We start from the raw sequence: 57671 nt of genomic DNA, 5'->3' as shown, positions 1-57671 counted from the left end.
TCAATTTAACTACAAATATTCAGCAAAACACAAGAGAAGTAGAAAAAGCTGTGAACGTCACAGTACAAAAAGTTGATGAAGGCGTTACATACATTCATAATGCACAAACTGCCTTTAATGAAATAATGGATGCAATTGAACATATGGCATCTGAAATTGAAGACGTTTCAGCTTCCACACAGCAAATTTCTGCCGCTACTGAAGAGGTTGCTGCATCAGTTAATGAAATGTCATCTGTGGCAAAAAATGCGGCACAGCAATCCGAATTGATAGCTGCGGCAATTGAAGAGCAAACATCAATCATTCAAGAGGTTAACGCTGTTGCAAAATCATTAAGTGATGAGGCAACAACCCTTCAAGAAGAGATAAATAAATTTAAAGTCTAATAACCAGCATAAAAAGAATAAGTGTTAGATTGACTGCAATCAATCTAACACTTTTTTGCTATATACGCTGTTATCCGATACGACGAATACTTTTCGCACCGTCTACCGTGCTCTAGTTTCTATTTCTTTATCATTGATACAGTCTGCTACCAGCATCTTTGAACTCTTTTGCCTTTTCCTGCATCCCTTGATGGATAGCTTCTGTCGTATTTAAATCTTTGTCCTTAGCATAGTTTCGAATATCTTGAGAAATTCTCATACTGCAAAACTTAGGACCACACATCGAGCAAAAATGTGCCGTTTTTGCTCCTTCTGCTGGTAAAGTCTCATCGTGATATTCTACAGCTCGCTCTGGATCTAACGATAAATTAAATTGATCGCGCCAACGAAACTCAAAGCGCGCCTTTGAAAGAGCGTCATCTCGCTGCTGTGCACCAGGATGACCTTTAGCCAAATCCGCTGCATGTGCCGCAATTTTATATGTGATAACACCTACACGAACATCTTCTCGATTTGGTAACCCTAAATGTTCCTTCGGTGTTACATAGCACAGCATAGCTGTTCCGAACCAGCCAATCATTGCTGCGCCAATTGCTGATGTAATGTGATCATAGCCAGGAGCAATATCGGTCGTTAGAGGACCCAATGTATAAAATGGTGCTTCTTTACAAACTTCCAATTGCTTGTCCATATTTTCCTTAATAAGATGCATTGGCACATGCCCAGGTCCTTCTACCATCACTTGTACATCGTGCTTCCAGGCAATTTGCGTTAACTCACCTAACGTGTCAAGCTCTGCGAACTGTGCCTCGTCATTGGCATCTGCAATTGAGCCAGGTCGTAAACCATCCCCTAACGAAAAGGCAACATCATACGTTTTCATAATTTCACAAATTTCTTCAAAATGAGTATATAAGAAATTTTCTTGATGATGGAATAGACACCACTGTGCCATAATGGAACCTCCACGCGATACAATGCCGGTTACACGATTAGCTGTAAGCGGTACATAGCGCAGCAACACACCTGCGTGAATCGTGAAGTAATCAACCCCTTGTTCAGCTTGCTCGATTAGCGTGTCACGATACACCTCCCACGTTAAATCCTCAGCAACGCCATTTACCTTTTCAAGTGCCTGATAAATTGGCACTGTTCCAACAGGCACAGCAGCATTACGAATAATCCATTCGCGGGTTGTATGAATGTGCTTACCAGTAGATAAATCCATAATATTATCAGCACCCCATCGTGTTGCCCATGTCATTTTTTCAACTTCCTCAGCGATGGATGAAGTTACAGCTGAATTTCCAATATTGGCGTTAATTTTCACGTGGAAGTTACGGCCAATAATCATCGGTTCCGCCTCCGGATGATTTATATTAGATGGCATTATAGCACGCCCTGCTGCAATTTCTGCACGTACAAATTCTGGTTTTAAATTTTCGCGAATCGCTACAAATTCCATTTCTGGCGTAATAATTCCTTGTCTTGCATAATGCAGCTGTGTCACATTACAGCCTTTTTTCGCACGTAAAGGTTTGCGAGAAAGCTTTGGAAAAACATTTTCCTTTATGCGCGGGTCATCCGCGTTGCGGAATCCATTATCCTCGGGCTTAATGGTACGTCCCTCGTATTCCTCTACATCGCCCCGTTCTTTAATCCACGCACGACGCAAAGCTGGTAAACCTTTTGTAATATCGACTTTGTAAGTTGGATCTGTATAAAGGCCACTCGTATCATAAACTCGTATAGGTGCATTATTCTCTTCACCAAAGCTACCCGTTGTGGGGCTTAGCTTAATTTCACGCATTGGCACTAATATATCTGGACGTGATCCTTCTACATATACTTTTTTACTTCCGTCAAAGCTTGTCATAATGTTCATGTTTTTTTCGCTAACTGTTGTCATTTACTATTCCGCTCCCTTTTACGTAAATTATTAAAAGGACCGAATCTAGCCCACTCCAACAAGTAGCATTACAAATAAAAAGCCGAATCCAAAAAAATATTGGATCCGGCTGTACATGTAAGGTTACATTTATCGCAAAGTTCAAGGAGTGCGAAGTTCATTAACTTTCCCACGCTGGTATGAGCCAGATCAGGTCCAAAGGGTCAAGAAACCTCAATGCGTTTCCCTCTCAGCCCGACTCATCGGACTCCCCTAGTTAAGCTATTCAGTTTGATGCTAGTGTAACAGATATTCCTAATAGATGGAAGTCATTAAGTAAATAGTATTTCTGCCATATAAATTACGATTGTTACTGTAATACAGCTAACAATTGTTGAAAAAAGCACCGTTTGTGCAGCGGTTTCTGACCCTAAATCATATTCTAGGGCTAGACTCGAGCTATTACGCGATGTTGGGAATGCACTTGCAATAAAGAGCGATTGGGCCACAACGCCATCTAAGCCGAGTACAAAAATTATTAGCAATGCAACAGCTGGACCTACTACAAGTCGTGTAAAACAGCTGACAAACACAGTTCTATTGAACATTGATTTAATTTCAAGCTGAGATAGTTGCGCACCGAGCGTAATAAGAGCAACAGCGATAAACCCATCAGCAACGTGGTCAATTGGAATACGGAGAAATTGGGGAATGCCAATATTAAAGAAATTCATTGCCACACCGATAATGAGCGCATGAATAATCGGCATTTTCAAGAAGTCCTTCACAATGGCCATACCTGATTTAGTTGAAGAAATTAAATTATATAAACCATATGTATAGGTCGTTACATTTTGAAAAATAACGAGAATAACTTGAATGGCCACCCCAATTGGTTGTGTCACAAAAATCATTTGCGCCACCGGAATGCCATAGTTACCAGAGTTAATGAGTACAACACTATTTTTAAATACCGCTGCCTCTGTTTTCTTTAAACCTAGCCCCTTCGCTATAAAATGACTAAGCACCATTTGACTCCCAATAAAGAGCACAATAAATAATGCCACTTCACCGAGCACCGATAGTTCCACGTTCGTTTCATATAAATTTACAAATACCGCTGCTGGCATAAAACAATATGTAATAAGCTGGGATAGCGCTTTTAAATTAAATTGAAATTTCCTCTGTAAAAACGCCCCAAGTACAAGCAACACCAAAATTGGCGCAACAATTTTAAAGAAAATCATACCGAGATACATCATGGAGGTGGCCCCCTTTCATCTTTCTATAGTAAAACTGTTCCCAAACTGGGTCAATGCCCTCTCCGCTCTAGCTGTTGACATAAAAAGAGACTGTCCTTGGAAAAGGACAGTCTCAACGTGTCTACAAAAAGCATCAAGAAGTTTTACCGGCGATTTCTCAAAGGTTATCGGCGGTTTCCGAGGGTTTATCGGCGATTCCCAAGGGTTTATCGGCGATTCCCAAGGGTTTACCGGCGATTCCCAAGGGTTTACCGGCGATTCTTCCACGTTTTACGGCGATTCCCTCGAGATATTCACTTTGCTTTCGAGAAAATTCAATAGCTTAATTATGCAAGTTTAAATCGATTCACGACTTCTTGTAGCTCTTTAGAGATTTGATTCATATTATTAATTGATTCTGCAACCTTTTGCATTTCTGCCTGTTGATCCACAGCAGATGCACTTACTTGTTCAGCAGAAGCCGCAGTTTCCTCTGAAACGGCAGAAATACTTTGAATCGCTGTAACTGCCTGATCTTTTTGCTCTAACATTTGTGAAAGATTTGACAATAGGTCATTAATTGCCGTTGCAATAGAATGAGAAAGCCCATTATTATCTTTAAAAGCTAGCTCTGTATTTTGCACTGATTCATTTTGGGCTTGCATCAAATTGGCATTTGAAGCAATAACAGAAACCGTTTGCTTCGCGTCTTCTAGAATGCTAGTCACCGTTTTCTTAATCACTTCTGTTTCGTTTTTAGACTGTTCCGCCAGTTTACGAACTTCTTCTGCTACTACTGCAAAGCCTTTTCCATGCTCTCCTGCACGCGCAGCCTCAATACTTGCATTTAACGCTAGTAGGTTGGTTTGCTCCGTTATCCCTTGAATGGATACAATAATTTGGTTAATATTTCTGATGTTGCTAGATAAAGATTCCATCTGATTTTGAATGCGGACATTCATTTCATTTGTTTCAGCATTTCGATCACGTAAGCTTTCAACTTCTTTCATGCCCTGCTCTGTAGAAGCTTTTGTTTTCATCGACAGCTCATCCATTTGCTTGGAAAGCATTGTAATAGCGTCAATTTGATCGGATAAATCAATCATTCGATAATTTGTTTCTTCCGTATCCTCTGATTGTTTCGAAGCACCTTGCGCAATTTCATTAATAGCTACAGATACTTCCTGATTTGAAGCGACAATTTCATTAAATGCTTCATTGACTTCATCTGATGATTGATTAAGTAATGTTGAAGAATTTAATACCGTATGGATGGCATCATTCGTTTTGTCCAGCATATTATTATAGGCTACTGCAACAGCGCCAATTTCATCTGATTTTATAAATTTTTCATCTATTTTTTTAGTTAAATCGCCTTCTGCAGCCGTTTCAATGGATGCACGTAAAACTTTCAAAGGCTTTAACTGTTTAAAGATAAACATCGCACTGGCAGCAGCCATTAAAACTATCATAATGATTGCAGCTACAATCGTAACGATGAGAACTTTATTATACGTTTCTAATATTTTGGATTTAGGTAAAACTAACTGCACTGACCATACTTCGTCAATGTTTTCTAACATCATTGGAGCAAAAGCGTTGAATGATTCTTCTCCAAGCTGCTTAGAGTCTACATACAGACTATCTAGCACCCCATTGTCCATGGATTGTTTAACACTTGTCCAATCAATAGCATCTTGCATATTCGTCCCGTCTAGCTTTTCGTTAATACTATTTACTGTTAACATACCTTGATTTGTAATAATTCCTGCATAACCACCATCAGGAGTAATGGATTCAGCTAATCCCTTTAAAAAATCAACAGATAAATCTGCCGTTAATACGCCAAAATTTTTACCTGAGGCATTAACTAGAGGTACTGCAATTGTCGTCATTGATATCGTTTTACCATTCACGCTATAATCATACGGCTCTGTAAGCACAGCACGACCTTCTTCTGTTGGTATACGATACCAATCAGCCGCATCCGTTTTGTCAATTCCCTCTATAGCATTAGTAGAAGTCTTGTTTCCATCTTTAGTTAAATAAGGTATGAAGCGATTATTTTGATCTATTAATGCAGTGTCGATAGTTGGTCCAACTTTTACAGCGCCATTATCAAGGACGGCACCTACACCAAGTAAGTCCTCGTTTTTCATTAAATTAGTTTCCAGTATATCCATTACACTTTCTGTTGAGAGCTCGTCATTTTTTTGCATTGCTTCAACAATACGTTTTGTCGTTTGTAATGTATCATTGGCTTTCTTAAACCGTTCGCTCATCTTCGCAGCAGATAATTCTGCGTTTTGAAGCGTTGCATTTTCTGAATCATTGACACTTTGATTATGTAGAATAACACTTGTAACCAATGTATAAGCAATAAATAACACTAAAAATAATCCTAAAATTAAAGAAGAGAGTTTTAAAGCAATACTTTTTGGTTTTTTCATTACAAACACCTCCATTTTTATAAAATAATCATAATGTATGGACCTATGTATCACAACAATAAATAATCTAATTTTACCAAGTCAATTAAAGATTTCTAATAAAATAAGTGATTTTAGGACTAGGATCTAATATCCATCCCCATTTTTACTAAATTTTATTAAAATATGTTATATTAAGTAATAAATGCTATGATCGGAGTGAATAAATTGAAAAATAAAGCACTAACTACTTTAATGGCAACCGCTATTACAGCAACCTTAGTTTGGCCCATCCCAAATGCCAGTGCTACTTCTAGTGAAGTAACTGCAAATCAATCACATTTCAATGATCTTCAAGCAAAAGGGCGAGTAGCTACATCAATACTTTCGGGAGAAAAGTCACTTACCATTACAAATGTGACATCCGATACAGTTCGTACTTCTCTAGGACAATTCAAAATTAGCAATGCACTAAAGCCAATTTTTAAAGCTACGAATCGTCAAGCTTTAATGAATGCTGATGCGACAGTAATTGTTAAAAACGATGAAATTACAAGTATTACTGCACTGACATTAAAAAATGCTGGTACAAACAAAAAAGCTGTAGTTTTTGATGGTGGCGATGCTAAAATTGCCGGAGATGTAACGGTAAATGCTGATTACATTAAAATTTTAAATTTAAATATTGCAAGTGAGCTTACTGTAACGAATCGAGTAAAAAAAGCAATTACAATTGATAACGTTTCCATCGGGGATACTATTACTTTCAAACCTTTAGCCACTAGAAAAATAGAATGGTTATACGCTTCACTAAAAGATATTGAAGCACCTAATATTATCGTACAACGCACTAAGTTAAACATTACTGCCGATAAAATCGTCCCATCTATCAATGTGAAAGACAAAGTTACTTCATTTGAGGTGACGGCTGATGTAAAAAAATTGGTGATTGATGTTGAAAATGATTTTAGCCTATATGGAGAAGGTAAAATTGAAGAAGTGATTGTCAAACATGGAGCGAGAGTTGCTTTAGATTCTGCACATCAAATTAACAAAGTACAGGTGGACGCTAAAAATGCAAAAGTGACCATGCCAATCGTTAACAAGACTGAACTGAGTAAACTAGTTTCTTCTCCTCCATATGTTACTGTATCAATTAATGGTAATGAAATTTTATTTTCTGATAAATGGACAACACAAGCTGAACGTACAGTATTCGAATCTGCCGTAGCCAATGCAAGAACAGTAGCCAATAATACAAATGCATCACAAGAACAGGTGCTTAATGCTATTACGCAGTACAAAAATGCTTTAGCAAATTATCAAGCTGTCCAAAAGGACGGCAAAAAGTATTCTGCTGGCGATAAAACTACGCTTACAACACTTATCAATTCTGTTCAATATGTCACTGTATCTTATAATGGCTATGAGTTAGCTTATAATACACCTTGGACAACGCAAAGTGAGAAAGATACTTTAGTTTCTGCTGTCACATCAGCTCAATACGTCGTAAATAATTACTATTCAACATATACTGATATTTCAAATGCAATTACTAATTTAGAAAATGCCATTTGGAATTATAAAAATGCTTATAAATACAGCAACAACGGATACTATGTTGATAAAACATCGTTAACTTCACTTATTAATTCCATTGCATATGCACAAGTTTCACAATATGGAACTGAAATACCGTATTATCAACAATGGACAACACAAGAAGCCAAAAACATCATAGATTATTCTATTCAACAGGCTTATTACGTCATAAATAACTCCTATGCAACCCAACAAGAAGTGACAAATGCAATTAGTAATTTACAAAGTGCAATCTATTATTATGAGAGTGCAAAAAACTACGGCTCCCAGACTTATTAATTGAAGGGACTCTGCTCTACGTAGAGTCCTCCAGAGTGTTGACAAAATGCATCAAGAAGTTCAAACCCTTGATGCATTTTGTCATTTTTTTATCTTTTTGATGCTCATAAAAAGTAAATTTCTCTACCAATGCTACGTTCAGTTGATTGAAGCGGAGGGCAATGACTCCTTAGGGACGCACAAAACATAAGACGCAACAAACAGCGAGTTAGCAAGGGTTTCGGCTTACGGAGTGCTGAGCGGAAAGCAGCCACCCGTAGTGGAAATCAGCCCGCTCTCTTTATCACTGTAGAAATTTCGGAAGCGCTTCTATTGGTAGTAATGATATATTATACTATAAAAAACCACTGACCTTTTTACCTATTAACCTAAAATATGCATAAAAAATCCTTAAGCTATGATAAAATTAGTATTATTAAAATAGGAGGTTTGCCCGTATGAAACATAAAAAAAGCCTAGCCTTGCTTGCTCTAGTAGCCGTTCCATCACTTATTTATTCAACACCTATAACGTCTGCATCAGCTGCCGATACCTCGACACATGCAAAGACGGCATACATATATAATAATAATTACTACTATAATTCCAACGTGCAGAATGTTATACAGCTTATTTCAAATATTAATGATACATCATTTGCGTTTCAGGCTTACTTAGAGGCTGCCATCAAAGCCTACAATGCATTGACAGAAACTGAAAAACAATATGTTACAAATTACTCGACCTTATCAAATCACCAACAAACAAGAGTAAATTATCGTAGACTAGCTGCTCAAATTGAAGCAAAATTGGCTTCAGTCGATTCTACTTCTGTTAACTATTATCAAAACGTTATTGAAACGAGAGATTGGTACAACACATTAAATGCTGCGCAAAAAACTTTTGTCAGCGCCGAAACACAAAAAATATTGACATCGTCGATTACACCAAATACTTCTATCGATAAAGTTGTAAATAAAATTCAACTATTAAACGCCTCTCGTCTTAGCTTCCATAAAGATGTGGCTGAAGCACGAGCAGAGTATAATGCATTAAGAAAATTCTCAAACGTTTATTTGCCTACTGGTATTGAACAGCTTTTACTAGATGCTGAACACGTCGTTACGATGGATAAGGCCGCTGCAAAAGAAGTCGAAAATGCCATTGCAGCTTTATCGCCGAAAACATCTACAACGCACGATGTACAAGCAGTAAAAACTGCCTTCGAAGCATTAACGCCTGTACAACAACAGCTTGTGCCAAATGTGTGGATATTAGTAGACTATGTAAAAGGAAAATATAAACTACCAGCTAAGGGCAATACGATCAAAACACCAGAATTATCTGATTCTGCTGCAGTACCAGGGAAAAATACGCTGATGTCGAAAAGTCGAAACACATATAAAGCAAAAATCAATGTTGCTGATTCTGAAAATGACAATGAACGCTTTGTATTAACAACAAAGGCAAATATGGTTGTTATCATTCCACCATTGAATACGCTCGTTAATGAAGATTTTGGCGTAATGGACATTCAGCTTACAAGAAATTTAAATCGCATTACGTTCCAAGCGGTATTAAATAAAATGCCTGCTAAATTCGAAGCAAATATCGAAATCATTTTAGAAAATTTACCAGAGAATTCTTCTATCGTTCAAATCAATGATTTTGGAGACCACGAGCCTGTGTCCTATACAGTCAATGGCAATCAATATATCATTGAAACGCAAACATCTGGTACATTCCAAATTGTTAGAAATTAAATAAATTCCCACACCTTGATTCCAGTCAGTCATTAATGGGTGTGGGATTTTTTCTTTTGTCCATATAAAAAAGACACTAGCCATTATAAATGGCTAGTGTCTCATCCTATAGGTAAACTCGGAGTTTTTCGAGTTTGTCTATAGTCCCTTTTTTATTTAAAACTAATAGAGGGGATGTCTACTGCCGTTGATTTCCGCTACGGGCGGGCGCTTTCCGCGGGCACATCGTCAGTCGCAACCCTCGCTAACGCCCTTTCTGTTGCGTCTTACGTTTTGTGCATTCTGAGCAGAAGTCGCCCGCCCTCCACTCCAATCAACTTCAAACAGCTTTATAGAGAGGGGATGCTCGAAAAGTATGGCAAGACGAAAGTAAGAACCCATTTTTTACAATAAAAATAACAAAAGGGATTAAGATTTTTATTCTTAATCCCTTTTGTCGACAAGCTGAGACACTAGCCATTATAAATTGCTAGTGTCTTTCTATTGATTTATTGTGTTCTAGACTGAATTAATACGTAATTTAATGCAGCTGGATCTTTTGAAGCTTTTGCGTACACAATATTTCCATATTTATCTTTCGTGAACAGATAAATTCGCTGATCTTTTTGGAATATGTTTGTTTTACTTGAACTACCTCCAGTTTGGATTGCTGTAAAGGTCTCTGCCATACTTGCATCGGAAGGTGCTGTAATCTTACCTTTACCGTAAGAAACAATCGCTCCACCAGGAATATACGTAAAGTTATTACTATCTGCATTGGCAATAATACTTTCAATATTATCAAGTGATAGATCATATCCGTCGTTCAGTACTGCGTAGTAATAGTGCTGATCCCATGTAATATCAGCGTTCAGATTCGCAACAACTTGAACCTTCTTAGAAATACTTAAATTGCTTGGGAATTCCGTATCTGGTAATAATGTCGCAGAAGTAATTGTATTCTCTTTTGTTGGATATTTGTACTCTGCTCTATCTTTACTAAATGTCCAGCCGCCTTTATCTTTTGCGGTAGCATTTACGCTGATGTCAAAGCTTTGTTTTACTTCATTAGCAAACTTGATAATTAGCTTACGAGATTCCCAATCCCTTGTGCCTGTAATATCAAGCCAGCTTGATGTGTAGGTCGGTGTAATAGCTGTTGTAGTACCTGGCTCAACTAATGTAAAGTCAAATCCTGTATCGATGGCCTCTGAAAATGTCACTTCAAATGTTTTACCATCAAGTCGTTTAAAGATTGGATCTTGAACTTTTGGCGGTGTTCCATCTGCAAAGAATGTGTATTTCATCACACCATTAGGTAAGGCTATTGTTTTATTTTGCTTCTCATCAAATGTATAAACTTTTGATTCTGTCCCTTTTTGTAGCATCGTTACGTTATTATAACGATCCTTTACAACAACATATAGCTCATACTGTTGATGTGGCGCAAGTGTTAAAGAAATCTCATTTGTATCTTTACGCATGCTGCTCGTCATTCCTTTAGCCATTACTTCTTCAGGAGTTGTTGGTCCAGGTGTTGAGTCGCCTACATTTCGAAGAACGTAGTAATACGAACCGTCCTCGTCTGACATAAATTTGAAGGTTGCTTTTCGATCCCCTTCTAATATTTTAATGGACGTATTGTCGATAACTGGTGGCGTACGGTCATCAATAACATGTTTTGTTTGAATATCCGAGACATTCCCTGAACGATCTCGCAATACCATATAAATCGAATAGCTCTTAAATGGATTTAAAGGCGGATCCGTATTAGGTAACGGAATTGTCACCTTTTGTTTTCCTAACTGTGCTGGCTTATTACCGCCACTACCGATAATCGGTATGTCCTTGCCTCCTACATTAAATTCTTTTGAATTTAATTGCACAGCTTCGATTAATCGTAAACGATCATCACGTGTTAAATTTAAATCTGATTCCATAATTAAATAATGATATGTTCCTGCTTTTGTTGCATTGAATTCGACAAGTGTCTGATCTTTAGCATTATTAATAGCAGGTTCACCGATAATCGTTAAATATGGCCACTCACCATCTCTATGAATATACTCTGCTGTATTACGCGGAACACTATTCACTGGTGCATTGTTAATATTCTCGAATTGATTATCAGCTAAATCTTTTACGTTTGGAGAAATCGTTACGACCAAGTTATCTCCATTAACAAAACCTGTTAAAGATGGGATTGTGAAAGTTAATCTTTTTTGAGCTTTATTGTATACTACTTTTTCAGGGCGAATCGGTTTTTGTAAACCTTGGTTAACAATACCTGTCCCTGTCAGTTCATAGTTTTCCACTTTCTCAGCTGAAGTTAGATCTAGTTCTTCACTTACTGTTACATAAAATTCATTTTTAATTTCATCTTGTAAAACGAGTTCTCCGCCAACAATGTATGGAGGAATATTATCTAAAGCGCCTGTTTTGAACTCTTTAATCGCTTCTTTTGGAATTGGGTCAACTGAATAATTGCCTGACTCATCTTTCATTACTACATAAAGTTGATACGATTCTTCAGGGTCTAAACCTGTCAGTAATCCGTCAACTTTCAGTTTACCAGCAACAGCCTTCCCCTTACCTGTTGGTTTAGCAACAATATCTGCTGTTGTTGGATCTGCGGCAGTTGTTTTTTTACGCACATAATAGTAGTATTCTCCAGGTTCACTCGCATTAAATGTAAATTCTGCACGTGTCCCACCATGTAGAGGGTTTACTGCTAGCGATTTTACGACTGGTGGTGATGAATCTTTCATTTGGAATGACTGCGATTTAATATCCGACGTATTTTTCGCTCCATCTACTACCATTACATAAACAACATATTCTTTTTTCTCGCCTAAATTAGTTACTTTAAACGTGTTTTTGCCATTGACGGCTGCAGCTGTGCCACTTGCTACATTATCTGTAGATATACGATTGACCATCTCTCGTTTTGTTGGTGCTTCCCCATTTTTTTCACGAACGATATAGTAATACGTTCCCACTTTATCTGATGTAAAGTCTACTTGAACATCACTACCATTCAATACGCTTACATTTGTAATATCGATTAACGGCTTTGTTTTATCTGCTGGCTTTTGATTGTCAATATCATCTTTATCGATTGGTTTACCATCTGGGTCTGTAATATTTCCTATGTTATCTTTATCATCTAAGAAATCATCGAAAATATTATTTGGTCCTTCGTCTTTTGGAAGAATCACTTTGTCGATATATGTGTAGTCACCAATATCAATCCAGCCATATGCATTATCTACATAAAGCGTACCTACACGACCATCTATATAAAGTTCTAAATCGGTATAGCTATTGTAATTAATCCAGTCGATATTGCTCGTTCCATATATCGTTAGCTTTGTTTCTGTATCCAAATTCAGCGTACCGATATTGCCTTGAATCTCAAATTCACGTACATTTCCGATAATATCTACACGTGGTAGCTTTTTATTTGTTTCAATTTTTGTACCACTTTGAGACACAACTAGTCTTGATACAGTACTATTGTAAAATTCAATATGCTTTTCGACATTTTTCATCGTTACTTGATCTTTTGACCAGTTTTCAAAAGGTTTGTTTTTATCTGGATTTTGATTTGAATCCGTCCAGTTTTGAAGATCGCTCGAAGAGTTACTATTCGATGAGCTTTCTCCTTCTTGCTTATCAGGATTAGACCAGTTGATAAATGAAAAATTATTGCTAGCTACACGGCCAATTGCTAATGGCTTATAGTAAGAAACATCTAAATGTAACGGGGGGCGTACCGTTTCGTTGACTAACATTGTGCCTGTTAATGTTACATTAGCAAATTCAATATAATTCCCATTTACAACGATTGTGCCACCAAAAGATTTATAGTCACCATCAAAATGTAAAAATCGTGAACTCGTACCACTTGCATTCAACGTTAACTTTGCGACAGAATAAAGTGTTTTTCCTGAGAGGTCACCCTCAATAAATGCACCTTTTAGTGCATCTGCATTATATTCATTGAAAATATGTGAAAGGCTTTCTGGTACTGTATACGGTTCAGCATTTATGTAAACAATATCATCCTCAACACCAGTAATCTTATATGTTGATGCATTGCTTTTTTTCTCTTGTGAACGAACTATAAAGGAAGCAATTTGTCCCCGTGTTACCGCATTGAATGGAGAGAATGTGACAGGTGTTGTGCCTTCTGTAATTTGTAAATCTACTAAAGTTTGAATATAGTAGGCATTACTCGTTTGGCTATTTACATCTTGGAAGCTATGATTAAAATTCGATGCTACTTCGAATTTAAAGCCCAGCACTAAAATTTTGGCTAACTGTCCTCGCGTAATAACTTCATTTGGCATGAATGACCCACTTGCATAACCAGACATAATCCCTGCATTTTGCAATGCTGCTACATACTTATAATATTCATTGCTCTTTGGAACATCTTTAAAATAGGGATCTTGTACATTTTTTAAATCTAGCTTTAAAACTGTTGCCAGCATTTTTGCTGCTTGACCACGCGTTACATTTTGATTTGGTCGAAACGTTTTATCTGCAAACCCACTAATTGCACCTTGAGAGTATAATTTTAAAATATTGTCATAGTGACTTGAATATTGATTAATATCTACAAATGGTGAAGTAGCTGCTGCTACTTTTTGTGGTGGTGGTACGACAACAGCAATCCCGCTAGTAGCAAAAACAGTTGCAATAAGTGCTTTGTTCACTTTTTGGATTTTTGTTTTATCCATCTCACTCTTCCTTTCACATATAATTAATACGTAAAAATATCATTTTCATCATACCCTTTATATCGACAGGTAGATAGAGAACCTTCATAGTATTTCTAAAATAATGGAAGAAAGTCAGATACAAAATAAAAAAGCCAAGAAGCATCGGTGCTTTCTTGGCTTTCCCAAAATATAGGCATACATCATATCATACTTGTTCTGTCATAAGGGAAAGGGGGATAACCTTAAGTCTTGCCAAGTTGATCGAGAGATGTGTCCCGAGTTTACGTATTATTTACATCAATAGCTTGCCCAAATTATTGTTCTATTATTCAAATACCCGTAATCTTAAAAGGTAAACATGTTTATGATTAGATTTTTTAATTTACGAAAGTTCTATCGGCGATTTATGGGCTCTTGCAGGCGATTATGTAATTTTATCGGCGATTTCCTCGAGGTTATCGGCGATACACCCACTTCTATTGATATTTCGCCATTAATACCCATCTAATTTATAAATATTTTTACTTTTATTGTTATTGCAACATATAATTTTCTGATAAATTAATTTATAATGAAAATTAACATAGGCAATCTAACGCATCTTCTGTTATAATACTGAATAAAATAAACACAATCTGTATTAATACAGAATTTTATAAAACACGCTTTTCGCACTATGGGGATAATGAGAAAAGCGCTACTAATGCTTCTTAAAAGACTGCATTGTAGCCTACACAAAAAGGGGTTGGAAGATTTGGGTATTTTAAAGGGGTTAAAAATTCTCGATTTTTCTGCATTACTACCAGGGCCTATGGCAACGATGATTTTTGCCGACCTAGGTGCGGAGGTCATCCATGTGGAATCCTCCAAACGCGTAGATTTAACGCGAATTATGCCTCCTTATGATGAAGATCATGAGGCATATATTCATCAGCACTTGAATCGTTCCAAAAAGTCACTTACTTTAAATTTGAAATCGCCAGAGGCAGTTGAAATTGTAAAGTCACTTATACAAGAGTACGACGTAATTATTGAAGGTTTTCGACCAGGGGTCATGCAACGGCTCGGTATTGGCTACGAAGAACTAAAAGAAGTAAATCCTAAACTGATATATTGTGCTATTACAGGCTATGGCCAAACTGGACCATATAGCAACCGACCCGGCCATGATAATAATTATCTGGCATTAGCTGGTGTTCTCGACTATTCTCGTCATAAAGACAAAAAACCTGTCTCCATGGGGGTTCAGCTTGCAGATATTGCTGGTGGTACGATGCACGCTGCTATAGGGGTACTTGCTGCAGCACTACACCGAGAAAAAACAGGAGAAGGTCAGTATGTCGATATTAGCATGACCGATGCCGTTTTCTCACTTAATGCAATGTATGGCTCTGCCTATATTGGCGGTGGCCGTGTGCCTCAGCCTGAGCAAGAAATTTTAAACGGTGGTAGCTACTATGATTTTTACAAAACGAAGGATGGGCGATTTTTCTCAGTGGGCAGTCTAGAGCCACAGTTTCGTAGGCTACTATGTGAAGCCCTTGATATTCCAGAACTTATTGATAATACATTCAATGATTCCTACTATACTCAAATTCGATTTAAAGAGGCAGTGCATGATGCCTTTTTATCGAAAACCTACAACGAATGGCTCGAAGTCTTTAACGAAAATTTCGAAGGTTGTGTCGAACCGGTGTTAACTTTTCCAGAAGCGTGTGAACATCCACAATTACAAGCTCGTGGGATGATTGTGGAAATTCCGAAAAATGATGGTACAACGCAAAAACAAATTGCATCTGCCTTTAAATTTGATGGAGCCAATCCAACGTACAAGCATGTTGGCGCAAAGCTAGGGGAGCATAACGAAGAAGTATTGTCAGCACTTGGCTATAGTTCGGAACAAATCATTGCACTTCAAGAAAAAGGGGTTTTAGAATAATAAAACGTGTTGGCATAAAGGGCAGGTGCCAGGCACTCAAACAATTCTGAAATCAACAGTAATAGTCATCAATATTTATTTTTAAAGCAAGAGTGTCCCATGAAGTCATTTTTTGACTTCATGGGACACTCTTTTTATCTGTTATACATACGCACTAATAAATACTCGCAATTGGTTGAAATGCTCCTCGACGAGTAAATATTTTTTATATACCTCTATTAATTTCTCAAATAACTCAAACTGCTCAGTGACAAAAAGGATTTTTAAAATATTAATCATATGCATGGAAGCGCTCTGTGCTACTAAAAAATAAGGAGCATCTGGCTGGCGATAATGTTGGCGCCATTCTTCCACTGACAGACCAATATGCTGTAACGAATTATTTACTTGAAGCGCGATATCTTGCTGCATCGATGCCTCAATGGCAATTAATTGCTCATTACTGTAGTTTTGCTGTACTAATGCTGCATTTATTTTTTTATTGGATGCGAGGCCATGTTCCTTTAATAGCACTAACCCCTCTTGGTACCGTTCCAATCTGACATAAGTATCTAATAATACTGCATACAGATTTTCTAAGTAATTCAAATTATAATTTTTTATTATGGCAGGTGGCGTTGGTTTTCGATTTGGGAGTAAGTCCTTGTACTCCAACAAAATCTCAATGGCATAATTGTTAAGTCGTTCATCTTCTAATAGATATTCACCATAATGAAGTACATTTTCATAATCGCTTTCTTGATGGGCTATATGCAATAAAATATATGCAATCAAAACCTTTTCTTTCTCTGTTAAGGCATACATAGAGTAACGCCAATCAGCCTCAAAGGAAGTAATCAATTCTTTAATACATTGATACTGCCCCTCTGACAAACGGTAGTGTGTGACAATTTGATATAGACGAAGCTGTTTTTTCGCTAAACAAGACAAATTGCATTTATCCACATAAGTTATACACTTATCCAGATTTTTTCTGTAATTATACACAGAGTTATCCACATGTGCATAAGTAATTGTTGACGATTGTTCAAAATGACCCATTATTTCATGGATAAATGTGAATTGTTCTAAAGGTTTGTGGATAAGCAGTGAATAAACTTTTTTCATAAAAAGCCAGTGCCAAAACAAAGCCTCTTCTTTATAAATCATATGCACAAAATAGTCATCTTCAAATTTATATAAATATATAGTTTTTAAATCATTTTCAGGTAACTTGACTTGCCATCTCTTTCCGAACACAAGCCAAACTAACCGCTCCAAATCCATTGTATGCTGGGCAAAAAGCTGCTCAAAAAAAGCTTGCTTCCCTTTTTGGGTATAAAAAAAAGCATTAAGTCGGTCGTTCACATATTTTGTATCTAGGCCATGCTTGTTGAAAAATAGTTGCAACTCCGTAGATACACGTCCCCAATATTTTCGAGCTGTCGAAAAGGCAATGTTCATCGCCGCCTCTTTATTTACTAAAAATAATTGCGGTGATAATGCAGTACCTAATATTTTGGGATCCTCGTGTGGAGTGACCTCAGCCTCCGCCCATTTTGAAAGTAATTTTTCAGCGCCATTTTCACCACTTTGTCTATATGTTATGAATAATTGCTCATCACAGTCCAGCAGCATACAACCAGAGCCCCCTATCAATTTCATGCAACAAAGATCTTCCCCTAACATGCAAAAATATGTTTCTCAAATATTTCAACACTCTTTCTCCAATATAACAAATCCTATCCAACATATGCTAAAAATTTCCGAATATGCACAAATAAAAGAGCTAAAGTGTTCATCCCAAACACTTTAGCTCTACTTAGAGCAACATTGAAATTTTCACGAAGCTCGTAAAATTTTAAACAAAAACAAACGAGCTCATCTGATAGTTGCCCTTAAGTTGGTAGCCCAGTGCATTGTCTCAGATGGCTCTTTGCCCGACGCTAATCTATGTCAGCGTCATACTCATTTACATACTTAAGTATCCACTGTTCTCAAGAACAGCTAACATTACCAATACAGTAGACGGACCAAAAACTAAATAGTTACACGAAATTGGTGCAAAATTTTATTTTTTTAACGGCTCACCAAAATTGTGGGTATTTTCTAGTCTGACGTAAATTATTTATGAGTAATCCAAAGATGACAATAATTACTGCACCTATTAATACCGGCATTAATAAATAGCCCCAGCTATAGCCTCCTAAAATAATGATAATCGGATTCGCTCCCGCTGGTGGATGGATAACACCAAAAAGCGCCATGAAAAAAATCGTTAAACCGACACCAAGGCTGATTGAAAAGATGCTCGATCCTAATAATGAATACATTGTCAATCCGATAAAGGCTGAAATCAAATGTCCTCCAATAATATTACGGGGTTGCGACAATGGCGCATTCCATACAACAAATACGAGTACACAGCTACCCCCAAGTGATGCCATTAACCATGGTGCCCCTGTATAGTTTGTTAAACAAAGCAATACAAAGATACAAAGTAAGCCACCAACTGCACCTGTTATTGCATCGGCAAAATTAGTTCTTGAAGGGGCATGTCCCCCTCCACTCATTTTAGCTATGTATGCTTTTAGTCGATGATTTTTTGCTTCTTTTTCTTGCAAACGTATGAAATCTGCCATATTCACCATCCTTGTAATCAAAAGTCAAAATTATATCAAACGTAATTATATATAGATAGATTTAGAAGCTTTTACTATTATATCAGCTAACAACGAGAATTCAATTTTACTTTATATTTTTACAATGATGAGAAGTGACAACAGCAAAGCACGAGACCAATGTACTCTTTCATTACACTGGCTCGTGCCTTGTTTTCTTGATTTGTCGATATATCGATACGTTTTTCTAGCAGAGCTAAATTTTAATCATACTGCTTTTTAATAGGTTTATAAATTCGCGCTTTTTTTAGCACAGTCTTTGGAACTTGGAAAGTTGCAGTAACGACACCAGGATGGCGTCCGATTTCAATGGATCCTGTAATTGTTGCGCGATTCATCACTTCTGGCTCACTCATCTCAAATAGTTTTGCTGCTCGACTAATTGCATTATCTGTCGCCTCATTTAATGTTGTACCTGTACCTACTACAGACACAGGGAACGCTTCTTCTACTTGTTTCACTCCAAATTCCTCTGCTAGTTCGCGAGCTCGGCGTTTTTCTTCCTTAGAAAAAGGTTTTGCTGTATATGGGAGATCCTCTTCATTTGGTAACAAAATCGGACCTTCAAGCGCTACTTTTTTCAAAACACTTACCTGCAGTTGTACAATTCCCGCGACATCTGTTGTATGCCCAGCAATTTCACCGTCACCCTGCATCGCATGCATATCGCCAATATACACACCACCGCCAGGTACCTTAACAGGACAAATAATTGTAGCACCTTCGCGAACACGGCTAATATCCATATGTCCATCTGTACGATGTGCGTCTAGCTCCGCTTCAGTAAATGCATATTCATGCGGCGCTCCTATTAAAAACGAACCAAAATCACCTGCATTATGTGAGTCTGGCATTGCCTTCGAAGGCGTCGTTCCAAGCTGACCTAAAAAAGGTCGCATTCTTGCCATTACACCAATTAAATCGCTCGGAGCCAAAGCTACGACCGGATTTTGCACTGAATTTTCAGGTGTGCGCATATAATTTTTTGCTTCTAACGCAATACGTCGAGCACCTTCGCGTCCAACAGTTAAACCGATATTACCTTTTTGGTCTAATGCCATAGTATAACCATTTGTCATTTTAAAAGGCGCAGTTTCTGTATCACATGTGGAACAGCGTATTGCTTGCGGTCCTATACCAGTCACTACTGTACTTGGATGTAATTTGCCACAGCCAGGGCATTTTACTGATACAAATGGATCTCCGATGAAGCGGTCAGGTATTGCCTCATCATGCCCAGATGCCGTCGCGAGGGATGTGACCTGAATGGATTTGATTGTAATAACAATGGCATCACCTACTTCAGCACCTTCTACAAAAACAGGCTTCGTTACCTCGTGTCCACCACGAATTGTTGGCGTAAGCATTGGTCCCCAACATCCAGGCGTTGTATTGGCAATAATTGTTCCTCCATTTTTAACAGGGCCAAGCATTTTTTGCTGTGGATCTAAAATACCATCTATGAACTCATTGACAAACAATGTTTCCACTGCTTCGAGCTGCTGTACACTTTCTTCATTTTCTGGTTGTTTAGCTTTTTCATGCATTTGTAATTCCGTAATCATGTTTTTCCACTCTCCCAATCCAAAAAATATTTTATGTATCTACACAAGTGTAAAAGAGAGCTCTCCACTCATGAGTAGAGAGCCATTATTAATAATTTATTCATGTACAAATCTAAAATATGTGTAAATCTTAGCATCATGATGAAGCCATCTCTTTCGTTTATCTCCATTTTGCTTTGTATTTACGAACAACTTGGTAATCGATGTCGATTGAAAGCTACACATCACCGCTTATAAAATTAATTTCGACATAGAGGTCATTAGTTCCTGCTATTTCGATTAAAACCTTGCCAATTTTACACAATGCATAGCGGTACTATCGGAGCAAATGTTTTTTTGCACAATGTCTCCATCGAATGTAGGCTTTTTGGCGCTATCGACGTTTGCCGGCGAAAACTCAATATACAGAATTGCTGTTTCTCATTCATCGAGCTTCGTCTTTTCCATTACTTTCATTTATAATAAGGCTGATAAATAAGAAATGACTGCCAACCTTAAAGGAAAGGGCGTATGAACTTTGACAGAACCAACTATTTTAATTGTAGAAGATGAAGCTGATTTAGCCAATTTGCTAAAAGTTAGTCTTCAAAAAGAGGGCTATAAGCTTATCCATACATCAGACTCTATTGAAAAAGCTTGGGCGAGCTTTCAACAGATAAAACCCGATATCGTGCTACTTGATGTTATGCTTCCAGACGGTGAAGGCTATGATTTATGCCGACGTATTCGTGAAGTATCACATATTCCAGTTCTCTTCTTGTCAGCAAAAAACGAGGAAATTGATAAAATTTTAGGGCTCGCCATTGGCGGTGACGATTATATTACCAAGCCTTTTAGCCCTAAAGAAGTTGCCTATCGTGTAAAGGCGCATCTGCGTCGTGCCGGCTATCAAATACAGGAAGCACCGACAACTACCACAATGAAGACGATACAGGTTGGGCCATTTGTGCTCAATAGCGATGAAACCGAAGTACATAAAGATGGTACTTTATTAGAGTTAACAGCTAAGGAGATTGGATTGATGGCTTGCTTTATGCATAATCCAAACCGTATTTTAAGTAAGGAGACATTATTCGAACGTGTCTGGAGTGAGGATTTTTTTGGCTCAGACAATACGGTCATGGTGCATATTCGTCGTCTTCGTGAAAAAATTGAACATGACCCATCTAAACCTATTTATATTACAACGGTCAAAGGGCTAGGCTATAAATTGGTCGTGCCAAAAGAGCCACAAACATGAAATGGCGATTAACTGCTCGTTTTTTACTATCCATATTGTCTATTGTAATCATTGTTATCTTCGTCAATACTGCCATTTTTATTGGGTTAATGGTGTATCAGCAATTCAACAAATTTAATGATGCTACTGCAGATACAGAGGAAATCTTTGTGCGTGAATTTCAGCAGTATATTGACGTAAACGGTGGTCAACCTTCCGTAAGTAAGGATGGGCTACAACAATTACATCAAAGAAATGCTTGGATTCAACTGCTTGATGCAAATGGACAAGTTATCGATGCTTATTTTGCACCAGAAAACGCACTTTCCCATTATGCCCCCATTGATTTAATTCAAGTTTACAAATATGAGGAATACGAAGCTGGTACAACGGTTTATGCGGGAAGTAAAGATAGCATTAGCTATTTAATTGGCATTAAAGGTAGTGGTGTTTCAAGGTTAGTTGTTCACCTTTCGGCCGCATCTACACTACAACTTATCGGAAAGTATGGATTGCTAATCGTTATTGCGGATTTACTAGTCGCGACACTTGTCGGTTGGCTATTTGGTCGTACATTAACGAAGCCTCTTTACGCAATGATAGAACGTATTCAGCATTTAAAAAATCATAAACATATGCCAATAAAAGTACCAAAAGGTCTCTATCGACCTGTATTTGAAAATTTAAGTGAAGTATCAAGCGAGTTGGCCGCTCACGAGCAAGAACGCAAACGACTAGAGATGATGCGTGAGGAATGGATTAGCAACGTTTCACACGATATGAAGACGCCACTTGCCTCCATTCGTGGTTATGCTGAGTTACTAAATGAGCGGGGCTTATCACTAAATGAGCAAACAGAATACGCACAAATTATTGAAAAACAGTCATTGCATATGCAAGATTTACTCGATGATTTAAATTTAACAATGCGGCTAAGACACCAGCAGCTTCCTCTGACTTTAACTGAGTTGAATATCGTCCAGTTTATGCGTGAAATTGTCATCGACACACTAAATACGCCACCTTATGAACAAGCAAATATTGATTTTGATGCAACTGCAGATGTCATTGTCCATTCTATTGACGAGCATTTTATGCGCCGTGCTGTTGTAAACTTTTTATATAATGCAATACTTCATAATCCTCCTGACGTATGTGTTCACGTATTGGTAGATGCTAACACCATCACAATAGCTGATAATGGTCATGGTATAAGCGTTGAAGACCTTACGCATATTTTTGAGCGTTACTACCGCGGAACAAATACTGAGCAAAAGCAGGGTACTGGGCTTGGTACAGCTATTGCGCGAGATATTATTGAAGCTCACGGTGGAACGGTGTCCATCACATCTGAGGAACAAAAAGGGACAACTATCACTATTCAATTGCATAAAGTGAGCGAAAAATAAAAAGGAGCGGTCCATTTATTATGGACTGCTCCTCTTATATTTTTATTTCATTTGTGCTTGTACCTTTGCAGGCATTTCATCAAATTGTATTTCATCATAAGACGTTACTTCATTTTCTTTTTTCACATAAAGCTTTAAATATGCATCTAGGCGTAAATTTTTTTGAGCAGAAAATTTCAACGTCATTTCTTCACCAGTTTCTTTAAATGCCGGTAGCTCATACCAATACGTTTGGATAATTCGCCCATCATTTGCCTTATATTCCTCAACTTCCCCATCGGCAGTTATATGCACATAGTAAGTGTCTTTATTTAAACGATTAAAATCTACTGTCATGAGTACGCCAAGACCTGCTACAAACAATATAAACAATGCTCCAATACTTATAAACATCTTTTTCATATTAATTCCCCTGTCTCACAATTTTATAAAACGACCGTACAGTAAAGAGATAATACAAGCCGTAAATGACTGAATATGCAACCATCCATAATATAACGGACTTCGTTATATCCATATTAAATAATTGTGAAAATGCTAGAAGCGCGAAAGCACTGTGTACGATGCCGACAACAAGAGGTGCACTAAATATGACCGCAACCTGTCCTGCAACTGTCTTCAATATTTGCCTGCTATTCACACCAATTTTATTTAATACAGCATACTTCGCCTGATCTTCTTCTGCTTCTGTTAACACTTTAAAATAAATAATACTTCCTGTAGCTGCTAAAAATACTAACCCTAAAAAGCTTCCTACAAACAGTAATGAGCCTACAGTACCTAGGCTATCCTCATAGCTTTGAGGAACGCTTGAAAACCATTCTTGTTGCTCAGTAGATAGCTGCTCATATATTTGTTTAGATACATTTTGCTGCTTTAAATCATTGTCCATGCCAACAGCCTGCATTGTCACACCTTCCGCATTTGTTGCATCAAATACTTGATCGTTTACGACAATCACCGTGCCAGCTGGAATAAAGTTTAGCACACTATCTGTATACATTTTGTCGATATGAAAAGATTCCCCGCTCTGCAATTTAAAGTTTTCACCCGTAAAGTCATGTGAAAAACGTTCATCAAAGTTAACATCTAGTAGTACAGCTGAACCGTCTGCAATATGCAGCTCACGATTTGTCCCCTGTAATGTGGCTAAACGATTGTAATCAGATTCCTTCAATAATGTATATTCAAAAAAAGCAAATTCATTATCGACGCGCAAATTTTTTGCATGAATTGATTCATTGTACAATACGTTCTGTTGGTCAAATTCAACAGCTTCACCTTTCCACATAAATGTGTTTGGCAACACGTGGCGCACCGTTGCTTCTATATTGTAGTACATGCCAAATACGCCACCACCGGCAGTAATCGTTGTTGCGCTTAAAATCGCGATGATGGACAACGATTTGGCATTTGCTCGTATTCGGTATAATAGCTGTGAAACGCCAATTAAATTCAAGCCTCTCCAAGACCAAGATGTTGCCTTTTTCAAAGCTGTCAGTACGAAAACGCTTACGCTATGGAACAGTAGATATGTCCCCGCTATTGTTACACCTATTACTAAAAGTGGTGTCCCAAGGATTGTAAACAGCTTCCAAATAGGACTTGTGAAAATATCAGAAGACGCCGTGTAATAGCCAAATGCAATAAGTGCTGTCCCTACAATTGCCGCTAAAAACGATGCACGTGGAATTTTCTCTCCCTGTTTCTCTGCATGGAACAAATCAATCAATTTAAATTGATAAATAACGCGGTAGCCCTGTAAAGATGTAAATAGGAATAGGACGGCAAAGATGCCTGCTGTTTGAAGCACTGCTTCAGGGGTGAATGTTAAATTCGCCACGACTTGATAGCCCATCAGTCGTACTAAAATTGTTAATAACACCTTCGACATAAAAAACCCTATTACTATACCTAAAATGAGTGATACGAGCCCAATAACTAAATTCTCAAAAAAGAGCATTAGGCCTATTTTTTGTTTACGTACACCTAGTAGCGAGTAGAGTGCTACTTCTTTTTTTCGCTTCTTCATAAAAAATGAATTAGAATACGCGATAAATATTACTATGAAAAATAATAGTACAATTGCCGATCCACTCATTAGTCCTTTAATTTGCTGCGACATACCTGTTGAGCTTGCAAGATCGTCATTGTATTTTAACGTGACAAATGTAAAGTAAATTACGATGCTAAATACCATTGAGGCGATGTATAAAAAATAATTCGACAAATTACGCTGAATATTTTTACGCGCCAAACTAAATAACGTCATTTACTCCACCTCCGATGCCTGCAAGCACCTGTAATATTTCCTGGAAAAACTGTTTTCTCGTCTGTACCCCACGATGAATTTCCTTGGAAAGCTTGCCGTCCTGAATAAAGAGAATACGCTGACAGAAGCTCGCCGCAAATGCGTCATGCGTGACCATCATAATCGTTGCGGCATGAGATTGATTCAAATCACTTAAACTTTCGAGTAAATCTGTTGCAGATTTTGAATCGAGTGCGCCTGTTGGCTCATCGGCAAAAATAAGCTTCGGCGCTGTGACTAACGCACGTGATGATGCTGTTCTTTGCTTTTGACCACCTGAAATTTGATAAGGGTATTTATCTAGTAAATCACTAATGCCAAACAACTGTGCAATACGTTCTACTCTTACAGCAATTTCCTTCTGTGGCACCTTTGCAATGGCAAGTGGTAGTACTATATTTTCGCGAACTGTTAATGAATCAAGCAAATTATAATCTTGGAAGATAAACCCTAAGTTATCACGACGAAAATCTGCTAACTGGGTATCTTTCATATGTGCTAAATTTGTATTTTCTATTACAATATCGCCTGTTGTTGGCGTATCAATTGTCGCTAAAACATTTAAGAGCGTTGATTTCCCTGCCCCTGAAGGCCCCATAACACCGACAAACTGACCTTGTTCTACCTCGAATGTTATATTTTCAAGCGCTGTAAATGTATTCGCGCCTTTGCCGTATGTTTTTCCTACATTTTGTACTTTTAATAATGGCGTCATATACGCTCACCTCTTTCTGTTTACAGTATACGACCCTAAACTTACAGCAAAATTGTCGCAAGCTTACAACAACCTTAAATCAAAAAAAGCATGCACTTCATGTGCATGCTTCAAACTAGACAAAAGGTATCAAAAAGTTTTGCTTAATACCTTTTGTCGTTTTGATTTTATTGGTTTTGGATGGTGTAATATGCGAAGTCTATACCAACTTATTCAGTTGATTGGAGCGAGGGCGGGTGACTCCAGCGGGAACAGCACAGCACGTAAAACGCAACAAACCGCGCGTTAGCGAGGGTTGCGGCTTACGGTGTGCCCGCGGAAAGCGCCCGCCCGTAGCGGAAATCAACGGCGACAGTAGTCATCTATTATATTTTCCCCTTCATGCTCTAAGCTAGTACGTTTTTAATATCTTCCTCAATGCTACTTGGCTTATCCGCAGAGCCGTAGCGTTTGATAATTTCTCCGTTACGGTCTACTAAAAACTTTGTAAAATTCCATTTTACACTGCTACCAAGGAAGCCTTTAGAATGAGTTGTTAAATAGTTATAAACAGGATGTGCCTCCTTGCCATTCACCTTCACCATTTCATGCATTGGGAACGTTACACCGTATGTTAAACGGCATTGTGAGGCCGCTTCTTCCGCAGTGGCAACCTCCTGCTTAAACTGGTTTGATGGGAAGCCAAGTACAACTAGTCCTTCATCATGATATTTTTTATAGAGCTCTTCTAACTCCTCAAACTGCGGTGTAAAACCACATTTCGTTGCGGTATTGACAATTAACAATGCCTTGCCCTTATAACGCTCTAAGCTATATTCTGTTCCATCCTCTAACGCTACATTAATATCATAAATATTCATTTTTACTCCCCCTATTAGTCATTATATTATAGACGTGCATTCACTCTTGCAGCTTGCTGTAATGGATCCCACACGCCATTGAAGGGAGGCGCATAGGCTAAATCTAAATCGAGTAAATCAGGTAATGTCATTTTATTGTATAAAGCTGTAGCAAAGACATCAATGCGTTTATCCACACCAGCAGGTCCAACAATTTGTGCACCTAGAAGTTGCTGATCTCTCTTCCGCACAACAATTTTAATAAACATTCGCTGGGCTCCTGGGTAATAACCTGCAATATGACGTGCAGAAATTTTATATGCCTCATACTCAAATCCAAGCTCTTTTGCCGTACGCTCATTGATGCCTGTCGTGGCGATTGTTAAATCAAAAAACTTCAGTATAGAGGTACCGACAATACCACGAAACGGTGCAAATTTCCCAGACATATTAAGCCCTGCTAAGCGCCCTTGCTTATTTGCCGTCGTTCCAAGTGGTACGTAATCTAAGCGTTCTTTAACGATATGAAAATGAGTTGCACAATCGCCAGCAGCGTATATATTTTCAACAGTTGTCTCTAAATGACGATTAACGACGATTGCGCCATTTTTAGCTAAAATAATATTAGTCCCATCTAAAAATTGCGTATTCGGTTTAATACCTGAAGCTACAATAACTAAATCAGTATCTAACGTACCTTTATCTGTTTTGATTCGTTCAACACGTGTAGTGCCTTCAAACGCTTCGGCATTTGTATTTAATAGTAGCTCAATGCCTTGCTTTTTTGCCTCTTCATGAACATGCTTAACTAGCTCTTCATCTAAAATATTGGCGACTTGATTGCCTCGCTGTATAAGTCGTACTTTCTTATTACATGCCCGAATTGTTTCCGCCATTTCAAGTCCGATATAGCCCCCACCGAGAATAGTCACCTGCTCTATATTTGGTGTTAAATCTGCAAGCAAATCTTCTAACTCAGGTATTGTTTTAACTTTATGAATACCTGCTAAGTCAGCACCTTTTTGCACAGGGATAATTGGATCTGCTCCTGTAGCAATAAGAAGCTTATCGTATGCAATCTCGAATGATTCACCTGAAGCTTGTGTACCTAAAACAAGCTGGTTTTCTACATCGATATGCTCGACCTCATGTCCAACTCGCGCATCAATCCCATATTTATCACGGAATGTTTCAACATCTCGAGCAATGAGGCGCTTTGTTGATGAAATCCGCCCATCTACTACATAAGGCAATCCACATTGTCCATATGAATATATAAATCCACGCTCTAAAGAGGTGATTTCTGCCCCTGGTACATTCCTATAAATCTCCATAGCGGCGGACATTCCTGCCGCATCTCCCCCAATGATTACGAATTTCATCTTACAAGCCCCCTTTTTCTTTTCACCACTTAATTTCAGTATTCATAACTATGTAGATGACGTTTTCCACCACATACACAGCAAATAGTACCTCTCACATAGGATTTAAAATTGTCATAACGCTTCTTTACTTTATAACCATTGATATGCACTGTAAATCAAGCGATAAAAGCCTATTACTTTGCAACTCAATAAATCAATGTTATCAAAAAGCTAATTACAATTGCACGTTTCCAGTACTACCTTTTTTTAAAAGGTAATGAGCGCAATGAGAGGAACAGGTGACTCAACTTTTTGCACGTGGTTATTTCCCTTCTACAAAAAACAGGTAAAGAAAAACAATTGTTTTCCTTTACCTGTTTAAGTACTTATGCTTTTGCTATTTCTTCTTTGCAGAAAGTTAAAATCTCTTCTAACTCATCATCTTCAAGCGCAAAGTCTAAATACTCTCTCTTTGCCTTTTCCATAATGAAGTAATTTAAAATAAAGGGCGCACCTTCTTTTTCGCCAATTAAAACACGGATTTCAATACCCGCTTCATGGTACAGCTCATCCTCTTCATCAATGTCTACATCTAAAATAAACTCATAGCGCTTACCTTCAATAATATTCGTCGGATCTAAAATTTCTTCCATCGAAAATTGTGTAATATTCATTTATACTAGCTCCTTTATCTTTACCTATTCTTTTCTATAATAAATCAATTTCAGCATGGGTCAACTAGAAAACCTGTATACACCTACAAGCAATTATGCCACAATAAAGTAAAACTTTTAGCAATGCAAGTTAAATCAAATTATATAAAGGGGGCTTTTTAATGAAAGAGATACTATATTATCAAGACACTATGCAACGTGAATTTACAGCAACAGTTGTACGTACTGGCATTGAGGATGATGGACGTCAGTACGTTGTGCTTTCTAACACTGCCTTTTATCCGACAGGTGGTGGTCAGCCACATGATACGGGAACGATAAACAATACTAACGTAATTGATGTTGAAAAAGTTGATGATGAAATACGTCATTATATCGAGAGCGATGCTTCCGCTTTGTCTGGTGAAGTGCATGGTAAATTGAACTGGGAGCGCAGATTCGACCATATGCAACAGCACGCTGGACAGCACATTTTAACAGCAGCATTTGTTGAACTTTTTGATGCACCAACAGTAAGCTTTCACCTCGGTAGTGAACAGGTAACTATTGATATTGCTGTCGACACCCTATCAAGCGAACAGCTTGCAGCGGCTGAAGCTCGAGCAAATGACATTATTTTAGAAAACCGTCCAATTGAGACAAAATGGATTACAGAACAAGAGCTTGGTAACTACAACTTGCGTAAAGAGGTAGCAGTCACAGGAGACATTCGTTTAGTCATTATCCCTGATTTTGACTACAATGGCTGTGGTGGTACACACCCAACATCAACAGGGCAAGTCAGCGCTATTAAAATTTTAAGTACCGAAAAAATGAAGGGGAATGTGCGTGTGTCCTTTGTATGTGGTCAGCGAGTTTTAGCAGAGCTAGCGATGAGGAAAACTGTACTTGCCGATGTTGCGAGACAATTAAGTGTACCTGAATCCGAAGCAGCTACTGCGCTTGCAAAGCTACTAGCAACTCAAAAAACGACAGAAAAGGCACTTGTAGCGGCAAAGGAAGAATTGCTTGCCTTTGAAGCGAAAACGTTGGCATCTAGTGACAACTATATAATTTCTGCTTCCTTTAATGATCGCTCGATACAAGAGCTTCAAAAATTGGCTCGTTTTATAGTAGCTGAACGTTCGGATGCAATCGCACTACTCGTTTCAGAAAATGAAGACAAGCTACAGTTTGTTGCGACGCGTGGTGCCCAAGTACCAACAAGCATGAAAGACCTTGCTGCAAAAGTTTTGCCATTCATTAATGGTAAAGGTGGCGGCAGTGATCAAACGGTGCAAGGCGGCGGCGAGCGCATAATTTCCCGCGAGCAACTGCTCACTGCTATGCAAGAAGCACTGAAGTGCCAGTCACCCAAACAATTCTGAATTCTTTCTTCTGCGGGAAAGCCCAAAACGTACCGTTGAGTAGAAATATCCGTCGTCATAGACAACAGCGGCATAAAAAAGTGTTAGATTGATTGCAATCAATCTAACACTTTTCTCTTTTACACTAGCCTCTTAGCGCTCATTTTATAATTTAAATTTTCGAATTGCTCCTTGTAAGCGACTTGCCATTTCAGACATTTTTACAGTTTGATCGTTCATCGTCTCTATAGTTTTCATTTGCTCAGATGTTGCATTTTTCACTTCAGATACATAATCACTTGCAGCATGTGCTGTTGCCGCCATTTCTTCCATTGAAGCTGAAACCTCTTCCGTATTAGCTGACATTTGCTCTGCCGAAGCGTTCATTTCCTCAATTTGACCTGCTATTTCACCAACAGCATGTACGATTTCTTCAAAGCGCTCTCCTACTGCCTCTATAGCTACTAATCCTCGGGCTACATTCACTTCGCCACTCTCTGCTGCTTTCACGACCTCTAATGTGTAAGCTTGTACTCTATCAATTAATACATTAATCTGTGCGGCAGACCCCGCTGTTTGCTCCGAAAGTTTTCTTACTTCCTCCGCTACCACCGCAAAGCCTTTACCTGCATCCCCTGCTCGCGCAGCTTCAATTGAGGCATTAAGGGCAAGTAAGTTTGTTTGATCTGAAATATCAGTAATCATTTTAGAAATCAGTTCTATTTCTTTCGATTCTTGTTCTAACTTACGGATAATGTCGAGCTCTACTGCTGTTCCTCGTTGTATTTCATCCATACGTGTAATAGATTGTTTAACGGCTCCATTACTTTCACTTATTTTCTCGGAAATAAAATCAGTATTAGATGCTATCGTCGATGCGACTTCCGCCATATTTTGAATACCTAATGCCATTTGCTCCATAGCTGATGCACCTTCTTCAGCCATTGCCGTTTGACTTTGTGCCCCACGGTCTACTTCACCTATTGCACCTGCAATTTGCTTAGAATGTTTTGTCACATCAAGCACATCACTCATTAATTCACAAGATGCCTCATTTACCGTCGTTGCTTCCTTGCCAACCTGTGATATCATCTCTCGCATATTGTCTGCCATTTTATTTAATGCACGCGCAAGAGTACCCATTTCATCAATACGCTTCAAATATTTATCAGGAATTTCTTGTGTAAAATCTCCTTCAGATAATCCTTCACTAATACGAAGCACATGACGCAGCGGTCTACTTACAGATCGCGAAATCGCAAATGAAATCAACAATCCCAATATCGAAACAATAATAGTCATGATAATGAAGTTTGTTTTCAATTGAGAAAGCCCTGAGAGCATTTCATCTTCTAATGCGACTACCCCCATCTTCCAACCATTATTAAATGTGTGGTACCCCATTAAATTTGTGCCATCTTCCTTAGTATCGAAGGCAAAATATCCATTTGAATTATTAATCATTTCTTGTGCTGCTAATGATTCACCTGTCATTTCACCAGATTTTTCAGCAGCAGAAATTGCGTTGACCTGCTCTTTTACAAGTGCGTGATTTTTATGCCCGATCACCGTACCTTTTGCGTCCAACATTAAGGCATAACCATTTTTTCCAACTTTAATGTCCTCTACAATGTTGGATAAATAATAACCATCTATTCGCGCTAATAATAATGCTTTTTCCCCTGTTACTGTATCAATAGGTGTGACAATTAAAATAACTGGCTCATTCGTTACACGGCTTATCGTGATTTCCGACATGACTGTCTTGCCTGTGAAACCTTCTTTTACGTATTCACGATCACCTAATTCAGCTGTTGTATTATCTAAATAATGAGCTATTCCATCGGACGTAATAATACCAAAGCCCAAATAATTTTTACTATCCTTAAAACGTTTCGTTAAATATGTCTTTTGCTCCTCAAAGTCCATATTACGGATAGCTGCTTGCTCCGCAATGGCTTCTACCTCTACTAATGCTAGTTGGAAGTGTTCTTCTATGTATTTTGATACATCTTCTGCCCTAGATATTAAATTTTCTCGGACTTGTTCCTCAACTGCTTTTGTACTATTCCACCATGTAGAAAATCCAAGCGTACCACATGTCACAAATACTAAAGCGATAATAGCTACAACTAATTTACCACCAATACCTTTAATCCACATATTTAATTTGCTCATTTCTCCAATTTTTTGTTTAAAATTTTGTAATTTTTTGCCCTTCTTCTTCAGAGTAAGGTCATGAAAACGAGAAGTCAACAAAACTTTTCCATTAACAATAAAAATTGTTTAAATTTGTATTTTTCATCATAAGCATAGTGCTTATAGTCTAATACATTTTATCCACACTCTTTCTAAATTGTTATTTAATAGTCTATTTCGTTGGGTAAAATTTAAACTTTTTCCATGGCAAATTGATTATAATTTGGTTTTTTTGCTGATTATAAAAGATAGAACACAATCTATTTACTTCTTGGAGGGGAGGATTTTTATGAGTACAGATAATAATGTCTCACGTCGTGACTTTTTAAAAACAACAGGTATTGCAGCCGGTACACTAGTCGGTGGTGGATTAATAGGTGGTCTTGTTGGCTATAACATGAACGGTAAAGGTACTTCTACATTAGAGCATGGTAACGGGACTACAAATGAAGCTGCTGCACCTAAAGCTAAAATGTTTTTCATGAACGAGCGTGATTTTAGTATTTTATCGAATGCTACTGAGCGTATTTTCCCTAAAGATGATCTAGGTCCAGGTGCAATTGATTTAGATGTTCCTTACTTTATTGATCATCAGTTAGCTGGACAATATGGTAGTAACTCTAAGGAATATATGCATGGTCCTTTTGGGGAGGGTGCACCTACACAAGGCTATCAAAGTCGCTTAACTCGCGCAGAAATTTTCAAACAAGGCGTTGAAAAAATGGAGACAGAAGCTCAAAGCCGCTTTAAAAAAAGCTTTAACGATTTAGAGGGCAAGCAAATGGATGAAATTTTAACAGCCTTTCAAAAAGGTGAAATCCAAATGGCTGGTGTAACATCAGCTTTCTTCTTCACATTATTACGTGCGGCTACTTTAGAGGGGGCATATTCAGATCCTTTATATGGTGGAAACCGCAACATGGAAGGATGGCGCATGAAGAACTTCCCTGGTCATCAGATGGCGTATATCACAATGATTGAAGATCCTAAGTTCCAAAAAATTGAACCAAATCAATTAGGCAACCATTAATTTAAGGGGGGTTTTATAAATGGCAACAACATTACCAAGTGTAGACGTAGTAACAGTAGGTGTAGGGTGGACAGGTGGCATTGTCGCTGCTGAGTGCTCGAAAGCTGGATTAAAGGTAGTTGGTTTAGAACGAGGTCAGAAGCGTGGCACGGAGGATTTTTTAAATATTCATGACGAATATCGCTATGCAATTCGCTATGATTTAATGCAAAACCTTTCAAAGGAAACTGTTACATTCCGTAATAATCGTAACATGCAAGCTTTACCAATGCGTCAACTCGGTTCCTTTTTATTAGGTGAGGGGCTTGGCGGATCTGGAACACACTGGAACGGCATGACTTTCCGATTTTTACCCTATGATTTCCAAATTAAGACGATGACAGACGAGCGTTATGGCGCTAACAAATTAGGACCTGACTATTTACTACAGGATTGGGCATTAAATTACGATCAATTAGAGCCTTATTTTGATAAATTCGAAAAAACAACAGGTATTTCAGGCGATGATAAAAATCCATTTGCCGGGAAACGTTCAAGCGCTTATCCCACTCCTGCTATGAAAATGACGCCTATGCTACAACAATTTGAGAAAGCAACAAAAAATCTAAAATTATCACCTTATATGGTCCCTTCTGCTAACTTATCAGAAGTCTATAAAAATCCTGACGGTGAAACAATTAATGCTTGTCAATATTGTGGCTTCTGCGAGCGTTTCGGTTGTGAATATGGCGCAAAATCTTCAGCAGAAGTTACTGTAGTGCCTACTGCATTAAAAACTGGTAATTTTGATTTACGTTACAATTCAAACGTTGTGGAAGTTTTGAAACAAGGCAACAAAGCAACTGGCGTAAGATATATCGACACGATATCTGGAGAGGAATTTATCCAACCTGCGAATATTGTCGTATTAACAAGCTATGTCTTTAACAATGCCAAACTACTAATGGTTTCTAACATTGGACAATTATATGATTCAGCAACAGGCAAAGGAACATTAGGTCGAAATTATTGCTATCAAATTTTACCTGGTGCTACAGGATTCTTTGATGACCAATACAATACATTTATGGGTGCAGGCTCTCTCGGTATGAGTATTGATGATTACAACGGAGATAACTTTGACCACAGCAAATTAGATTTTATCCATGGTGGCAATATCGCACTCACTCAAACAGGTGCACGCCCTATTGGTTCAAATCCAACACCTCCTGATACGCCAACATGGGGACCGGAGTTTAAAAAGCAGTCTATTCATTACTATACACGTTCGTTCGGTATTGGTGCACAGGGTGCATCCATGCCACATAAGGAAAATTTCCTATCACTTGATTCGAATTACAAAGATGCGTACGGTTTACCGCTTTTACAATTAACATACAACTTCACTGATCAGGATCGAGCACTTCATAAATTTATTTCAGCTCGCGCTACTGACATTATGAAAGAGATGGGCGCCAAAACAATTGTGCCAAATGCGGAAATTACAGATTACAACATCGTACCTTATCAAACGACACACAATACTGGTGGTACAGTAATGAGCACAACACCGGATAAGGGCGTTGTGAACAACTATCTACAACATTGGGACGTAGAAAATCTTTTCGCTTTAAGTTCCGGAAGCTTTGCTCACAATAGTGGCTATAATCCAACAGGTACCCTTGGCGCATTAGCTTATCGCTGTGCAGAAGGTATTTTGAAATATAGCAAATCAGGTGGTTCTTTAGTGTAAGTTTTATCATTTTAAATGCACCAAAAAAAATTATATTTAATAGGAGGTTGACGCCATGGGCGGTCTTGGAGCAATCGGAGTTCCTGGTTTAATTATTATTTTAGTTATTGTACTAATCGTTTTTGGTCCAAAAAAATTACCAGAAATCGGTGGTGCGGTTGGAAAAACGTTCGCAGAATTTAAAAAGTCAACAAAAGGGTTAATGGATGACGACGAAGAGCCTGCGAAAAAAATAGAAAAAAAATCTGACGTTTCGTAGGAGGTTTCCTATGGATCCTTATGAAGAAAAAAATTATTTAAGTCCACTTGATAAAAAGGAAGAGGAGCCTCCAACATTGCGGGAGGCTCTTGTTGAAATTACTCACAATGATATCGAACAAACAGTAGTTGAGGATAAACCGATTTTCCCATTAGATTCAATACTCGAGCATATTGCAGAGCTAAGGAAACAAATTATTAAAGGACTTGTCGTCTTTATTTTATTTTTTATTGTCGCATTCTCTACCATTAATATTTGGTTTCCGTATGTTACGCGTGGTCATTCACTCATTATTTTAGGACCACTTGAGGTCGTTAAGTTTTATATGACCATTTCCACTACTCTGGCATTTGGTCTATCAATGCCTTTTCTCGTTCACTTTCTTTGGAGCTTTGTTAAACCAGGCTTAAAGGAAGAGGAGAGCCGTTTTCTCGGGCTCTATGCACCAGTTATGTTTATGCTCTTTTTACTGGGCGTAGCATTCGGCTATTTTATTGTGAATCCACTTAGCTATTCATTTTTAGTAAGCCTAGGTGCGGCGAATTTTGATGTAATGGTATCTGCCAGTGAATATATGCATTTTTTAATTATGACAACAGTACCACTTGGATTATTATTTGAGCTACCCATCGTTGCGCTCTTTTTATCGTCCATTGGTGTACTTACTGCTGAATCCATGAAAAAAATACGCGGCTGGTCCTATATCGCAATGGGCGTTGGCTCAGCAGTCATTACCCCACCTGATTTTATTAGTCAGTTACTCGTATTAATCCCGATGATTATTTTATACGAAATCAGTATTCATCTTGTTAGACGTACGGAACGTAAACAAATAGAAAGCACTGCTTAGCTAAGACGCAGTAATTGGAGAGTCTACTGCTTTTGATGCTTTCCGCTCCAATCACCTAAAGTAAATTGTTTGCGTGCCTGGCACTATGCATGTATACATGCATAATATCGGCTCCTAAAATCGTAAAATTCCACTTCGCTTTCCGCGGGCACGACGTAAGCCACAACCGTCGCTGTCGCGCCGCCTGTTGGTCTTACGTTACGTGCGTTCCCGCAGGAGTCTTCGTGGATTTTTCCTGGGATAGTCTTAAAATTCATGAGATGCTAGGAAAATTGTTTGCGTGCCTGGCACCGGCCCTCGGTACTAGACCTCCGATCCAAACAACTGAATAATATTTGCATAAAAAATGACAAAAGGCATCAAGAATGTGAACTTCTTGTTGCCTTTTGTCAACGGTACTTATTTTTTCTTTAAATCCAGCACAATAATTTCTGGTCGATTAAAAACTCGGAAAGGTACACTACTATTTCCTAACCCCCGACTAACTACCATTTTGGTGCTGCCTTCCTCATAAACACCAGCCGTGAACTTAGGAAACAGTCCCTGTCCTGGTGCGACAAGTCCTCCTATGCCAGGAATCCGAGCCTGACCACCATGTGCATGACCTGAGAATACTAAATCTATTTCTTGATTTACATACGTACTAAACACTTCTGGTCGATGCGCCAGCAACAGCTTTAGCATGTCTTCTGGAACATAAGCAGTCGCCATGTCCAGCATTTCTTCAGTTGATCTACCCATTAACGGATCTTCAATACCAACAATCGCCAAGCGCTCCCCGTCGCGCTCTAACACGGTCGATTCATTGGCCATCACATGTACACCTAACGATGACAGCGCCTCATAAATTTCACTAACCTTATTCGTCGCAACTTCATGGTTTCCAAGTACATAATATACATCCGCTAATTCGACTAACCCTCTCACCGCTTGTAAGCTCTGCTCCAAATTAAAGCGATTACTATCAATAACATCGCCTGTAATAAATATATAATCTGGATTTGTAGCCTTAACCTTTGCAATGAGTTTCTGTTGGTTATTACCAAAGAGTGCATCATGTAAATCTGATATTTGTACGATGCGTAGTCCATCGAAGCTGACTGGTACTTTTTCAGATTCATATACATGCTTACTTACAACCAACCAGTGATTGTTTACGTACAAAAAAATGACTATAAAAACAAGAAAAAATACTACGTATAATAATTTTTTCAATCGCAATCGCTCACTTTGTGGCTACTTTTTCAGAAAAACATCTTACCCTTCTATTATAAGCAAAAAACAGAGCGATTGTAAGTAGATGCGCTATAATTACACAAAATGCACAAAATCCAACCATCCTCATCTATCTTTTATAGGAAATCATGTGCATTTCAACTATTCTTAGTCAACTTTCGCATGATATAATATGGGTATAATTTCATATTCATTTACTATGCTTTTAATATCAATACCTAAAATATTATAAGAATGAGAGAACAAGAATGAAAGTGAAAATGAGAAAGTTATTACTTATTTTTATGGTTATTATTAGTATTGTGATGATTGGGATGACCTCTCGGTTACACATTAATGAAAGCCAAAATGCTCCTAAAGCCGTTGCAGGAGTAATAGATCTTAGACAGTATGATTTGCACAAAAATACTGTAAGCTTGGATGGAGAATGGGATTTCGTTCCCGACAAATTATTGAATTATTCCGAATTCAATAACTCTCATTCTTATTCAGTAAATGTCCCATCACTATGGTCTAGGTACAAGCTTGATGATCAAAATTTTACTACACTCGGTAGCGGTACCTATCGTTTAAAAATTTTAATTAATGATACAGATACTATATTAGGCATAAAAACAGGCAATATTCGGATGTCCAATGCCATTTACATAAACGAAAACCGTATTGGACAAAGTGGAGAACCTGCCGAAGATTCGACGTATATTCAACAAAATGTACCGTATGTTGCATATTTCTCACCTAAAAATGATGAACTTGAACTCATCATTTATGTAGCTAATTTCGATTATGCATCAGGTGGAGGAATTATTGGTTCTATTTTTATTGGGGATCAAGAAAGTATTGGTAAATTAAGAGAAGGTTCACTTTTTTACGATTTAATAACCATTGCTGCTTTTTTTACAATGTTTATTTATTTTGCTGGTTCCTACCTATATGCCAAGCTTGAAATTGAGCAGCTCTACTTTTCTTTATTTTGCTTCATGGTTGGTTTATACAGTCTATCTCATGGAGAAAAAATATTAATGTCGTTACTCCCTATCAGCTATGAATTTCTGATAAGAGTCCAAATCATTTCGAGTATTGGTTCGGGTATCTTCATGCTACTGTATTTTTACCATGCCCTTCAGCAATTTTCACATAAAAAGTTCGTGAAAGCACTTTGTATTATTGGCATTTTATTATTAGCTACAGTCATGCTCCCAATATCTATTAGCTCATACCTACAAACTGTACATTCTATTTATATTTTAATAAATATCTTTTATTTGCTTTATATTCAAACAATTGCAATCTTTAAACGATTAGTAGGTGCTATTTATTTATGGCTTAGTACTATGGCCATTCTTATCTATATGATCGTAGCTACCTTAAATCTCAATATTAATCTAGAAATTTACTCTTTACCTCCCTTGCTTCCTTTCATTTGTTTAACGATGCTCTCTCTTTATATTTCTCATCGTTTTACAGATTCTTATTTAGAAAAAGGTAGATTAACAAATGCTTTAATCAGAGTGGATAAGTTAAAAGATGAATTTCTTGCAAAAACCTCACATGAATTTCGCACTCCGTTACACGGTGTGATTGCCATATCTCATTCCATGTTAGAGCCTCAAGAAAGCTCTACATTAACGATGGAACAAAAGGAAAAAATATCACTCATATTTAATATCACAGAAAAGTTATCACATCTTGTGAATGATATTTTAGATTTTTCAAAGTTAAAAGAAGGCGAACTAAAGCTTCGTCTTACTAACGTTGATCTTTATTCTGTGACCCATGTCATCGTTGAAATATTGTCGTATATCGGAAATAAAGACGTAAAGATTTACAATTACATTGAACGAGGAAAATTTATAGTAGCTGACGAGGATAGACTGCGTCAAATTCTTTATAACATAATAGAAAATGCTGTTAAGTATACTAGGCATGGGAAAGTAGAAATTTCATGCTACGAAGATCAAGGATTCCTGACTATTGAAGTAAGTGACACCGGTCGTGGCATAGCTCCAGAACATTTGGAGTCGATATTTGAGCCATTCCGACAGTTAGAAGACGCAAGTAAAGGTACGGGTCTAGGGCTAAATGTGACGAAAGAGCTTGTGAAGTTGCATGGTGGAGAAATTACGGTCCATTCAGTTGTTGATCAAGGAACAACTTTCTCTGTTAAATTACCTGTGCAGACAATAATGAAAGTCCAGCAAGATAAACAACAACGGAATAAAATCACATTAACTAAAGATTATTTGCCGATAACATTTCCTTATTTTGAGGAAAGAAAAATGGGTAAAAAAATACTGATTGCTGATGACGATCATATTAACCTCAAAGTACTAATCGATATTCTTGCAAAGGAGAACTATTCTATTATCGCTGTTGATGATAGTCAGCATGTTTTCGAACAATTACAAGTGCATCCAGATATAGATTTATTGATTTTAGATATTATGATGCCGAACCTTTCTGGATATGAGGTTTGCCAACAAATTAGGAAAAACTATTCTTCTGCCGAGTTACCAATTTTAATGCTCACAGCAGCCATAAGACCAGAGGATATGCTAGCAGCATTCCAATCTGGGGCGAATGATTTTTTACACAAGCCATTAGATACTGCTGAATTGAAGACAAGGGTACGAAATCTTATCTTACTAAAGGAATCGGCTGAAACTGCAATTAAAATGGAGACTGCGTTTTTGCAAGCACAAATTAAACCACACTTTATTTACAATGTTTTAAATTCTATTTTATCGCTAAGCTATTTAGACTTGGATAAAGCCCGTATTATGATAACAGATTTTGCAACATTTTTAAGAAGCAGCTTCTCGTTTGAGAATACAAATAGCCTTATCCCTCTAGAACAGGAGCTCATGCTAATTCAATCTTACGTCAATATTCACCAAACAAGATATCCAGATCAACTTGAATGGGAAATTCAGATGGAGGAGCGTTTAAAAATACTAATCCCCCCTCTGCTTCTTCAGCCATTAGTAGAAAATGCTCTTTTTCATGGTTTAAGAAACAAGCGAGTAAATGGGAAAGTAACAATGACTATTCAAAAAGATCAACAAATGATTGATATTAAAATTCAGGACAACGGTATAGGTATGACACAAGAAGTAATAGACAAGATTTTATCGGAGGAGCCATCCGTTCATCAGAGCGTAGGGATTCGCAATATCACTAAACGTTTAAAAAAATACGAGAAAGCCACTTTCCATATCGAAAGTGTTGTTGGCGAAGGAACGACGGTGACACTAAAATTCCCACTATTTTTGGATGAAAAGAGGTGAAAGAATGTTAAAAGCACTCATTGTTGACGATGAAATTTTAGCAATTAACTTACTAGAGACTATGTTAAAGGACAATAGCACAATTGATGTTGTCGGGAAATATTTAAACCCTTTGGACGCTATAGCAAACATCCCTACACTCAAACCAGATATTCTTTTTTTAGATATTGAGATGGCTGAGATGAATGGCATTGATTTTGCTAGTAAATTAGGCGATTTAACACATGTATTGGATATTATTTTTGTAACTGCTTATGAGCATTATGCAATTGATGCCTTTTCTGTGCAAGCCATTGATTATATTTTGAAGCCCATTGACAAAGCTCGCTTAATGAAAACAATTGAAAGAGTCTCTCTACGGAAGGAGACTATTCAATTACAAACAGACGGTAATATACGAAATGAAGATGTGCAAATCATCGATAATTTTCACTTCCATGTTCATTCGGGAAAAGTATACATCGATGGAGAAGCCTTAATTTTATCCACTAAGGAATTTCATATTCTGTGCTTTTTAGCACAGCGACCGGGGGAAATTTTCCATCCATCTGACCTGTATAAGCTCATTTGGGCGGAAGATAGTATCGGACAAACGCAAGCATTAAAAGTACATATCAGTAATTTGCGAAAAAAACTGGAGTCCATCTCTGGCCATCAAGCTAAAATAGTCACTGTAAGAGGATCTGGTTATCAGTTCCTCTTTGAGTAATTCTTTCTTTTTAGTAGCAAATGCGGCGACCCCTGCGAGGAACGTAAAACGAGGACATCGCGCTAGGGTTGCGGCTAACGGTATACCTAGAGAAATCGCCGGTAACAGTACGTGAATCGCCAGTACGTCAGCAGATATCGCCACTATCATTCCGTAAATCGCCGGTACGTCAGCAGATATCGCCACTATCATTCCGTAAATCGCCGGTAAACCTTCGGAAAGCATCCGCCGTAGTGGACATCAACGACATCACAAACAGAGAATAATTAAAGAATAGAAGAATACACTAGTTGATGGTAGCGAAGGCGGTGACTCCTGCGGGAACAGCACAAAACGTTAGACGCAACAGCCGGCGCGACAGCGACGGTTGCGGCTTACGGTGTGCCCGCGGAAAGCATCCACCGTAGCGGACATCAACGACATAGTAAAAAGTGTTAGATTGATTGCGGTCAATCTAACACTTTTTCTCTTTCGTTCTAGTTCGTTTTATTTTTTTGCCGCTTCTTGAATCTCATAAAATGCCCAATGATTACTTGGAACATCTTTAAATATTGGCTCTTGATGTTCTGTTGTTACTTGCCGTTCAAACAAGCGATTTAGCACCTTCACCGCTTGGGCACGTGTTAAATAACCTTCAGGATTAAATGTGTCTACCGTTACGCCAGTCATAATGCCCAATGCATTGACAGTATTAATTGCTTTGATAGCCCAATGACTATTACTAACATCTTTGAAAATGATGCCTTCTGATGTTGGTTTACAAAAATCTGCATTAGGATTTTGTTTGCACTGTCTTTCTATCCAACGAGCTGCTACTACTGCCATTTGTGCACGTGTAATGGAACCGTTCGGATTAAAGCTTGTCTCCGTAACACCTTTAAATAAACCTGTTTCCTTCACAAATTCGATTGCATCTTTTGCATCATGCTGAGCCGTATCTGTAAATGTCGCATTAGACTTTGGAATCGCATTATTAGTTAGTTGTCGTGCAAACATACTTGCCATCTGTGCGCGCGTTACAAATGCATTCGGTCGGAATGTACCATCTGCATAGCCTTGAATATAAGGTGTATATTTAACATCGTCACCCTTGTCTGGCAAATAGAGTATGGAGAAAGTAGAGAATTTCTGAACTTCAAATTGTAATCCTAGCTTATCTTTTTGATAATCTACAACTTTCCCATGCAACAACTCTTTTGTGCCATCGCTATGCTCGATATAGATAGCTAGATTATTAAGCTGTTCTTGGGATAAATTATTAGGCAAAGGTAAGGTTAATGTTACTGGGATATTTTGCATATTGGTCTCAATAGTCATTGGTCTGCCTAATACTTGAATCATTTTACTATTAACGATTTCTTTAAATTGCGTTTCTTGTTTCACACGATTCTCGATTTCTAATCGGTCTATTGCTGCTTTGATTGGTATAAGTCGGAAGTATAAATCATTATCGAAAGAATTAATCGAGCTCTTTGGAATTTCAATTTTAGCGTTTATAGAGTCAATTTCTAAATTCACAGAGCTTTGCTTTAGAATGGATAAAATATTTCTTGGGATCGACACGTTAATTTGCTTTATTTTATCCTGTAAATCTGGAATGACAATACGTGCCTTTTCTGAAGCCTGCTCTTTTAACTTTGCAATCGTTTCTCTTGCGCTCTTTTCTGTAAATACCACAGCATCATTAAAAGTACCGTCTGCATTCTTTATCCGTTTAATTGTAGTTTTCGAAACAGTCGTGCCATCTCCTGACTCTACATCTACTACAATATCTTCAATCTCAGAAGAAGGTGGTGTTGATTCTGAGCCTGAATTATTAGCTGGTGGATTAGTGTTACCACCACCTGTATTGATGCTACCCCATTTAGCGTACAGCGTAAGATTCTCTGTTATAACATCTGATACAAAGTTCCATGCTTTTGTTAGAGCAGCGTCTTTAAACCAACCTTCAAATACATAGCCGGACTTGACTGGCTGTTTTGCTGTAATTTTTGAGTTATATTGAACTTGCGTCGAATTAATCGTTGTTCCGCCATTTGAAACAAAGCTCACTGTAAACTGTTTAATTGCCCATTGTGCAAAAAGTGTTACATTCTTTGTTCCCATTTTAAATGAATCATTTGGTGAATAATAAGTACCTGAACCGTCTGCCTTTGTATTCCAGCCCGTAAATATGTGTCCAGTTTTAACAAGTTCTCCATCATTTGCAGACACCACAACATCAGCATTTTGACCGTACTTTGCACTATTTATTGGCGCAGTTCCACCTGTACTACCGTTTCCATGGTACATAACCGTATAAGTCACAGGAGAAATAATGTTAGGCTCAGATGAAATCCCTTGATTTCCATCTAAAATAAGAGCCTCATCTCCTTTTGGTTGAACAGTAAACGTATAGCTTCCTATTCCATTTAATTGAAGCTCAACAGTAAAATCCACTCCATTTTGAATATTTTCCGCTAAAATATTTTTTACCGTTCCGACAACTGCACTATCCTTATACAACAGAATATCGTAGCTGACTGCATTCGGAACACTTTGCCACTTTGCGATACTTCCGTCCCAGCTTAAACTGTCCGTTACAGTAGCTAATTTTTTAATCGTTTGTGTATTCGAAGATGCCGAAGTATCTCCATCTAAATATGTTACCCCATCGCCTTTTGGTGTTACTTTTACTGTATATACCCCTATTCCAGCAGCTCGCATTGCTGCTAAGAAATTGTGAGCTGTTTTATTAGCCAGTACATTGATGGCACTGCCAATTGGTTGGCTGTCTTTATAGAGCTGTACTTCGTATAAAGATTCATTATCTATATCTGACCACGTTGCTATACCTACCGTGCTTAAGCTAACATTTGTCACTTTTTCGAGTGAAGGCAATGCTCTTGTTACATCAATCGTATAGGTTTTAGTTGTTAAACCATTTTCAGCAGTCACAATAATAGGGTTAGCATTGTTCCCCACATTTAGAGATATTGTTTTCCCTACTGCATTTGCAACTGATTCCCCAACTAATGTAATCGTTGCATTACTATCTGCCGTTGTTGGGATGACATCAATTGTCGTAACATCGTGAGCTACATTGACTTGATAATGTAGCTGGCCACTTGAAAAACTTGGATTTAAATTTTGTAGTGAAACAGTTAAATTGCTTAAGTCAGCATTATTGCTAGGTAGTAATGTTGTAAAACGCCATACATTATTCGCTGTTATACCCGCCACTTCCTGATTGTCTGTATCTACAAATGCTCCATTATCCATTAATACATAATAAGTCATTGCTTTTATTAAATTGCTGGATAATTGAATTGATACGCTAGAGCCATTCATTGTTACATTTGTAGAAGTGGCTTCTATTGATTCTATTAATTTGTCATTTTGATTATAGATACGAAGATGTTTTCCTGCAACGCCACTGATAGCTTTGCTGAAATTTAGCGTTAGCATAGGTTTAGTAGAAACATTTGTCGCATTGTTAACCGGTACTGTTGATACGATTGTTGGAATCGGTGCTTCTATGATATCTGTCACCGAAATGGTAAATGGTTTTTCAAAAGATAAGCCACCTTGATCTGTAACCCTAACCCGTACACTGTAGCTATTCTTTGTTTCATAATCAAATGAACTACTTGTTCGCAGTTCATTTCCTACTATGCTAAAGCTACTATTATCGGTATCTCCTGCTCCATTTACTAAACTATACGTAAATGTGGAACCTGCATCAGGGTCTGTGGCACTGAATGTACCGACCGTTGTTCCTGATGGTTGATTTTCCGCCACTGAGTTTGAGCTTAATGAAATATTTGTTGGGGTTTCATTGACATTGGTGATGAGAATAGTAAATGCTTTTTCAAAAGTCAATCCACCTTTATCCGTGACCTTAATTCGTACACTGTAGCTATTCTTTGTTTCATAATCAAAAGAACTACTTGTTCGCAGTTCACTTCCTACTATGCTAAAGCTACTATTATCGGTATCTCCTGCTCCATTTACTAAACTATACGTAAATGTGTCTCCTGCATCTAGGTCAGTGGCACTTAATGTTCCAACCGTGGATCCCAACGGTTGATTTTCTGCCACTGAAGTTGAGCTTAATGTTATATCGGTAGGTGCACTATTATTTTGGGCTTCACCATAAGTAATTTGTAAATATGGGTCCCAAGCACGGTTAATTGTATTTCCTAATTTAACAATAGACATATTTTTAGAATCACTGCTCAATAAAAATGTAATCTGTTGTGCATCAATTGCAGATGGACTTTCCAATAACTGTTTTACATCAATTGATACCTCAACTGGTTCACCTGTAATATTCCTCGAGATAGATACTTTTTTTGAAGATAAACCTGTTAACTCATTTGGAAAGCTTCCATTAATCCAATTACTCGACCCAACGCTTGTTACTAAATCGGCAGTTGGCAATCCAGCTATATTATCATTATCATTCAAAACATATAAGATAAGGTTAGCTGAAATAATGCTTTTAGTCGTATTAATAGTATCAAACTTCATAGCAGCTATACGCGTTTTATTATCAGTATGTGAAACATCAAACGCTTCATCATTATCTTCAATCAAGCTTTCAAAGTTACCATTACTATCTTTTAGTGCATTCAACTGTGCTACTGGACGTAACGGGGGTACTGTAGCACTAGCAGGCTGTATTCCTAAAGTTGTGAAAACCATCATAGCTATGGTGACAATTACAAATACTTTGTATACCGTTGTTTTCATAAAAGAAGTTGACTCCATTCTCACTCCCTCTTCCTATGGTTTTGGAGGATAAATTCCCTCCAAACAAATAATAAAATTCATTGCAACAAAAGGCTGCATATTATTGTGTGGCTGATCTCCGCCCTGTGGCTTTACTATGTCCACTTTCATTGCCACTGCATTTTTTAAACTAACATATGGTTTAGCCGACAGTGCTGACTCACTTCCCCAAATGGCATTAGTGGGGTTATCTATTCCACCTGCAACTACAGAAGACCCCTGTACTCTATGATTATGATTAGGCATTTGCGTTTCATTAAGTGTCACAGTACTTGATCCGATTGATTGTGCAAATGTCCTTGGCATTAAATCAGGACCATTACCATAGTGCATAGGAGCACGTCCTCTTAAATCAGGTAACTTAAATGTTGTCTTACCATCGCCACCATAAGTGATTCCGATAATGGAGAACAAAGCACTATTTTGAACAACAGACAATTCACGTCCATCACAAAATGCCCAGTCCCTCGGAGCATAGTTTCCTGCAAAAATTCTAATTTCACCTAAATACGGATCCATTTCCTCATTCCTCCTTATCCTCTACTTGGAAAAATGCCCATTGTTGCGATGCAAAAAGATACACTTAAATAGGGCTGCATATTAGTATGTGGTTTACTTTTCCCTGTAATTGACAAAGCAGCTTCGTGCATTGCCACATTATCATTTTTAGCGTAAATATCCTTTCCACTAACTGCACCCCATGTATTGTCTTTTGGTGAAGGCTTATCTGTTGTTGATGAATCGGCTGTTATTTGATGTTGATGAGCAGGCATCTCGTTAACCGTCAACGTATGTTCTGCTTCTCCTCCTACTGATCCGTATGCTATCTGGTTACCTTGATGTAAAGGTACCTTACCTTGTAAATTAGGAATCGCAAAAGTTGTCTTACCATCCCCTCCATACGTAAATCCTAACAATGAATAAAGTGCAGTATTTGTAGTTATCGATAACAGTTGACCATTACAAGGAAGCCACCCTCTCGGTATTTTATCGAAACTAAAAAGACGTATTTCTCCTAAAAACGGCTCTGCCATTATACTCACTCCTTTTTATTGAAAATCTGGATAAAGACCTTGCGTTGCAATAATAAAATTAATAACAAATGATGGCATAATATTGCTATGAGAGTGAGTGCCACCTATATTAGAAACTACCATGTTGTTCATTTGTACAATGTTACTGTTAACATTCGTTTGATAGTTTGTGAGAGTTGATACCCCCCATGTATTATTAGCTGGCGAATTTTCTGTTGCTTCAGTTGTTATGTTATTGGCATAAACGCCATGCGTATGTGCAGGTAAATGTTCCTCAGTTAATGTAACTGTCTCCACTCCACCTTTACTTGCCATAAGGTATTGAGAACTATTATGAATCGGTAATCTTCCACGTAAATCAGGTAAAGCAAAATTTGTTTGACCATCTCCACCATATAATTTACCTATTAATGAAAAAAGCACCTCATTACCTGTAATAGGCAATAACTGACCATTGCATAATTCCCATCCTACAGGAGCATATTGACCGCTAAACATGCGGATTTCGCCTACATATTGATCTGACATTATGCACATCCTCCCTAATTGTTATTCAACGAATCTTATAAAAACGCATTAAGCAACGCTCGCTAAAATATCCTTATTTTCTTCTTGTATTAACTCGACTTCTTGAATTTCCATATCTAACACTTTCGCAATCTCGGATGGTGTATGTTTTGTAAATAACATATACATTGCTTTGATTTTCTTTGCCTGATCTTTCGAAATTTTTAAAGTGTCTGCAATTCCAGCTAGATCAGTATTGCACTCAATTAAATACGATCCTAATAAAGCAGTAGTGACTTTTTCTAATTCATTTTGATCTGTAGCGTTTTTACATAATGCTTCAGCGGCAATACCAGCTGCAATGGATAAGTCCATTCCTTTTTCCTGCATCCGTTTCATGGCATTAAATTGATCCGCCCATCTGCGTAATGAATTGCTTTGCTCCTTCACTAAGAAAACTAGCTCTCGATTATTTACATTTGTATCTTGTAAAAGTCCTGTCTCCTTGAAAGTCTTTGCAACATCTTTAAAGAAAGCATTAACTTGATTTTGCCCAAGATTAATCTCTTGTTTTGTCTCAGTTAAATCCTTTTTTGCTTTATTCGTTTCAGCTTGAATATTTTCAAAATATTCTTTCCGCATTTCTCCTTGAATAATTCCTGTAATAAGATAAAGAACAGCGGCTATTGCACCAAGCACACCAAGTTTTGCAACTAAGCTATCCAGTACTTTTATTTTTCCAATACATTGATTAGCAACAAATAAGAAAAGCGCGACGCCTTTATCTAAAGAAATCTTTTTATAAGAAGGCACAACGATTGATAAAGAGATTAGCGGCAACGTATTTTTAAAGCATTTTCGCCAATCTAGGAATTCCATTAGCAAACTATTTAAATCATCTTGAATATCGTGCTTTAAAATATTTAAATCGATTGTTGTTCCACTCAATTCACTTTTCAGCTCTTTTAAAAGCCTAATCGCTTCTGCCTTGCGTTCTGGGTTATCAGTGCGAAATATATGATCTCCTATCCAAGCACTAATCTCTAAATCCTCATCTAACAACTTCGAAATGATGCTATTAATGCCCTCTTTACATTCAGCCAACTTGTCTTCTACCTCATAAATATTTTTTAAACAAGGCTGCAATTCTTCTACATAAGTTCCTAATGTTGCTTCTGTAATTGCCATAAAATCCATCCATCCTATGATTATTTTTTAACTAACAATTGCTATTAAGTCGCTATTTGTCTCTTGAATTGTAATTACCTCATTTACATCCATTTCCAATGCTTTTGCAATGTCATCTGGTGTATGCATTTTAAATAACATATAAGTTGCTTTAACTTTTTTAATTCTTTCTAAAGACATATCAAGCTTTTGAGCCACTATACTATTGGACTCTCCAATTTCAATTAAATACGCACCCATTAACATCTTGATACAATTGTCTAATTCATTTTCATCATCTTGTTTAGTTACTAAATTGGCAGCAACCACTTCTGCTGAAAATTCAATATCTAAACCTCCTTTAGTAATCATTCGTTTCATCGTTTCATATTGATCCGACCAACGTCTTAAGGTGCCGGCCTGTTGTTTAACAAACGATACTAGCTCCTGATGGTTTGTAAATGGCTTCGTTAACAAGCCTGTTTCTTGAAAGCTCTTTGCAACATCTTCAAAAAAAGCATTTACTTGATCCTGCGCATTTTTAATTTCCTTTCTTAAAGTCACAACGTTTTCCATAGCCTTTTTCGATTCTTTTTGAATATTTTCAAATAACTCCATTCTTTTTTCGCCTTGAATTAATCCATCTATTAACACCATCACAACGATCATACCTACAACACCTAAGCCTAAAGCTTCAAATATTGGCATTAATATATCTTTCAATACGATAGTTACGACAACCCCTAACATTAATCGATGAAATGGATTTGAAGCTTCAAACTTAGGCACAGCTATGGAGAACGCAATAATTGATAATCTATTATCAAAGTAAGTTTTCCAATCCCCATATTCTTTTAATAGAGAATTTAATTCATCTTGGATATCATGCTTTAAAATATTTAAATCAATTTTTGCATTACTTAGCTCATTGTTTAAGCCATTTAACAGTTGAATAGCAGTTTCTTTCCTTTTCGGGTTATCTGTGCGAAAAAGATTGTCACCAATCCATGCACCTAGATCAAATGCTTCATCGTTTAATTTGGATAAAATACTGTCTATATCTCCACCTGTTTTTCCAAGATTGTCTTCTAATTCAATAATATTTTTAATACTAGGTTGAAGTTCCTTTATATATGCTGCTAATTGGTTATCCGTAATTGGCATAGCCTGTTCTCCTTTCTAATTAGGAAATAACGATAGAAAGTACATCTTTATTTTCTTTATAAATTAATTTAATTTCACTAAACTCCATATTCACTTTTTTAGATATAGTTGATTTTTCCACATTATTTAGCAATAGGTATATTGCTATGAGCTGCTTCGCCTGTTGCTCTGTAAGCTTTAGTTCCTGTTCTATTGTCGAATAGGCTGCACCTGTTTCAAGTAGGTAAGCGCCATTTAAAATTCTCTGATTTTGGTATATTTGTGATGGCTCTTCTAAACTTTCACTTAACAATTTTGCGCTCAAATGTACCGCATCGTGAAGCTCCATTCCTTTTTCCAGCATTGTTTGTAACATTTGATAATGATCAATCCATATTTTTATATGCTGCTCATTTCTTTTAACCCCATCGACAAACTGCTGTAGACTATAAGATGATACTGGCAATATATCTCTTTGATATAAACTTGCGCTCACATTACCAATGTGCCTAACCAACTCGTTTTCTGTTTCCGTAAGAATGCTTATTAAGTTAGCTACACTACTTTTAGCTTCATTTATTTGCTCTTTTATATTCACATCAAGTTTTTCAAGAGTCGTTATTATCTCTTTAGCTTGCGTCGATTCAATTGTTGTTGTTAGTAGCGGCATTTTTGATACAATCTCTTTTTCTATTAAGGGGAACAGTAACACGCTAAATCGGACATTTGTTGCAAGGCTTGTCTCAAAGGGATAGCTTGATACTGCAAACGGAACTAATGGATACATTTCTTTATAAGCGTGCTTTAATTGTTTGCTACTTTTAAGCAAAGTGTTCACTTCATTTATAAGTAACTGCTTGATATGTGCTATACCTATTAAAGACTTTCGTAAATCTGCTTGTAATGCCCCTAGTACTTGAAGATTGTTCTCCTTCTTTTTACTGCCTAAAATAAGTCGTTTGTTTCTTTTTTGAATATAACTTTTGCGATTATCCTCTAAGCGAACTATAGTGCTTTCTACTTGTCCCTCTAAATAAAAAAAGCATTGAATAGTTTGCCTCAAATCTTCTTCATATGTTTGTAAAACATCATTTGAAATCGGCAATTCACTTTCTCCTCACTTTTAAATAATGGACGGAAGACAGCAGTAGTTTAGAAGTAAAGAAGAAATAATCACCATAACAACCACACCTTTTTTATTGCCATCTCATTTTTAAATATAATTCATCAACTGATACGACTCGAAACCCTAGTCTCTCATAAAGATTTCTTGCAGGATTTGTTTGAAAAACCCGTAATATTACTGCCTTTTTCCCTTTGCTTGCCTTCTGTAGGAGCTCATTAATTACATAAGTCCCTATCCCTTTACCTTGGTAGATTGGTAATAAAGAAATATCAATAAGATGGTGATAACCTTGTAATTCTTTTATCAACAATCTCCCTACACACTGATTATCTACAACAATAATGCTGTTGCTTGCATCTGGGAATTGCTGCTTATATGAAGCATGCTGTGCGCGCCATTGCATTTCTAAAAAAATCTGCTTCTGTTCAACAGACCATCCCCATGCATCTACTTCTTGATTCCTTGTTGAGCTGTAGACTTCAAAGAGAAATGCCTCATCTGCATTTGTAATAGCTTTTAAATCTATTCTCATCAAAAATTCCCAATCCTTTAATAGCTCTCAATCTCAGCCCGTATCATTTGTGTTATCCAAATAAAAAGTTCTTGCTATCGTTCATCGCTTCTTTTTACTGAATATTCTGAATAAATAAATCGTATGTATTTTTAGTAGCTACCTCTTACTACCTAACTAAGATGTCGAGTAAAGTATTTTTTTAGGACTCTCTTACTGTTTTTCATTATATTATAAATTCCCTATTTTCCTCTACGAAATTTAAGTTAAGTTTTCTTAACCTTTCTACCTATTATTATTTTGTCATATTAAAAAAAATCTGCAGATATTCTATTAAAAGAACATCTGCAGATATTTATAGGGCTTATTTATTCATTAAAACGAGTAAATAGCTTCCAAATTAATTCGTTTCGATCACGCACATCTACCTTTTGAAAAACTAGCTTTAAATGATCCTGAACAGTATAACTGGAAATTCCGAGATTATGTGCAATATCTTTTGTCGCCATACCTTTCATTATTTCAACTATAACGTCCTGTTCTCTAGGTGTAAGATGATAAGCTGTCAGTAAAAAAGTTAGCATTTCTTTAGGAGAGGCTTCATTTAATACAATTGCTATTTGTTGTTGTAAATCAGCTGTCATGAGTGCGGATCCTTGGATTGTTATATAACCTTTGTTATGAATTGGCACTAATAAAGAATTATCTGTGTTCGTTCTGTTTGCCTGTAAGTTCGCACAAATTGCCTGTATTGGCTTCGGCAATTGCCAATCAAGTAGTCCTTCATTGTCCCTTAAAAGAACTAACAATTGAGATGCCTTCATATTTGTAGAAAGAATATGCAAATCTGTATTCAAAATAATGATTCCACTTTGCTCCGCTTCTGTTGGCAGTCGTTCTTCGATAATCGTTTGATGGAATCTTTTTAAAGCCTCCCCCATGATAGGCATGAGAATTCTAACTTGTTCTACCTCTGCATCTTGAAAAAAGGGCTGTACATTTTCTGTCTTTTTAAAAAGTGTTAAAAATCCATAGCATTGCCCTTGAAACATCAGTGCAGCTCGAATTTCATCACTATAGCCATGAGGCTCTAACACCTCTTTATATCGTACACACTGGATACTCACATCACTAAGTCTTCCTATATATTGGCCACTTTCTACAAGATAACGATAGTTATTTGCATCTTCTGAGCCATATTCCAAAGACATTAGTTGTTGATGAATATTTTCTATTGATTGCTCTGTAACAGCACCTATTGAAAAATGCATTTGAGTATCTATCATAGTGCAACAATATGCATCGAAATTAATAAACTTCCGCAAATCTTCTATTATTTTTTGTCGGTACTGAACTGAATTCACGTTATTTCTTAAATAGCTTTCTGATTTCCTTCGCCAATACTGAAAATCTTGCACGAAATTCCTCCCCCAGAATTATGGGATAGTTCATTTTCCATAAGTGTTTATAATTGAGAATAATTCTTAATTATATTGTACTACACGGAGGTAAAAAATGAAAAATCTACAACATGATTGGCACAATCCTATTGTCTCAAGCTACCAAAATACTATTCGACAAAAAATTATTGGTTACGATCTTATTTACGATATGATGACTGAAATCCTTCATAGTTCCCCTACTATAGATAGCATGTTAATAGTTGGGGCTGGTGGCGGTCAGGAACTATTTTCCCTCGGGAGGGCATTCCCTTTCTCCCATTTTACAGCCGTTGATACCTCAGAAATCATGCTACAGTTGGCCCGAAAACGTATGGAGAAAGTTGTTCCTCCCCCTCATATTGAGTGGTATGAGGAAGATTTACGTTCATTGGTGTTGCACCATCAGTTTGCAGTTGCATCCTGTCACTTAGTTTTACATTTTATTGAGGAACTTGAGCAAAAGAAAGCACTACTACAAAAAATGGCAGATAGCTTAAAGGATCGTGGAGTGTTATTTATTTCATCAATTAATACAGACATGTCAGCAGAAGCATTTCCACTCCAGCTCAAGTATTGGCGAAGCTCAATGCTGCAAAATAATTTATCTGAAGAACATTGGCTACGCTTTGAGCAATCCTTTGGCACATCTACTTATCCAATTAGTCTTGAGATGCTAACTGACTTACTACATGACGTAGGCTTTTCAAAGGTAATCCCATATTTTAAGTCACATATGGTTGATGCTTTAGTGGCTATTAAAGAAGAGGTAAATAAATGACAAGAGAAAAAATATTAGTCGTTGGGGGTTATGGTGAGGTTGGTAGTAAAATTGCAAAATTACTAATGCAAAGTTATCCTAATCGAGTTTGGATTGCTGGAAGGGATTCACAAAAAGCTAAACAGTTTTGCGTCCAACAAAATCATCTTGTTAGCCCGATGCAGCTTGATGTCTCTATGCCTGTAAAGCCAAAGCAACTTAAAAATATAGCGCTAGTTATTATGTGTCTAGAGCAACAGGATACAGCGTTTGCTGAGCTATGCTTGTCAGAAGGAATTATGTACATTGATATTACTGCAAGTCATGCCTTTCTAAAAAAGCTTGAGCTCCTTCACCCAGTAGCCGTTCAGCATCAATCGACAGCTGTAATGAGCGTAGGAATGGCACCAGGCTTAACGAATTTAATGGCCATGTATGTTGCGCAACAACTGCCCTCAATTACAAAACTTCATATTTCAATTTTACTTGGGGCAGGCGATAAACATGGCAATGCTGCAATTCATTGGATATTAGATCAATTAAATAAGCAATACACCATTAAAAATCATACTGAGACGAAGATTACTAATTTTACAAATAAGCGCTTCGTGCACTTCAATAAGATTGGAAATCGTAGCGTCTATCAATTTAATTTTTCAGATCAGCATACATTAAGCAAACATTTTCCTCAGGGTCAGATTGCAACAAGGATGGGGTTTGATGTAGAATGGCTCAATCGGTTTGTCTCTTTTCTACAAAAAAGTCGACTTTCTAACATGTTAAAAATAAATAAAGTGCAACACATCCTTACCTCACTTATCCAAAAAGTTAAAATTGGTTCGTCTGTATGCGCGATAAAAGTCGAAGCCATTGAAAAAAACACACCTTCCATATCATTATCCTTTGTTGATAATGATGAATCATTAGTTACAGCGAAAATTGCCGCAGCCGTCGCTACTGAGCTTTTAGAAAAAGAGCATCCATTAGGAACCTATCATATAGAGGAATTATTCAAGCTTAATGCATTTATCGATCAATTTAATGATTCTTCTTTCATTTAAAGCAAAAACGCATTTAGCCTCTAATATAAAAGAGACTAAATGCATTTCATAAATTATAAAACTTTTTCTAAAAAGTCTTTTGCACGTTGTGTAGAAGGTGAAGAGAAAAACTCTTCTGGTGGTGTATCTTCAATAAGCTTTCCACCGTCAAGGAATAGAATGCGATCTGCTACTTCACGCGCGAAACCCATTTCATGCGTTACGATTAACATCGTCATCCCTGAATCTGCTAAGTTTTTCATAACGGCTAACACCTCTTTAACCATCTCTGGGTCAAGGGCAGAAGTAGGCTCATCAAACAGTATCACTTTTGGGTCCATCGCAAGTGCTCTAGCAATTGCTACACGTTGCTTTTGTCCACCTGAAAGGCGACTTGGATACTCATTACGCTTTTCAAAAAGGCCCACTTTCGTTAGCAAATCTTCAGCATTTTTAATGGCTGTTGCCTTGTCCATCCCCTTTACATTGATGGGTGCATAAGTTAAGTTTTCTAAAACCGTTTTATGTGGGAAAAGGTGAAAATGTTGAAATACCATGCCGACTTCTTCACGTATTTTCATAATATTTGTCCCTTTATCAGTAAGGTTATCTCCAGCGATTGTAATCTTCCCACTCGTCGGCTCTTCTAATAAATTTAAACAACGTAAGAATGTAGACTTACCAGAGCCTGATGGTCCGATAATAGCAATTACTTCTTTTTCTTTTATTTCAGTTGAAATACCTTTTAGAACTTCATTTTGCCCAAATGATTTGTGTAAATCTTCAATTTTAATCACTTTTTCTCATTCCTTTCTCGATTCGTTTACCAAGGAACGTCAAGATAAGCGTCATAATATAGTAAATTACCCCAGCAAATAGTAAAGGTTCAAGGTAACGATACGTTGAACCGCCCACAATATAGGCACGGCGCATAATATCAAGTGCACTAATAACCGTTACTACAGCTGTTTCTTTATTTAATGTAATAAATTCATTTACTAAAGAAGGTAAAATATTTTTTACTGCTTGTGGAATAATAATATCTTTCATCATTTTTGAATACGGTATACCTAATGCTTGAGCTGCTTCCATTTGACCTTTATCCACGGCGTTGATTCCCGCACGGATAATTTCTGAAATATAAGCACCTGAGTTTAACCCGAATGCAATGATTGCTGTTGGAATTGGCTCAATTTGAATATCTAATAATTGTGGGACTGCGTAGTAAATAATTAATAATTGTAGTACAAGTGGTGTACCGCGGAAAATGGAAGTGTAGAAATCCGCAAGCCATCGTAGAATTTTTACTTTCCCAATTTTACATAAAGCTATTAATATACCAACGATAAAACCGATGATGGATGCACCGATTGCAATTTGAAGTGTAACACCTATTCCTTTTAATATATAAGGAATAGAGGGAATGATTGCTGTAAAATCTAAATTCACAGCGTCCCCTCCTTTCTCTTTTCCTTTTAGTGAAATGGACAAGCGATAGCCCTAGATAGAGCTATCGCATTTCAATTGAATTATTCAGCTTTTTCTAACCATTTTTCTTCAAGCTCTTGAATTTTGCCTTCATCAGCTAGTTCTTTTAATGCTTTGTTAATTTTATCTTTTAAATCGCTACCTTTTTGAACAGCAATTGCTTTATGATCTTCTGGTTGCACTTCTACTGGGAACGCCGCTAATTTATCGTTTGTTTTTAGATAACCTTTAGCTACGCCACCTTCCATGATTGCTCCGTCCAAGCGTTTTGACATCATATCTTGGACAATTTCAGGAATACGTGTACGCCCTTCAATAGATACATTTACTTTTTCAGCAATAGCTTTACCTAAATTTTCTTGAATTGAAGCAGTTTGTACACCGACTTTCTTACCAGCTAAGTCCGCTTCTTTTTTAATACCGCTATCTTTTTTAACTACGATAACTTGTTCTGTTTGATTGTATTTGTCTGAGAAATCTACGACTTTTTCTCGTTCTTCATTTGGTGTCATCCCAGAAATAACAACGTCTACTTTACCTGCTTGTAAAGCAGGGACTAAGCTGTTAAAGTCCATATCTTGAACTTGCATATCTACACCTAGTTTTTCACCGACTAGTTTAATTAAATCAATATCAAAACCAATAATTTCTTCACCTTTAGCAGCATCAACATATTCAAATGGAGCGTAGTCTGCTGATGTACCTACTTTTAGTACTTGTTTCTCTGCTGAATCTGAACCAGTATTTGAATTTGTTGCATTATCATCTTTAGTACCACATGCTGCAAGTACACCAATTACTAGAACGAGCATAAGCATGAAAATTTTGTTCTTCATATTCGAATTTCTCCTTTTTTTCGTTTTTTATTGTATATGAGACATTTGCGTCTCGAAAATAGTCGATTGGATATTTATTCATAGAGCAGAATAAAAAATCTATCTGCTAATTAAGATATACTCTTTCAAAATAATTTTCAAGCTATACACGAAATTTTTTAACAAAATATTTTACACAGAATTTTCTAATAAATCAATGTTTTTATATTTTTTTGTTATTTTTGAATTGCG

At 37.3% G+C, this 57671-nt stretch carries 42 protein-coding genes and 1 riboswitch (1 of these 43 only partly in view); of the genes, 15 read left to right on the top strand and 27 right to left on the bottom strand.

The features are described 5' to 3' along the window. Window positions 1–386, top strand: the final stretch of a protein-coding gene (locus tag ACQKNX_RS23640) for a methyl-accepting chemotaxis protein (RefSeq protein WP_427430995.1). 1300 nt of this gene lie to the left of the window's left edge; the window shows 386 of its 1686 coding nt (coding positions 1301–1686); its start codon lies beyond the left edge, outside the window; the stop codon is at window positions 384–386. 130 nt (window positions 387–516) lie between these two features. Here the strand turns inward: ACQKNX_RS23640 and thiC are convergent, their stop codons facing one another. The 3 genes from thiC to ACQKNX_RS23625 form a co-directional block, all read right to left on the bottom strand. Next, window positions 517–2295 (bottom strand): phosphomethylpyrimidine synthase ThiC, encoded by a 1779-nt coding sequence (gene thiC, locus ACQKNX_RS23635; protein WP_427430994.1) that lies wholly within the window; start codon window positions 2293–2295, stop codon window positions 517–519. A gap of 149 nt (window positions 2296–2444) precedes the next feature. After that, window positions 2445–2559: riboswitch (TPP riboswitch) on the bottom strand. A gap of 47 nt (window positions 2560–2606) precedes the next feature. Further along, window positions 2607–3536: an AEC family transporter gene (locus ACQKNX_RS23630; protein ID WP_427430993.1), complete on the bottom strand. Its 930-nt coding sequence runs from the start codon at window positions 3534–3536 to the stop codon at window positions 2607–2609. 326 nt (window positions 3537–3862) lie between these two features. After that, window positions 3863–5965 carry a methyl-accepting chemotaxis protein gene (locus ACQKNX_RS23625; protein ID WP_427430992.1) on the bottom strand — a complete coding sequence of 701 codons (2103 nt, stop codon included), beginning with the start codon at window positions 5963–5965 and terminating at the stop codon, window positions 3863–3865. 207 nt (window positions 5966–6172) lie between these two features. Between ACQKNX_RS23625 and ACQKNX_RS23620 the strand changes: the two genes are divergently transcribed. After that, the gene (locus ACQKNX_RS23620; RefSeq protein ID WP_427430991.1) at window positions 6173–7825 is read left to right on the top strand and encodes an S-layer protein; all 1653 of its coding nucleotides are present in this window, start codon (window positions 6173–6175) and stop codon (window positions 7823–7825) included. A 437-nt stretch (window positions 7826–8262) separates the two neighbouring features. Continuing rightward, complete coding sequence (locus ACQKNX_RS23615; RefSeq protein ID WP_427430990.1) at window positions 8263–9567, top strand: hypothetical protein; 1305 nt, start codon at window positions 8263–8265, stop codon at window positions 9565–9567. A gap of 488 nt (window positions 9568–10055) precedes the next feature. On the opposite strand, the gene ACQKNX_RS23610 is transcribed toward ACQKNX_RS23615, so the two are convergent. Then, the gene (locus ACQKNX_RS23610) at window positions 10056–14291 is read right to left on the bottom strand and encodes an S-layer homology domain-containing protein (protein WP_427430989.1); all 4236 of its coding nucleotides are present in this window, start codon (window positions 14289–14291) and stop codon (window positions 10056–10058) included. Window positions 14292–15027: 736 nt separating this feature from the next. On the opposite strand from ACQKNX_RS23610, the gene ACQKNX_RS23605 reads away from it, so the two are divergent. Next, window positions 15028–16212: a CaiB/BaiF CoA transferase family protein gene (locus ACQKNX_RS23605; protein ID WP_427430988.1), complete on the top strand. Its 1185-nt coding sequence runs from the start codon at window positions 15028–15030 to the stop codon at window positions 16210–16212. Between the two features lie 141 nt (window positions 16213–16353). On the opposite strand, the gene ACQKNX_RS23600 is transcribed toward ACQKNX_RS23605, so the two are convergent. The 3 genes from ACQKNX_RS23600 to ACQKNX_RS23590 form a co-directional block, all read right to left on the bottom strand. Continuing rightward, window positions 16354–17856, bottom strand: a complete 1503-nt coding sequence (locus ACQKNX_RS23600; protein WP_427430987.1) for a hypothetical protein — start codon at window positions 17854–17856, stop codon at window positions 16354–16356. A gap of 422 nt (window positions 17857–18278) precedes the next feature. Beyond that, window positions 18279–18833: an HPP family protein gene (locus ACQKNX_RS23595; RefSeq protein ID WP_427430986.1), complete on the bottom strand. Its 555-nt coding sequence runs from the start codon at window positions 18831–18833 to the stop codon at window positions 18279–18281. A gap of 242 nt (window positions 18834–19075) precedes the next feature. Further along, window positions 19076–20419 (bottom strand): acetamidase/formamidase family protein, encoded by a 1344-nt coding sequence (locus tag ACQKNX_RS23590; protein WP_427431002.1) that lies wholly within the window; start codon window positions 20417–20419, stop codon window positions 19076–19078. Between the two features lie 535 nt (window positions 20420–20954). Here ACQKNX_RS23590 and ACQKNX_RS23585 point away from each other — a divergent pair. Together ACQKNX_RS23585 and ACQKNX_RS23580 are read left to right on the top strand one after the other, a co-directional pair. Beyond that, a complete protein-coding gene (locus ACQKNX_RS23585) occupies window positions 20955–21677 on the top strand; it encodes a response regulator transcription factor (RefSeq protein ID WP_427430985.1) in 723 nt (240 codons plus the stop codon). Continuing rightward, a complete protein-coding gene (locus ACQKNX_RS23580; RefSeq protein WP_427430983.1) occupies window positions 21674–23065 on the top strand; it encodes a sensor histidine kinase in 1392 nt (463 codons plus the stop codon). The genes ACQKNX_RS23585 and ACQKNX_RS23580 overlap by 4 nt, the downstream gene beginning before the upstream one ends. A 42-nt stretch (window positions 23066–23107) precedes the next feature. Here the strand turns inward: ACQKNX_RS23580 and ACQKNX_RS23575 are convergent, their stop codons facing one another. From ACQKNX_RS23575 to ACQKNX_RS23550, 6 genes are all read right to left on the bottom strand, one after another. Then, entirely contained in the window at window positions 23108–23467 is a 360-nt protein-coding gene (locus ACQKNX_RS23575) for a YxeA family protein (RefSeq protein WP_427430982.1), read from the bottom strand. A gap of 1 nt (window position 23468) precedes the next feature. Next, window positions 23469–25337, bottom strand: a complete 1869-nt coding sequence (locus ACQKNX_RS23570; RefSeq protein WP_427430981.1) for an FtsX-like permease family protein — start codon at window positions 25335–25337, stop codon at window positions 23469–23471. Then, window positions 25324–26091 carry an ABC transporter ATP-binding protein gene (locus tag ACQKNX_RS23565; RefSeq protein WP_427430979.1) on the bottom strand — a complete coding sequence of 256 codons (768 nt, stop codon included), beginning with the start codon at window positions 26089–26091 and terminating at the stop codon, window positions 25324–25326. Before ACQKNX_RS23565 ends, ACQKNX_RS23570 begins: the two co-directional genes overlap by 14 nt. A 386-nt stretch (window positions 26092–26477) precedes the next feature. Continuing rightward, a complete protein-coding gene (locus ACQKNX_RS23560) occupies window positions 26478–26951 on the bottom strand; it encodes a glutathione peroxidase (RefSeq protein WP_427430978.1) in 474 nt (157 codons plus the stop codon). Window positions 26952–26977: 26 nt separating this feature from the next. After that, window positions 26978–28312 carry an FAD-dependent oxidoreductase gene (locus ACQKNX_RS23555; protein WP_427430977.1) on the bottom strand — a complete coding sequence of 445 codons (1335 nt, stop codon included), beginning with the start codon at window positions 28310–28312 and terminating at the stop codon, window positions 26978–26980. Between the two features lie 368 nt (window positions 28313–28680). Beyond that, complete coding sequence (locus ACQKNX_RS23550; RefSeq protein WP_427430976.1) at window positions 28681–28968, bottom strand: DUF6509 family protein; 288 nt, start codon at window positions 28966–28968, stop codon at window positions 28681–28683. A gap of 161 nt (window positions 28969–29129) precedes the next feature. On the opposite strand from ACQKNX_RS23550, the gene ACQKNX_RS23545 reads away from it, so the two are divergent. Continuing rightward, entirely contained in the window at window positions 29130–30335 is a 1206-nt protein-coding gene (locus tag ACQKNX_RS23545) for an alanyl-tRNA editing protein (RefSeq protein WP_427430975.1), read from the top strand. A 144-nt stretch (window positions 30336–30479) separates the two neighbouring features. Here ACQKNX_RS23545 and ACQKNX_RS23540 read toward each other — a convergent pair whose 3' ends face one another. After that, window positions 30480–32492 carry a methyl-accepting chemotaxis protein gene (locus tag ACQKNX_RS23540; protein ID WP_427430974.1) on the bottom strand — a complete coding sequence of 671 codons (2013 nt, stop codon included), beginning with the start codon at window positions 32490–32492 and terminating at the stop codon, window positions 30480–30482. Window positions 32493–32802: 310 nt separating this feature from the next. On the opposite strand from ACQKNX_RS23540, the gene ACQKNX_RS23535 reads away from it, so the two are divergent. The 4 genes from ACQKNX_RS23535 to tatC are packed head-to-tail and all read left to right on the top strand — an operon-like array spanning window position 32803 to window position 36384. Further along, window positions 32803–33543, top strand: a complete 741-nt coding sequence (locus ACQKNX_RS23535) for a gluconate 2-dehydrogenase subunit 3 family protein (RefSeq protein WP_427430973.1) — start codon at window positions 32803–32805, stop codon at window positions 33541–33543. Between the two features lie 19 nt (window positions 33544–33562). Beyond that, on the top strand, window positions 33563–35275 hold the full coding sequence (locus ACQKNX_RS23530) for a GMC family oxidoreductase (protein ID WP_427430972.1): 1713 nt from the start codon (window positions 33563–33565) through the stop codon (window positions 35273–35275). Window positions 35276–35330: 55 nt separating this feature from the next. Next, the gene (gene tatA / locus ACQKNX_RS23525) at window positions 35331–35534 is read left to right on the top strand and encodes a twin-arginine translocase TatA/TatE family subunit (protein WP_139860418.1); all 204 of its coding nucleotides are present in this window, start codon (window positions 35331–35333) and stop codon (window positions 35532–35534) included. A 10-nt stretch (window positions 35535–35544) separates the two neighbouring features. Next, window positions 35545–36384, top strand: coding sequence for a twin-arginine translocase subunit TatC (gene tatC, locus ACQKNX_RS23520; RefSeq protein ID WP_427430971.1), 840 nt, complete (start codon window positions 35545–35547; stop codon window positions 36382–36384). A gap of 399 nt (window positions 36385–36783) precedes the next feature. Here the strand turns inward: tatC and ACQKNX_RS23515 are convergent, their stop codons facing one another. After that, window positions 36784–37599, bottom strand: coding sequence for a metallophosphoesterase (locus ACQKNX_RS23515; protein ID WP_427430970.1), 816 nt, complete (start codon window positions 37597–37599; stop codon window positions 36784–36786). Between the two features lie 269 nt (window positions 37600–37868). Here ACQKNX_RS23515 and ACQKNX_RS23510 point away from each other — a divergent pair, with 269 nt between their 5' ends. Both ACQKNX_RS23510 and ACQKNX_RS23505 read left to right on the top strand, forming a co-directional pair. Then, window positions 37869–40907 (top strand): hybrid sensor histidine kinase/response regulator, encoded by a 3039-nt coding sequence (locus ACQKNX_RS23510; RefSeq protein WP_427430969.1) that lies wholly within the window; start codon window positions 37869–37871, stop codon window positions 40905–40907. Window positions 40908–40911: 4 nt separating this feature from the next. Continuing rightward, on the top strand, window positions 40912–41616 hold the full coding sequence (locus tag ACQKNX_RS23505) for a response regulator (protein WP_427430968.1): 705 nt from the start codon (window positions 40912–40914) through the stop codon (window positions 41614–41616). Window positions 41617–42102: 486 nt separating this feature from the next. On the opposite strand, the gene ACQKNX_RS23500 is transcribed toward ACQKNX_RS23505, so the two are convergent. The 9 genes from ACQKNX_RS23500 to ACQKNX_RS23460 form a co-directional block, all read right to left on the bottom strand. After that, window positions 42103–46368 carry an S-layer homology domain-containing protein gene (locus ACQKNX_RS23500; protein WP_427430967.1) on the bottom strand — a complete coding sequence of 1422 codons (4266 nt, stop codon included), beginning with the start codon at window positions 46366–46368 and terminating at the stop codon, window positions 42103–42105. Between the two features lie 15 nt (window positions 46369–46383). Further along, entirely contained in the window at window positions 46384–46908 is a 525-nt protein-coding gene (locus ACQKNX_RS23495) for a phage tail protein (protein WP_427430965.1), read from the bottom strand. A 14-nt stretch (window positions 46909–46922) separates the two neighbouring features. Then, entirely contained in the window at window positions 46923–47423 is a 501-nt protein-coding gene (locus tag ACQKNX_RS23490; RefSeq protein WP_427430964.1) for a phage tail protein, read from the bottom strand. Between the two features lie 15 nt (window positions 47424–47438). Continuing rightward, window positions 47439–47951, bottom strand: a complete 513-nt coding sequence (locus tag ACQKNX_RS23485) for a phage tail protein (protein ID WP_427430963.1) — start codon at window positions 47949–47951, stop codon at window positions 47439–47441. Window positions 47952–47999: 48 nt separating this feature from the next. Beyond that, window positions 48000–49118: a hypothetical protein gene (locus ACQKNX_RS23480; protein ID WP_427430962.1), complete on the bottom strand. Its 1119-nt coding sequence runs from the start codon at window positions 49116–49118 to the stop codon at window positions 48000–48002. 27 nt (window positions 49119–49145) lie between these two features. Next, entirely contained in the window at window positions 49146–50261 is a 1116-nt protein-coding gene (locus ACQKNX_RS23475) for a hypothetical protein (RefSeq protein WP_427430961.1), read from the bottom strand. Window positions 50262–50280: 19 nt separating this feature from the next. After that, the gene (locus ACQKNX_RS23470) at window positions 50281–51345 is read right to left on the bottom strand and encodes a hypothetical protein (RefSeq protein WP_427430960.1); all 1065 of its coding nucleotides are present in this window, start codon (window positions 51343–51345) and stop codon (window positions 50281–50283) included. Between the two features lie 91 nt (window positions 51346–51436). Further along, window positions 51437–51898 (bottom strand): GNAT family N-acetyltransferase, encoded by a 462-nt coding sequence (locus tag ACQKNX_RS23465; protein WP_427431001.1) that lies wholly within the window; start codon window positions 51896–51898, stop codon window positions 51437–51439. A gap of 347 nt (window positions 51899–52245) precedes the next feature. Further along, the gene (locus tag ACQKNX_RS23460; protein WP_427430959.1) at window positions 52246–53295 is read right to left on the bottom strand and encodes a helix-turn-helix transcriptional regulator; all 1050 of its coding nucleotides are present in this window, start codon (window positions 53293–53295) and stop codon (window positions 52246–52248) included. A 97-nt stretch (window positions 53296–53392) separates the two neighbouring features. On the opposite strand from ACQKNX_RS23460, the gene ACQKNX_RS23455 reads away from it, so the two are divergent. Both ACQKNX_RS23455 and ACQKNX_RS23450 read left to right on the top strand, forming a co-directional pair. Then, window positions 53393–54097: a class I SAM-dependent methyltransferase gene (locus ACQKNX_RS23455; protein WP_427430958.1), complete on the top strand. Its 705-nt coding sequence runs from the start codon at window positions 53393–53395 to the stop codon at window positions 54095–54097. After that, a complete protein-coding gene (locus ACQKNX_RS23450) occupies window positions 54094–55137 on the top strand; it encodes a saccharopine dehydrogenase NADP-binding domain-containing protein (protein WP_427430957.1) in 1044 nt (347 codons plus the stop codon). Before ACQKNX_RS23455 ends, ACQKNX_RS23450 begins: the two co-directional genes overlap by 4 nt. Before the next feature lie 53 nt (window positions 55138–55190). Here ACQKNX_RS23450 and ACQKNX_RS23445 read toward each other — a convergent pair whose 3' ends face one another. The 3 genes from ACQKNX_RS23445 to ACQKNX_RS23435 form a co-directional block, all read right to left on the bottom strand. After that, window positions 55191–55913 (bottom strand): amino acid ABC transporter ATP-binding protein, encoded by a 723-nt coding sequence (locus tag ACQKNX_RS23445; protein ID WP_403057933.1) that lies wholly within the window; start codon window positions 55911–55913, stop codon window positions 55191–55193. Then, window positions 55906–56565 (bottom strand): amino acid ABC transporter permease, encoded by a 660-nt coding sequence (locus ACQKNX_RS23440; RefSeq protein ID WP_427430956.1) that lies wholly within the window; start codon window positions 56563–56565, stop codon window positions 55906–55908. The genes ACQKNX_RS23445 and ACQKNX_RS23440 overlap by 8 nt, the downstream gene beginning before the upstream one ends. Before the next feature lie 80 nt (window positions 56566–56645). Further along, complete coding sequence (locus tag ACQKNX_RS23435; protein ID WP_427430955.1) at window positions 56646–57440, bottom strand: transporter substrate-binding domain-containing protein; 795 nt, start codon at window positions 57438–57440, stop codon at window positions 56646–56648. Window positions 57441–57671 lie beyond the last annotated feature (231 nt).

The organism is Lysinibacillus sp. NPDC093712, assembly GCF_050280025.1.
In the GTDB taxonomy this organism is placed as follows: domain Bacteria; phylum Bacillota; class Bacilli; order Bacillales_A; family Planococcaceae; genus Lysinibacillus.
The sequence above is the reverse complement of the archived record's forward strand: the minus strand, read 5'-3'. Positions and strand labels throughout refer to the sequence as shown.

What these genes read in the sequence shown, in the direction of transcription:
- thiC (WP_427430994.1), bottom strand. Translation starts at nt 2,295, where the DNA reads ATGACAACAGTTAGCGAAAAAAACATGAACATTATGACAAGCTTTGAC.
- ACQKNX_RS23630 (WP_427430993.1), bottom strand. Translation starts at nt 3,536, where the DNA reads ATGATGTATCTCGGTATGATTTTCTTTAAAATTGTTGCGCCAATTTTG.
- ACQKNX_RS23625 (WP_427430992.1), bottom strand. Translation starts at nt 5,965, where the DNA reads ATGAAAAAACCAAAAAGTATTGCTTTAAAACTCTCTTCTTTAATTTTA.
- ACQKNX_RS23615 (WP_427430990.1), top strand. Translation starts at nt 8,263, where the DNA reads ATGAAACATAAAAAAAGCCTAGCCTTGCTTGCTCTAGTAGCCGTTCCA.
- ACQKNX_RS23610 (WP_427430989.1), bottom strand. Translation starts at nt 14,291, where the DNA reads ATGGATAAAACAAAAATCCAAAAAGTGAACAAAGCACTTATTGCAACT.
- ACQKNX_RS23600 (WP_427430987.1), bottom strand. Translation starts at nt 17,856, where the DNA reads ATGAAATTGATAGGGGGCTCTGGTTGTATGCTGCTGGACTGTGATGAG.
- ACQKNX_RS23595 (WP_427430986.1), bottom strand. Translation starts at nt 18,833, where the DNA reads ATGGCAGATTTCATACGTTTGCAAGAAAAAGAAGCAAAAAATCATCGA.
- ACQKNX_RS23590 (WP_427431002.1), bottom strand. Translation starts at nt 20,419, where the DNA reads ATGCATGAAAAAGCTAAACAACCAGAAAATGAAGAAAGTGTACAGCAG.
- ACQKNX_RS23580 (WP_427430983.1), top strand. Translation starts at nt 21,674, where the DNA reads ATGAAATGGCGATTAACTGCTCGTTTTTTACTATCCATATTGTCTATT.
- ACQKNX_RS23575 (WP_427430982.1), bottom strand. Translation starts at nt 23,467, where the DNA reads ATGAAAAAGATGTTTATAAGTATTGGAGCATTGTTTATATTGTTTGTA.
- ACQKNX_RS23570 (WP_427430981.1), bottom strand. Translation starts at nt 25,337, where the DNA reads ATGACGTTATTTAGTTTGGCGCGTAAAAATATTCAGCGTAATTTGTCG.
- ACQKNX_RS23565 (WP_427430979.1), bottom strand. Translation starts at nt 26,091, where the DNA reads ATGACGCCATTATTAAAAGTACAAAATGTAGGAAAAACATACGGCAAA.
- ACQKNX_RS23560 (WP_427430978.1), bottom strand. Translation starts at nt 26,951, where the DNA reads ATGAATATTTATGATATTAATGTAGCGTTAGAGGATGGAACAGAATAT.
- ACQKNX_RS23555 (WP_427430977.1), bottom strand. Translation starts at nt 28,312, where the DNA reads ATGAAATTCGTAATCATTGGGGGAGATGCGGCAGGAATGTCCGCCGCT.
- ACQKNX_RS23550 (WP_427430976.1), bottom strand. Translation starts at nt 28,968, where the DNA reads ATGAATATTACACAATTTTCGATGGAAGAAATTTTAGATCCGACGAAT.
- ACQKNX_RS23545 (WP_427430975.1), top strand. Translation starts at nt 29,130, where the DNA reads ATGAAAGAGATACTATATTATCAAGACACTATGCAACGTGAATTTACA.
- ACQKNX_RS23540 (WP_427430974.1), bottom strand. Translation starts at nt 32,492, where the DNA reads ATGAGCAAATTAAATATGTGGATTAAAGGTATTGGTGGTAAATTAGTT.
- ACQKNX_RS23535 (WP_427430973.1), top strand. Translation starts at nt 32,803, where the DNA reads ATGAGTACAGATAATAATGTCTCACGTCGTGACTTTTTAAAAACAACA.
- ACQKNX_RS23530 (WP_427430972.1), top strand. Translation starts at nt 33,563, where the DNA reads ATGGCAACAACATTACCAAGTGTAGACGTAGTAACAGTAGGTGTAGGG.
- tatA (WP_139860418.1), top strand. Translation starts at nt 35,331, where the DNA reads ATGGGCGGTCTTGGAGCAATCGGAGTTCCTGGTTTAATTATTATTTTA.
- tatC (WP_427430971.1), top strand. Translation starts at nt 35,545, where the DNA reads ATGGATCCTTATGAAGAAAAAAATTATTTAAGTCCACTTGATAAAAAG.
- ACQKNX_RS23510 (WP_427430969.1), top strand. Translation starts at nt 37,869, where the DNA reads ATGAAAGTGAAAATGAGAAAGTTATTACTTATTTTTATGGTTATTATT.
- ACQKNX_RS23505 (WP_427430968.1), top strand. Translation starts at nt 40,912, where the DNA reads ATGTTAAAAGCACTCATTGTTGACGATGAAATTTTAGCAATTAACTTA.
- ACQKNX_RS23500 (WP_427430967.1), bottom strand. Translation starts at nt 46,368, where the DNA reads ATGGAGTCAACTTCTTTTATGAAAACAACGGTATACAAAGTATTTGTA.
- ACQKNX_RS23495 (WP_427430965.1), bottom strand. Translation starts at nt 46,908, where the DNA reads ATGGATCCGTATTTAGGTGAAATTAGAATTTTTGCAGGAAACTATGCT.
- ACQKNX_RS23490 (WP_427430964.1), bottom strand. Translation starts at nt 47,423, where the DNA reads ATGGCAGAGCCGTTTTTAGGAGAAATACGTCTTTTTAGTTTCGATAAA.
- ACQKNX_RS23485 (WP_427430963.1), bottom strand. Translation starts at nt 47,951, where the DNA reads ATGTCAGATCAATATGTAGGCGAAATCCGCATGTTTAGCGGTCAATAT.
- ACQKNX_RS23480 (WP_427430962.1), bottom strand. Translation starts at nt 49,118, where the DNA reads ATGGCAATTACAGAAGCAACATTAGGAACTTATGTAGAAGAATTGCAG.
- ACQKNX_RS23475 (WP_427430961.1), bottom strand. Translation starts at nt 50,261, where the DNA reads ATGCCAATTACGGATAACCAATTAGCAGCATATATAAAGGAACTTCAA.
- ACQKNX_RS23465 (WP_427431001.1), bottom strand. Translation starts at nt 51,898, where the DNA reads ATGAGAATAGATTTAAAAGCTATTACAAATGCAGATGAGGCATTTCTC.
- ACQKNX_RS23455 (WP_427430958.1), top strand. Translation starts at nt 53,393, where the DNA reads ATGAAAAATCTACAACATGATTGGCACAATCCTATTGTCTCAAGCTAC.
- ACQKNX_RS23450 (WP_427430957.1), top strand. Translation starts at nt 54,094, where the DNA reads ATGACAAGAGAAAAAATATTAGTCGTTGGGGGTTATGGTGAGGTTGGT.
- ACQKNX_RS23435 (WP_427430955.1), bottom strand. Translation starts at nt 57,440, where the DNA reads ATGAAGAACAAAATTTTCATGCTTATGCTCGTTCTAGTAATTGGTGTA.